Raw genomic sequence first — 55,568 nt, forward strand, 5'->3', positions numbered from 1 at the left:
TCCCACGTCGTCGGTAGTCGTACCGCGCAGGGTGATCTCCGGCCCGGGTGTCTCACTCCTCCTGACCGGTTCGGTCACCTCGACGGTGGGCGACGTTGTGTCCGCGTCTGGTGCGGTGACGGTGAAGGGGGTCCAGGGTTTGGTGGACCAGTTGCGGGCGGCGTCGCGGGCGATGACGTCGAAGCCGTAGGGCCCGGGGGTGAGGGGCACGGTGAGGGACCAGGTGGTGGAGGTGGCGCCGGGGGAGTCGAGGGTCGTGGAGAGGCGGTAGGCACCGGGGGCCCAGGTGCCGTCGGGGCGTAGCCAGTGGTTGGTGGTGTTGTCCCGGATCTGGGTGTAGACCTCCGTGACGCCCACGTCGTCGGTCGTCGTACCGCGCAGGGTGACGGTCGGTCCCTCGACGGAGGACGCCCGTGTCGGGGCGAGGACGCTGAGCAGAGGGGCCGTCGTGTCGGGGTCGGCTGCGGAGGCCGGTGGAGATTCCCCGGCCACGCCCAGCCCGAGGGCAAGGGCCACGAGAGCGGCGCACAGCCCCCTGGAGATCCGCAGATTTCGGCGGAACGCAGCACCCATGAGGGCTCCTCGTGTGGTGGGCTAATTCGGTGCGGTGACTCCGGGCTCGGTCACCCACGTCGTGCTGCCGCTGCGGCGGGTGATGGTGAACTCGTCGAACAGCGAACCGGGTTCGGTCTCGACGTCCGCCTTGCCGGCCTTCTCCACCACGAAGGAGCGGTAGCGCAACGTCGTGTCCGTCACGTCGATCTTCTGGTACGTCGAGATCCCCTGGGCGGCGATCACCTGGGTGGCACCGTTCGCGGTCCAGACGTTCTTTGCCGGGTCGGTCTCGAGCTCCAGATGCTGGGCGCCGGCGTTCGTGCTGACGAAGACCGGGCCCGAGGTCAGACCGGGAGTCTTGGTCGCGTCGCTGTTCGTGTAGCCGCGGGCATAGACGTGATCGTGGCCCGTGAGGACCAGGTCGACGTTGCGGGCCTCCAGCACGGGCAGGAAGCGGTTGCGAACTATGCGCTCATCGAAGCCGACCGTGGAGGAGTAGATCGGCTGGTGCATGGAAACAACATTCCAGGTGGCGTCGCTCTGCGCCAGGACGCCGTCGAGCCAGGCCGCCTGGAAGCGCATCCAGAGGTCCCCCGGAGCGCTGGCGGGGCACGCGGGATCGGCACACGCGGGAAGGTCGTCCGGGGTGAGCGCGGCCTGATCACGGCTCCCGTCCAGAGCGACGAAACGCACGCCCTGGTAGTCGGTGAAGTAGATCGACTCCGCCGCCATCGCCGTGAACCGATCGAAGAACGCGGCGTACTGGCGGGCGATCGGGTCCTCGCCCTGTGCGAGATCGGCCAGGGAGCCGATGGTGTCGAGGTTCGGGCCGTTGAGCGGGAGTTCGAGGGTGCCCCGCCAGGCGTCGAGTTGGCTGTCGCCCAGATGCTCGTGGTTGCCGGGTACGGCGAAGACGTTGCGGGTGGTGGCCAGCTCGCCCAGCCCCTTGGTCCAGTCCTCCCACTGCTGGTCGCTGTCGCCGTCGTTGACCAGGTCCCCGGCCATGACCGAGAACGCGGACTCGGGGGACGCCGAGATGGCGGCGGCGGCAACGCGTGGCCACGTGGTGTCCAGACCCACCTGGGCGTCACCGAAGTAGAGGAAGGTGAAGTCGGTGCGGGCGGGCTCCGCGGTCGTGAAGGTGTTCCAGTCGCTCCAGTCGTCCTCGGCCCCGACGCGATAGCGGTAGTCGGTGCCTGGAGACAGGCCTTCGGCGGTCGCGGAGAAATGCTGATTGGCGTTGCCGTTGATCGTTCCGGCCGGCTGCGCGGGGAACTCACTGGTCTCACCCTCCTCGGCGGGCTCGACCTGGAGCAGAGGTGTGCCGTCAGGGGCGTCGGCGGCTGAGGATTCGGCCCCGAGCCACGAGAAGGACTGCGACTCGCCCGGCTCAGCGGTGGGGGTGAGCACGATGCGCGTGGGTCCGGGCACGGGGGCCTGACCGCTGGAGGGCGTCGAGGCGTCCGCGTTGGGATCGGACGGCGGATCCTCCGATGTGGTGTCGGTGCACGCCCCCAGCACCAACGCCGCGCCGAGCAGCGGCGCGGCGATGCGCAGCGAGACCGTCTTCATCCCGCCCCCTCGTCGTCTTTGCCGTCCGTAGAACTATACGCAGTGGCCGGTGGAGCCTGCCCCTCACTTCACCTCGGACCGCAGGACCAGGCGAAGCCCGATGAGCATCGGCAGCACCAACCACACCGATCCGGAGGTCGCCAGCTGCGCCCAGCGTTCCGCGTCGGGAACTGCTTCGAAGAGACTGCCCTGGCTGAAGTTGAAGTCCACCCAGGGGCGGATGTCGAAGAACCACTCCTGCAGCGAGGCCAGGATCTCGGTCAGACCCGTGAGCACGAACTGGTAGACGAAGTAGGCCACGATCGCGGCCGCGGAGTTGCGAAGCAGAACTCCCAACATGAAGCCGATCAACATGTTCAGCACCGTGCCCAGCACGATCATCGACATCTGCGCGACGTCGATGTCCCACACCGTGGGGGTCCCGTTGAGCGAACTGCCGATCAGGTTACCGACCGCGCCGATACCGAAGGCGACGAAGATGCCGACCAGGCCGATCGCGATGGTGCAGACCAATTTTGCTGCGATCACCCGACCCCGCCGGGGCACGAACGTGAAGGTCGCCAGGCCGGTGCGCTGGCTCCACTCGCTGGTCACCGAGAGCAGGGCGATCATCGGCAGGATCACCGCCATGGGGATGCCGATCGCTGAGCCGAAGGTGTCGTAGGTCAGCACGTTGTCGGGCGCCCAGATGACGACCGCAGCCGAGGCCAGGAGTGCGGTGATGCCGATGCTGCGCAGCAGCCAGGTGCCGCTGCGGGTGTCGAACATCTTGGTCAGTTCGACCCCGAGGAGTCGGGTGAAAGGGATCGGGGCGAAGCCTCCGTCGGGGCGTCCTGGTCGCTCGGTTCGCTGGTCGGCGGCGGGGTGTTCGGTCGTGGTGGGGTCGATGACCTCGGGCTGGGTGGTGGTCATGCTGCGGCTCCGTTCTGGGTCGAGGTCTGGTCTGTGGTCGGCGTGGCGTAGTGGTCGCGCTGGGTGGCTGCGGTGAGGTCGAGGAACATCTCTTCGAGACCGGCGCCGTCCGCTGCTCGCAGTTCGCTGAGGGGTACCCCCGCAGCCAGGGCGACCCGACCCACTGCGTCGGGGTCGACGTCGACCCGCAGCCCGTCGTACGACGTGGTGACGGTGGCGCCCGTGGCCTGCAGGGCGTCCGACAGAGCCGACAGCTCCTCGGGGAGTGAGGTGCGCACGAGGGTGCCTGCGCCGGCGAGCATCTCGGCCTTGGTGCCGTCGGCCACGATGCGGCCGTTGCCGATCACCACGAGGTCGTCGGCCACGACCTCGATCTCGTGCAGCAGGTGCGAGGAGAGCAGCACCGTGCCGCCCTGGTCGGCGTAGTCCCGGAGCAGGTCGCGCATCCACCGGATACCGGCGGGGTCGAGGCCGTTGGCGGGCTCGTCGAGGATCAGTGCGGCGGGGTCGCCGACGAGGGCGACCGCGATCCCGAGGCGTTGGCGCATTCCGAGTGAGTAGTCGCGAACCCGGCGGCGTGACTCCTCCGGGGTGAGACTGACCCGGTCCAGGAGCTCATCGACCCGGGTTCGAGGGAGCCCGACCGTCCGGGCCGCGATGGTGAGGATCTCGTGCCCGGTCCGGCCCGCGTGCTGGGCCGAGGCGTCCAGCAGGACCCCGACCTCACGCCCGGGGTTGGGCAGGTCGACGAAGCGTTGTCCGTTGACGGTCGCGTGCCCGGCGGAGGCCGGAGTGAGGCCGACCAGGACGCGCATGGTGGTCGACTTGCCGGCGCCGTTGGGGCCGAGGAAGCCGGTCACCCTGCCGGGTCGGGCGGTGAAGGAGACGTCATCGACGGCCGTGAAGTCGCCGTACGTCCTGGTCAGGTGCTCGATGGTGATCATGTCGATCAGCCTCGCCGGGTGGGGCACTCCCGCACATCGGGGAAGTCGCTGAGCCCGACCCTGATCCTCGACCCTGAGACGCCTCAGGGGTGGGTTCCCGGCGAGTCGGCGCGTCTTGACGTAACTTGAGCCGACTCGGGCTGTTTCCAGCGTCAACTTGCGCCGACTCGCGCGTCGCTGGTTGGTACGGTCGCGGGACCGTCGAGCACAGGGGGAGCCCATGGAAGCCGCCACCAACGAGTGGGATGAGTACGCCGCCGACTGGGACACCGACGAAGCGGCACGGCGCTACTCCGAAGCGGCCTTCACTGCCCTGGTCGAGCGGCTGAGTGCCCGCTCGATCTCCCTCGAAGGGGCTCGGGTGGTCGACTTCGGGTGCGGCACCGGCCTGCTGACCGAACGACTGATCGCAGCGGGTGCGCAGGTGGATGCCATCGACACCTCGCCGGCGATGCTCGCCGTGCTGGACGGCAAGATCACGGAGCGCGGCTGGGTGGGCGTACGAACATCGAACGACACGGCGGGACTGACGGGCCCCTACGACCTCGTCGTGTGTTCGTCGGTGTGTTCCTTCCTCGACGACTATCCGGCCGCGGTGCGACGGTTGGTGTCCGACCTGCGGCCGGGTGGCTTGTTCGTCCAGTGGGACTGGGAGCGGGCCGAAGGCGATGAGAACGGGTCCGGGCTCACCCGCACCGAGGTGACCCAGGCCCTGAGAGCCGCGGGTCTGGAGGACGTGTCGGTCGGCCCCGGATTCACTGCCGTCGTCGGCGAGGACACGATGAGTCCGTTGATGGGTCTGGGTGCGCGAGTCGGCGCGTGTTGACGCAAGAGGCGCCGACTCAGCCTGTTCTGAGCGTCAACTTGCGCCGACTCGCGGGAACATCTGCTGGGGGTGATCGGTTCCCCTCACATGCGTATAGATATCTGGTCCGACGTGGCCTGCCCGTGGTGCTACATCGGCAAGCGCCGTCTGGAGAAGGCCCTCGAAGGTTTCGAGCACCGCGACGAGGTGGACCTCGTGTGGCGCTCCTTCCAGCTCGACCCCGGCGCGCCGGCCCAACCGGACCCGAGCGTCTCCATGGCGCAGGCTTTGGGTCGCAAGTACGGCGGGGGTGAGCCGGCCGGTCAGCAGATGATCGACCGGATGGAGGCCGTCGCCGCCGAGGAGGGACTGCTCTTCCGGCTCAGCAAGGCCCAACGGGCCTCGACCGTCGATGCCCACCGGGTGCTGCACATGGCGCTGGAGAAGTCCGCGAAGGTGCAGGACGACCTGAAGGAGGCGCTGCTCCAGGCCTACTTCATCGACAGCGAGAACACCGCTGATCGGGACGTCCTGGTCAGGATCGCCGGCGAGGTCGGTCTCGATGCGTCCGAGGTTCAGCAGATGCTGGAGTCGAACGAGCACGCCGCAGCGGTCGAGGCGGATCTCGACCAGGCCGCGGAGTTCGGCATCGGGGGTGTCCCGTTCTTCGTTCTCGATTCGAAGTTCGCGATCTCCGGGGCTCAGCCGGTCGAGGTGTTCAACGATGCCCTGAAGCGGGCTTGGACGGCGTCGCACCCGGTGTTCGAGACCGTGGGTGGCGCGACCGACGAGGCCTGCGGCCCTGACGGCTGCGCCATCTGAGTCAGCTGAGTCATTCTGACTCACCTGCGGTTCAGCCGAGCAGTGATTGAGCGAGGTACTCGCCCTCACCGGGCCCCGGCGGAACGAAGAACAACCCGCCACCGGTGGGGGCGACGTACTCCTCGAGCGCCTCGCCCTCCAACCGGCGCTGCGTGCCGAGGAATCCGGTCTCCAGGTCGTTCTGATAGGACACGAAGACGAGACCCTCATCGAGTTGGTCGTTCTCGTCCAGGCCGTTGGCGTAGTTGAAACCCCGGCGCATCATCACGAAGTCGGGTGAGTCGCGACGGCGGGGATTGATGCGACCGATGTGTGAGTCCAGGGCGGTCGCGTCGGCGAACCCGGGTCGGGCGAACTCGTCGGCTGCACCCAGCGGAGCGCCGGAACCGCGATGGCGGTGAAAGACCGCCTCCTGCTCGGAGAGCCGGGTCCGGTCCCAGAACTCCACCAGCATCCGGATCACCCGGATCGCCTGGTAGGAGCCACCGGCCATCCAGGCCGGGAGAGACCCGTCATCCTGGACCCACACGACCTCGTTCATCTCGGTGGCCACGCCCGGATCGGGGTTGACGGTGCCGTCCTTGAAGCCCATCAGGTTGCGGCCCGTGAGGGCAGCGCCGTTGTGGTCCGTGTGCACCTGATTGCTGCCGGACTGCATCCATCGAGGGGTCAGCCGACCGCGCGTGGATCGGAGGATCTGCCGGGTGGCGTGGACCACCGCCTCGGGGCTGGTGGCCGAGATCGTCAGGGACAGATCACCGTCCGACTTCGCGGGCGTGACCAGGCGGTCGTTGCCGAACCGGGGCATCGGCTGGAGCTGCGGAGGCATCGCGGGGCGCAGGCCGAATCGGTTGTCGAAGAGTGAAGCGCCCAGCCCCAGCACCACTGCAGTGTGGGTGGGCGGGTGGTGGGGATCGATGAGCCCGGTGTCGAGCGGCGGGAAGCCACCACCCCGTTCGTGGATCGGGGCGTCGCTCATCAGACCGTCGATGGTCTCGCTGAGGTCGGCGACGAGTCGCGCCAGCTCCCGCCTTCCCTCGACGAGGATGTCGAAGGCTCCCGCCAGACCCGCGGACCCGGAGACGGTGACGGCACCCTGGTGAGGGCCCCGGAAGGGGACCTGGTTCCCGGGCGCGGTGTCTGTCGGGCGGGAGCACGACTGGACAGAGGCAAGGGTCAGAGCGCCGGCGCCCAGGCCGACGAAGGCCCGCCGTCCGGTGCGCCAACCGACCCGAGGGGCGTCGTACTGGCCGACCATCAGGTGAGCCCCAGGGTGCCGTTCAGCAGGGAGAGGGACTCGGCGAGCTCACCCAGCGTGGCCGCGAACTGCTCGCGCTGGTCGTCGGTGACCTGGTCGTAGTCGACGAAGCCCGCCTGGAAGGAGCCGAGCGCGGCCAGCTGGCTGTTCAGCGTGCCGAACTGGTTCTCGAGGGTCGCAGCCAGGTCGGGGTCGGACCCCTGGAGGGCCGGGCCCAGTAGGTCGACCAGGGCCTGGGAGCCCTCGACGTTGGCCTGGAAGTCGTAGAGATCGGTGCCGGAGTAGCGGTCCTCCTCGCCGGAGAGCTTCCCGCTCGGGGCGGCGACCTCCTCGATGAGTTCTTGAGCCCCCACGGTCAGCACCTCGGGACGGAGCTCGAGGTCGTCGGCGGCCACCTCCAGATCGGCGAGGTCGGCGACGAGCCGATCGGCGTACGGCGCGGCCGCGGCGAGGTCACCGTCGACCCAGAGGTGGTACTCGACTCGGTGCCAGCCGGTGAAGTCCGGGTCCTGGGGGCTGTCGAAGTCGTCCTCACGGGTGTCCACGGCGCCGTCGAAGTCGGGGATCAGGCCAGCGATGGGCTCGATCCGCTCCCACGGGCGGCGGGAGATCGGGTAGAGGGCCTGGGCCTCCTCGCGGTCTCCGGCGCGTACGGCGGCGGCGAAGGCCTCGGTCTTGCGGCGTACGGCGGCGATCTGCTGGTCGATATAGGCGTCGTACCCGGCGACAGCCTGGTTGATGAGGTCTTGGTCGGCGGTGGGTTGATCGACGGTCGACGCACGGTCGGGGGAGTCCGGGGTCTGGGTTTCGGAGCAGGCGGTCAGGGGGGCGAGGCCGAGTCCCAGCGTGCTGAGGGTCAGGAGCAGGAACGTGCGAGGCGATGTCATGTCGCTAAGGTAAGGCTAACCTTATCTTCTACGCAATTAGACCTGGGTCACACCGGTGAGGCGCTGTCGATGCCGCACCGATCAGCAGGGCAGCCGGTCAGCCCGGCGCCTCGGTGAGACTGATCAACACCACGGTGTCGCCGTAGGTCAGTCCCTTGCGACCCTGGGGGCCGAGCTTTCCGAGCACCTTGGTCACCTTGGTCATGAAGCCGTACTTGTCGCGGATCTTGGCCTGCACCTCGTCGAAGGCCGCACCCGACTGCACCATCTCTGCGGTCCCGTCGACCGGCGAGGTGCCGTTCTTGACCCGACCCCGGCTGTCGGATCCCTGCAGGATCACGCGGGGATCATTGCGCAGGCGTTTGGTCTTGCCGGTCCCCATCGAGGTCCAGAAGCCGACCCGTCCGTCGGCGAGACCGACCACCCACGTCGGCGTCGACACGGTCTCGCCCGACTTGCGGTAGGTCGTGAACGATACGTACTTCTCCTCGGCGATGCCCATGTCTGTCATGGAACCACAGCATTCGGCCGGGCGTGGCGCGGTCGCTCTGGAACGACCCCTGAGACGGACGCGCGATTCCGCTAGTGTGGCCCGCGGCACAGCGTCGTGCGCGAACCATCTGCAGCTCCTCTGCCCGCCCGCACATCACGCCACGTGAGGCCCTCCATGACCGATCGCCCCGTCGTACTCATCGCCGAAGAGTTGAGCCCCGCCACCGTCGAGGCGCTCGGTCCCGACTTCGAGATCCGGCACTGCCAGGGATCGGACCGCGCCGAACTGCTGGCGGCGATCGTCGATGTCGACGCGATCCTGGTCCGTTCGGCCACCAAGGTCGACGCCGAGGCCCTCGCCGCGGCCGGCCGGCTGAAGGTCGTGGCGCGCGCCGGGGTCGGCCTGGACAACGTCGACGTCCGGGCGGCCACGCAGTCGGGGGTGATGGTGGTCAACGCACCCACGTCCAACATCGTCAGCGCCGCCGAACTCGCGGTCGCCCTCATGCTGGCCGCGGCCCGGCACATCAGTCCCGCCCACGCGGCCCTGACCCAGGGCGAGTGGAAGCGGTCGAAGTTCACCGGCATCGAACTGTTCGAGAAGACCGTCGGAATCGTGGGACTGGGCCGGATCGGGGTGCTGGTCGCGACCCGACTGGCGGCCTTCGGGATGGACGTCATCGCCTACGACCCCTACGTCCAGGCCGGTCGTGCGGCGCAGATGGGGGTTCGCCTGGTCGACCTCGACACCCTGCTCCGGGAGTCCGACTTCATGTCGGTCCACCTGCCCAAGACACCCGAGACGGAGGGGCTCATCGGCGCCCCCGAACTCGCCCGGGCCAAGGAATCCCTCGTGCTGGTCAACGCCGCGCGGGGCGGCATCGTCGACGAAACCGCTCTGTATGACGCGTTGAAGTCCGGCAGCATCGCCGCCGCCGGGTTGGATGTCTTCGCCACCGAACCCTGCACCGACAGTCCGCTGTTCCACCTCGAGAACGTCGTGGCCACCCCGCACCTGGGGGCATCGACCGACGAGGCCCAGGAGAAGGCCGGCATCGCCGTGGCCCAATCGGTGCGGCTCGCGCTGTCGGGAGAGTTGGTCCCCGACGCGGTCAACGTGCAGGGCGGAGTCATCGCCGAGGACGTCCGACCCGGGATCCCCCTGACCGAGAAGTTGGGTCGGCTCTTCACCGGTCTGGCCGGCGAGGTCGCCGTGCAGCTCGACGTCGAGGTCCGCGGAGAGATCACCGATCACGACGTGAAGGTGTTGGAGCTGGCGGCCTTGAAGGGGGTCTTCGCCGATGTCATCGAGGAGCAGGTCTCCTACGTCAACGCGCCGCTCCTGGCCGCCGAGCGGGGGACCGCCGTACGCCTGGTGACCGATCCGGAGAGCCCGGACCACCGGAACCTGATCACCCTCCGGGGCACCCTGGCCGACGGGACGCAGATCTCGGTCAGCGGCACCCTGATCGGCATCAACCAGAAGGAACGGCTCGTCGAGATCAACGGCTTCGACGTCGACATCGAGCCGACCGCCCACCTGGCGTTCTTCAACTACTCCGACCGTCCCGGCATGGTCGGCACGGTGGGGCAGATCCTCAGCGCCGCCGGGGTGAACATCGCGGGGATGCAGGTCGCCCGGGATGTTCAGGGCGGTCAGGCCCTGGTCGCTCTGTCGGTCGACTCCGCGATCTCCGCCGAGACCCTGGCCGAGATCGAGTCGGCCATCGACGCCGTCTCCGCTCGCGCCGTCGACCTCACCTGAACCTCCTCACCTCACCTCACCTCACCTTGAACCGCCGAGATAGTCCCTGACGTTTGTGCGACGACACGCCGTGCGAGTTCGCACAAACGTCAGGGACTATCCCGGCGGTGGGTCAGACGAGTTGGTGCCACGGTGGTCGCACGGTCAGGCTGTGCGACGTGACCCTCCCGATCGAGCCACTCGACCCGCCCACCGCTCCCAGCGGATTGGTGGACCTCGGGCCGCTGGCTCAACTACGGGCAGGGAGATTGGTACGCCGCCTGCTCCAGTTGCTCGTGGGGCTGGTCCTCTACGGGGCGTCCTTGGCGATGATGGTCCGTGGTGACCTCGGGCTGGCGCCCTGGGACGTCCTGCACTCCGGGCTCATCCGCTACCTCCCGATCAGCCTGGGGCAGGCGGTCATCGTGATGAGCTTCGTGGTGCTGGTGCTGTGGATCCCGTTGCAGGAGGTTCCTGGCCTCGGGACCATCGCGAACGCGGTGCTGGTCGGCATCTCGGCGGACGCGACGCTGGTCCTCCTCGACCGTCCCGACTCCTTGGTGCTGCGCCTGGCCCTGATGGCCGGTGGAGTCGTCCTGTGCGGACTGGCCACCGCCGCCTACATCGGGGCCCAGCTCGGTCGCGGACCCCGCGACGGTTTGATGACCGGCCTCCACCGTCGGACCGGCTGGTCGCTGCGTCTGGTCCGCACCGGGCTGGAGATCACCGTCGTTCTCATCGGGCTCCTGCTCGGCGGCGTGCTCGGCGCGGGCACGGTCGTCTTCGCCCTGGCCATCGGACCCATCACGCAGGCGCTGCTGCCTTCGTTCCTCGTGCGCCTGCCCTCGCCGCGCGCTTCCTGAGCCCGTCTTCTCGCGCGCAATCGTTCCCGTGGAGCCCGCAGGTCGCTAAGGTCCTGCCATGACCACCCCTGACACTCCTGCCGGCGCCGCGGGTTCCGCTGACGGAACTGCGGTCGCGCCGCTGGCCCCACCTGACCAGGTGATCGAGCTCAAGGCCGCCGAGCCGACGGTCCAGATCGTGGAGACCCAGGCGCCGAAGATGGCGCCCCAGGTGGCGGAGTCGGCCATCCCGGAGTTGGACGCGAAGGTCGACAGTTTTCTCGACGCCCTGAACGGGGTCGAAACGGGCAGCCCCGAGTTCGCCAAGCAGGCCGAGTCGGTGCGCACCATGGGCGACGCCGACATCCGCCGGGCCGCCGAGACCTCGAACCGGATGCTGGAGCAACCCGTTCGCGCCCTCCAGGAGGGTGGACTCGCGGAGGGATCCAGCGTGGGTCGGACCCTGCTGGAGTTGCGGCGTACCGTCGAGGACCTCGACCCGAGCCAGGCCACCGGTGCGAAGAGGTGGCTGGACAAACTGCCCTTCGGTGACAAGGTCACCGACTACTTCCGCAAGTACCAGTCGGCGCAGAGCCAGCTCAACGCGATCCTGCACAGCCTGCGCAACGGTCAGGACGAGCTGACCAAGGACAACGTCGCGTTGAACCTGGAGAAGACGAACCTCTGGAACGTGATGGGGCGACTGAACCAGTACGTCTACGTCGCCGAACGGCTCGACGCCAAACTCGCCGCGAGGATCGCCGAGCTCGAACTCTCCGACCCCGAGGCGGCCAGGGCGCTGTCTCAGGACGTGTTGTTCTACGTCCGTCAGAAGCACCAGGATCTGCTGACCCAACTGGCCGTGTCGATCCAGAGCTACCTGGCGATCGACATCATCATCAAGAACAACATCGAACTCATCAAGGGTGTCGACCGGGCGTCGACCACGACGGTCTCCGCGCTGCGTACGGCGGTCATCGTGGCTCAGGCGTTGGGCAACCAGAAGCTGGTGCTCGATCAGATCACCGCGCTGAACACCACGACGTCCGGCATGATCCAGCGGACCTCGGAGATGCTGCGTGACAACTCCGCCGCCATCCAGGAGCAGGCCGCTTCCTCGACCATCGGGATGGAGCAACTGCAAGCGGCGTTCGCGAACATCTACGCCACCATGGACTCCATCGACGAGTTCAAGCTCAAGGCCCTGGACTCGATGTCGATGACCATCGGGGTGCTCGAGACCGAGGTCGACAAGTCCCGCGCCTACCTCGACCGGGTGCAGAAGCACGACGCCCGCAACGCGGCCGGCTCCTTGGACCTGACACCGCTTCCGGGCTCCTGACCCCAGGTGGGCATCAGATCCTGGTGGCGTGAGCGGAGCGAACCCGAGCAGCCGGCATCGCCCGCGGTTCCGGCCCCGCCGACCGAGCAGGAGATCCTCGCCTCGCTGAACCGGGTCAACGCCATGCTCAGGGACGGCAACGCGCCGCCCCTGGTCATCTCCCGGGTGGTCCGTATCGCGCGCACCATCAACGACACCCTGCCCCGCCTGCGCAACCTCGGGTTGGGCAGCGCCGAGGCCTACTCGGTGGTGGCGACCGCGACGTCGTACCTCCCCGAGGCGGTCTCGGGCTATCTGCGGCTGCCCCGAGACTGGGCCGACACCCGCCCCATCGACGGCTACAAGACCTCATTGATGGTGCTGGTCGACCAACTCGAACTGTTGGCCTCCACGATGGACGACATCCTCGATGCGGCCACCCGCGCTGACGCGCAGGCGTTGTTGGTGCACGGCAAGTTCCTCCAGGCCAAGTTCGGCGAGCCGAGCGGCCCCGACCTGCAGCTAGGACCGTCCTGATGAGCATGTCCCTGAGCGTTGCCCTGCAAGCGTTGGAAGCCGTCGCGACCGGTGCGGGACTCGACCCGGCCACGGCGCGCCGCGAAGGAGAGTGCCTGGCGGCGACCGTCGCCGAGCCGGCCCGAGGGGCGTACGTCGACTGGCTCGCGCAGACCGGAAGTCAGGGGGGAGCCGAGGACTTCACCAACGCGGCCTCCCGTGGGCGCCGGTTCCGGGCGAGTCCGACACCCTCGATGAGCCATCTCGCCGCGGGTCGGTCGGCCCACGCGCCGGCGTACGCACGTGCACTGGGTGATGTGGCGCTGGCCGCCTGCTCCCTGGGAGAGGACAACCCTCGAGTGGTGGGGAACGCCGCGACCGCTGCTGCGGCGCAACTGGGCGAGGCCCCGTCCACCATGCCGACGGTGCTGCGCGAGCCGGTGCCCGGAGTCGGCGAGCACCTGCTGGCGCGGGTGTTGGACCAGTTGGGCGAGGTCCAGAAGAAGATGACCAACCTCGACCTGAGCGAGACCGACCAGCGCGGCCCCGGGTCCTTCGACCTGACGGGGACCGAGGCTCGGCCGGTCGCGGCGGCACCCACACCTGACCCGGCCCCTGAGCCAGTGCCTGAAGAACCGGCCGAGCCCGAGCCCGAACCGAAAACCGTCGAAGAACTTCTCGCCGAGCTCGACGATCTCGTCGGACTGGACGACGTGAAGGCCGAGATCCATCGACAGGCCGCGGTGCTGCGGGTGGAGGGTCTGCGCAAGGAGGCCGGTCTCAAGGCCACCACGATCACCCGACACCTGATCTTCAACGGCAACCCGGGCACCGGGAAGACGACCGTCGCCCGCCTCGTTGCCGGAATCTACCGCGCACTGGGTCTGCTGTCGGTGGGGCAACTCATCGAGGTGGACCGCTCCGAACTGGTGGCCGGCTTCCTGGGTCAGACGGCGATGAAGACCGCCGAGGTGGTGGAGTCCGCCGCTGGGGGAGTGCTCTTCATCGACGAGGCCTACTCCCTCGCCGGCGACCAGTACGGCACCGAGGCGATCGACACCCTGGTCAAGGAGATGGAGGACCGGCGCGGAGACCTGGTCGTCATCGTCGCCGGCTACCCGGTGCCGATGGAGATCTTCATCAGTCAGAACCCCGGACTGGAGAGCCGCTTCCGGACCACGATCGACTTCGCCGACTACTCGGACGAGGAGTTGGCTCAGATCTTCGAACTGATGGCCACCGGCGCGCAGTACGACGTGGACGACGAGGTGCGCGAGCGCGTGCGCGCCCTTCTGGCCGAGGTCACCCGGGGCCCCACCTTCGGCAACGCTCGCTACGTCCGCAACCTGCTCGAGGCGGCCATCGGCGCACACGCGTGGCGACTGCGTGAGATCGACCAGCCGACCCTCGCGGATCTGCGTTCGCTGAGCGTCGCGGATCTCGACCCCGTGATGTCGGTGGCGCCTGACAGGGTTGAACCCGAGAGCATCGGGGAAGAAGATGCCTCTACCGAGGTGTTTGCGGCGGACCCAGCTGACAACTCCGCCAACAATCCGGCCACCGAGTCCCAGGAGGAGTCGTCATGACGCAGACCCCAGCGGTCGCGGTCGCGCCGGTCGTCCCATCGGCAGCACGGACCGACTCGGTCGAACACCTCGACCACACGGTCGTCGAGGACGTGCCCTCGCTGCTGAACCGGTGGCAGGCGATCTCGGTCGGCATCTGCGTGGTCTTCGGCCTGCTGGTCGCCCTGCTCCAGGGCCTGGGGTGGCAGGCCAACGGTCGCGCCGCCGACAACACCGAACAACTGGTCCGCGTCCAGCAGATCCAGTCGTCACTGTTCCGCGCCGATGCCCTCGCTGCGAACGCCTTCCTCGTGGGCGGGCTCGAACCCACCGAGCAGCGAGCCGAGTACGACGCAGCCCTCGAGCGGGTCCTGCGACTGATCGCTGCGGGCGCCGACGCGCAACCGGCGGATCGGGACGCGCTGGCCGAGTTGAACGTCCAGGTCGCCGCCTACGCCACCGACGTCGCCCAGGCCCGCGACGGGAACCGGCTCGGCCTGCCGGTGGGTGCGTCGTACCTCACCGTCGCGGGAGAGCGGCTGCGCGATGATGCACTCCCGATCGTCGCGGCCCTGGTCGACGCCAACGCGGACCGGGCCAACCAGGAGTTCCAGGGGCAGCACCCGATCTGGATCCTGCTGATCGGACTGGCCGCGCTCGGTGGTCTGTGGTGGGTCAACCGTGAGCTGGCCCGTCGTTTCCGTCGCCGGATCAACGTGGGCGTCGCGATCGCGGCCGCCGGGGTGCTGGTGGTCACCGTCATCGCGGTCGGCTTCGCCGCGAACCGCTCCTCGGGCAACTCCGACATCCAGGACGGCGCCTACGTCTCAGCGGTCTCCGAGGCCACCGCCCGCACCGCCGCCAACGACGCCAAGGCCAACGAGAGTCGCCGACTGATCCAACGAGGCTCGGGGCAGGGCTTCGAGGACGCCTGGGTGTTCGCCCAGGGAGTGGTCGACGAGAACGTCTCCGCCGAGACGGCGGTGCTGTGGGACGACTACGTCGCCGAGCACGAGGCGATCGTCTCGCTGGACGAGGCGGGGAGTTGGGACAAGGCCGTGGCGGCGGCGACCACGCTGGACGGCGGCTCGACCCTCGCCCTGAACCACTACGACCAGGCGGCTCAGCAGGTCGTCGACCAGAGCTCCGCCGACGCCACCGACGGGCTGCGATCGGGCGGCGCGGCCGCGATCGTGCTGATGATCCTGACCCTGCTGATCGCCGTGATCGCCTCGGGCGCCGCCACCTGGGGCATCAACGAGCGCCGCAAGGAGTACTCATGAAACCGGTTCGCGCGCTGGCCCCCTCGACGGCCCCCTCGATGGCCCCCTACATGGCACTGGTCGTGGCCCTGCTGATGGTCCTGACCGCCTGCGGGTACGACCCGACTGTCGTGCCGACCCCCGAACCTGCTGCCGCGGCCACCCCCGGGGAACCCAGCACGACCCCGGAGTGCGGGGACGCGACCGCGACCTACCCGGCTTCGGCGCAGACCAACGGGCCGGCGGTGTCGCGCATCCTGCAACGCAAGCGTCTGATCGTCGGGGTCTCCGCCGACACCTACCTCCTGGCCTCGCGAAACCCGATCGCCGGCAAGATCGAGGGTTTCGACATCGACATGGTCAACGCCGTAGCCACAGCACTGTTCGGCAGCAAGGGGCCCAGCAAAGTGACGCTGCGGGTGATCAGTGCCGCCGATCGGATTCCCGTGCTCCAATCAGGTGAGGTCGACCTCGTCGTGCGCAACATGACCATCAACTGTTCGCGGTGGGAGGACATCGCCTTCTCGAATGAGTACTACCGCTCCGGGCAGAAGGTGCTGGTGCGCAAGGACCTCGCCGATGACGGGGTGGACAGCCCCGAGGAGTTGGCGGGTCTGAGGGTCTGCGCTCCGGCGAACACCACCAGTCTCGACAACATCCGTACCGCCTCACCGGAGGCCGTGTTGGTGCCGGCGGCCAACCACACCGGGTGCCTGGTGAAGCTCCAACAGGGCGAGATCGACGCCATCACCGGAGACGACACCGTGCTGGCGGGATTGGCCGCCCAGGACCCGTACGCCGTCGTACCTCCCCAGCAGGCCTTCACCGAGGAGCCCTACGGGATCGGTGCCAACTCGGCCGATGTCGATCTGGTTCGGTTCCTCAACTCCGTGCTCGAGCAGGAGCGGGCCGACGGCGGGTGGCAGCAGAGCTACCAGCGGTGGCTCGGCCCCCTGCTCAATGTCCCCGGCGAACAGCCGAAACCCAACTACACCCGTCCCCTGCCGTCGGCATGAAGGCTCCCGTCGCTCCCGGACGCTTGGGTGTCGCCCTCCCGCCGGACCAGATCCAGACCTACCTCGGTGAGTTGGACGCCTGGATCCGAGGAAGGAAGGTCGAGCTCGACGACCTGGACGCGGCGGCGCTGCTGGCCAACCGTGGCGGCTCGGTCGCCGGGGACATGATGCTGTCCCTGGCCCTGTGGAAGGCGGTCTCGGAGCGCTATCAACTGCTGAACGCCACCTGGGACGGCGGTCGCGTCCTTCAGACCGAGCGGGAGCGGATCTCGGCGCTCATCTGGGGACGCCTGGATGGGGCGAGCAACCTCCCCGGAGGTCTGGCCGTCTCGGTGCCCGAAGCCTGCCGCCTCGCCGATGCGCTTGCCGGTCAGCTCCGCACCGCCCTGTCGCTGGTGCCCGGAGCCGACGCCGCGGTCGCGCGGATCCGGGATCTGCGCGCCCAACTCGAACGGTTGCGCGACCAGATCGCCTTGGAGCCGGCGACGATGCGTGACGCTCACGAGCGCCAGTGGGGCGGGCTGCACCAACGGCTCTCCGAGGCCGGTGAGAAGGCGGGGCGCGGCGCCGATGTCGCAGGGGTGCTCGGCCCCATCGAGATCGAGGCGGCCACCTTCGAGCGCGACCTGATCGTGGGCAACGCCCAACGCCGAGACGCCCGGGACCTGCTGCGCAGCGCCCGGGAACTGCGCGCTGACCTGGAGGGACGCGAAACGGCGCTGGAGCGACTCGCCGACCAGTGCGTGCGCACGGTCGACCCGGCTCCGCGCAACGCGGTCCCGGACGTGGAGGCTCTGGGACCGATCCCGAACACCCCGGAGGCTCTCGGTCCCTACCTCCAACGACTCGAGCGAGTCTCGGAGGCGCTGACGTTCGCTCAACACAAGTACGCCGATGCGCTCGCCGAGCACACGGACCTGGTCGCTTTGCTGGAGGCGTACGTCGCCAAGGCCCGAGCCCTCGGCGTCGTCGACCGCACCGACCTGGCCGAGAGCGAGCGCCAGGCCCGAGAGGTCCTGGACCGTCGTCCCGCGCCCATGGCGGTGGCGCGGCAGCTGGTGACGACCTATCAGTCCTGGCTGAGCCAGGTGGGCACGGTCCCCACCTCGACAACACCCACCCTCGACACCCCGGTCAGTCAGCAGGAGTCCCGATGACGTGCGCCCAACCCGGATGCTCCGGATCCCTTCTCGACGGCTACTGCGACACCTGCGGGATGGCCCCCAGCAGCGATGTCGCTCCTGCCGCCTCGACCGCCACCTCCCCGGGCCTGGCCAACCCCGGCGCCACCCGGACCGGCTCATCCAACGCCTCCGCCACCTCGGGTGGCTCCGCCGGGGCGTGCGGCCAGGCGGGTTGTGCTGGTTCGCTCCTCGACGGCTACTGCGACGTGTGCGGCTCGCCGGGCACCGGTGGAAGCGGCTCGCTGAGCAGTCCGATGGACTCCGCCGAGGTGTCGGTCGCCACCTCCTCGACCAACGTCCAGTCCGCCGCCATCGGATCCAAACGCGCCGCTCAGTCGGGGACGGCGGCCACGCGGCGTACCCGCTCGGGATCCCAACGGATGCGCGCCGCCCGCCTCGGCGCGGGCCTCACCCGGGTGCCACCGGCCCCACCGGTCGACGCGGCGGGAGCGATCAATCCGAACCCGGTCGTCCCCGAGAACAAACGATCCTGCTCCAAGTGCGGCACCGCCATCGGTCGCAGCCGGGAGGGCCACCCCGGACGCGCGGAAGGCTTCTGTCCCCAGTGCGGGCAAGAGTTCAGTTTCACACCGAAACTGGTCGACGGCGACCTGGTCGCGGGGCAGTACCAAGTGGCAGGGGCCCTGGCCCACGGTGGACTCGGGTGGATCTACCTCGCCCAGGACAAGAACGTCTCCGATCGGTGGGTGGTGCTCAAGGGCCTGCTCAACTCCGGGGACCCCGACGCGCTGGCCGCCGCGATCGCCGAGCAGCAGTTCCTGGCCCAGGTCGAGCACCCGTTGATCGTCGAGATCTACAACTTCGTCACCCACGAGGGTGCGGGCTACATCGTGATGGAGTACGTCGGCGGCCAATCGATCAAGCAGATCCTCAAGAAGCGGATGGCCGACAACGGCGGGGCCTACGATCCGCTCCCGGTCGACCAGGCCCTGGCCTACCTGCTCGAGGTGCTTCCGGCCTTCCAGTACCTCCACGACCTCGGGTTGGTCTACTGCGACTTCAAACCGGACAACCTGATCCAGATCGGCGACGCGATCAAGCTCATCGACCTCGGCGGCGTACGCCGGATCAACGACGACGAGTCCGCGATCTACGGCACGGTGGGCTACCAGGCCCCCGAGGTGGCCGAGGTCGGGCCCAGCGTCGCCTCGGACATCTATACGATCGGTCGATCGTTGGTCGTGATGTGCATGGAGTTCCGTGGCTATCAGGGGACCTACCTCCACACCCTGCCGCCGCCGGCGACCACGCCTCTGTTCACCACCTACGACTCGTTGTACTGGCTGATCGCCAAGTGCTGTGCTGTCGACCCGGCCGACCGGTTCGCCTCGGCCGACGAGTTGCGGGCCCAACTGCTGGGCGTGTTGCGTGAGGTCGTCGCCGAAGCGACTCCGGGCGTGGCCGTGACCTCTGCGGCCTCGGTCCTGTTCGTGGCGCCAGCGACCTCTGCCTCGGCCCTGACCTGGTCGCAGCTGCCCGAGTTGCGGGAGGACACCACCGATCCGCAGTACTCCTGGCTCGCCGGTATCGGCTCGGATGATCCCGCGCAGCGGCTCGAGGATCTGCGCAACGCCCCCGAGACCACCGCGGAGGTACTCCTCGCCCGCGCCCACGCGGCCCTGGCCATGAACAACCCGTCCCGGGTGCGCGGGTTCGCTGCGGAACTGCTGACCCTGGACCCCTGGGAGTGGCGCGCCCTGTGGGTCGATGGCCTCGGCGCGATGCAGAGCGAGGACTGGGACGCCGCGAAGGCGGCGTTCAACGCCGTCTATCAGCAGGTGCCCGGAGAGTTGGCCCCGAAGCTGGCGTTGGCTGTCGCGTGCGAGCGCGGGGGGTTGCCCGACGTCGCCGAGAGCCTCTACGACACCTGCGCCCAGACCGATGCGGCGTACGTCGCCCCCGCCTCCTTCGGGATGGCTCGGATAAGGGCGACCCGGGGCGACACCGTCGCCGCCGTTGCGGCCCTGGACCAGGTCCCGACGACCAGCCGCGGCTACACCGAGTCCCGCCAACTCCGGGCCGAGGTGCTGCTGACCGGTGCGGACGCGCAGTCGGGGGACCGGGCAGGCCTGGGCGTGCTGGATCAGGCGATGCGTAGCATCGACGCGGTGAGCATGGATGCGACGACGAAGAACCGGTTCGCGGTGCGCATCCTGCATCAGGCGCTGACCATCGTGACCACGACACCCGCCCCGCCGTACGTCACCGGCGCGAAGGCGACCCGGATCGGCTCCGTGGAGGCGACCGAGCCAGGCCTGCGGGCTGCCCTGGAGGACGCCTATCGAGCCCTGGCCCGGGACACCCCGCAGTTGGCCGAGCGGATCGAGCTGGTCAATCACGCCAACGCTGTTCGAGCTTGGTCGCTGACGTGACGGCGGCGATCTGTGCCACCTGCGGCGAGACCCTGGAACCAGCGGCCCGGTTCTGTGAGGGCTGCGGAACCCCCGTGGCTTCCGGAACGGCCGGGGCCGATCCCGGTCCCGCGTCGATCCTGAGCGCGGCCCCTGCCGAGACCCCGATGGACGCCGACCTCGGCTCGGGGCCGATCAGCACTCCCACGCACCTGACCCGTCTGGCCTCCCCGGTTCCCGAGGGCCGTCGTCCCTGCTGGGACTGCGGGGGTGAGGTGATGCCCGACGGGTACTGCGAGCAGTGCGGCGCCAAGGCCCGTGACCCCCGAGACCATTTCCGCGAAGCGCCGGCCCCTTGGGTGGCGGGCGTGTGCGACAAGGGCATCCGGCACCGTCGCAACGAGGACGCGATGGCTCTGCTCGGCTCGACGACCCCGGGGGAGCGTGCGGTGTTGATCGTTCTGGACGGTGTCTCGAGTTCGACCGATTCCGACATCGCCTCGTTGGCCGGTGCCCGAGCCGCACGCGAGGTGCTGCGGACCCCGCTGCCCTCCGGGATGGGGACTCCCGCGAGTCGGCTCTCGGCGATCAACCGGGTGGTGACCGACGCGGTGGGGTCGGCCAACCAGGCCATCATCGACACCACGGTGGAGAACTCGCCCAACCCGGCGTCGGCCACCCTGGCCTGTGCGGTGGTGGAGGGCCCGCTCCTGGTCTACGCCAACGTCGGAGACTCCCGTGTCTACTGGGTTCCCGACGTCGGACCGCCGCTGCAGCTGACGATCGACGACTCGGCGGCGCAACTGCAGATCGAGTCGGGGATCGCGCGGGAGGTGGCCGAGGCGTCACCGATGGCCCACTCGATCACCAAGTGGCTCGGTCGCGACAGCCATGAGGCGACGCCCCGCGTCGGGCACCTCGAGCTCACCGGAGCCGGTTGGGTGCTGGCCTGCTCCGACGGGTTGTGGAACTACGCCTCCGACCCCGTCGCCCTGGCCGATCAGGTGCATCGGCTCGGCATCGAGCCGGGGGGCGGCCCGGCCACGGCCGCCGATCTGGCCACCAGGCTGGTGGACTTCGCCAACACCTGTGGTGGCGCCGACAACATCACCGTGGCCCTGGCCCGTATCGAGATCGACCATCAGACCAGCGACACCGAGAGGGAGACCCATGGCTGAGTTCACCGCCTCCGTCTATCAGAACGAGTTCCTGCCCGACGGCGGGACCGACGTCAACGCGATCGTGACGGTCACCTGCTCAGCAGCCGGCACCGCCGGCCAGACCGGTGGTGGTTCGGCGGGTGAGATCATCATCGTCGACACCTCCGGGTCCATGGGTCCGCAGACCATGGCCGCGGCCAAGTCCGCCGCCCAGGCCGCGCTCGCCGAGGTCGTCGACGGCACGTGGTTCGCGGTGATCGCCGGCTCCGACCGCGCGGCCCTGGCCTACCCCCATGTGTCCTCCGGCCCCGGCCTGGTTCCGATGGACGCCGAGACCCGCGCAGCAGCGACGGCCGCGGTAGAACGCTTCACCGGGAGCGGCGGGACGGCCATCAGTACCTGGCTGGACCTGGCGCTCACGCTGTTCGCCTCGGTCCCGCAGGTCAGTCAACGACACGCGATCCTGCTGACCGACGGTGAGAACCGGGAGGCTCCGGGTCGTCTCGACTCCGCCATCCAACGGGCCACCGGGGTGTTCCAGTGCGACTGTCGCGGCGCCGGCACGGATTGGCAGGTCGATGAGATCCGTCGGATCTCGACCGCGTTGCTCGGGTCGGTCGACATCATCCCGTCGCCGGACCAGATGCAGGCCCAGTTCCAGGAGATGATGCGCGCCTCGATGTCCCGCGGGGTCTCCGACGCGACCCTGCGGGTGTGGGCCCCCCAGGGTGCCCAGATCCTGTTCGTCCGCCAGGTCTCCCCGACGGTGGAGGACCTGACCGATCGGCGTACCGAGGTGAACGCGTTGACGGGGAGTTACCCCACGGGGGCCTGGTCGGATGAGTCGCGTGACTATCACGTCTCCGTCCGGGTCGCCGCGAAGGCGATCGGGCAGGAGCAACTCGCCGCCCGGGTGCAACTCGCCCTCGGCGACAACACCGTCACCCAGGCACTGGTGAAGGCGACCTGGTCGAGCAACTCGGAGTTGACGACCCGGATCGACAAGCAGGTCGCCCACTACACCGGACAGACCGAGTTGGCCTCGATGATCCAGGAGGGCCTGGCCGCCAAGGCCTCCGGGGATGAGGCGACGGCCACCACGAAGCTCGGTCGCGCGGTGCAACTCGCCGCCGCCACGGGCAACGACGAGGCCACCTCGAAGTTGCGCAAGGTCGTCGACATCACCGACGAAAGGGAGGGCACCGTGCGCCTGCGCAGCGCGATCGCCAAGGAGGACGAGATGGCTCTCGACACGGCGTCGACCAAGACCACGAGGATCCGCAAGTGACCCACTGTCCGGCCGGGCACGAAACCACGGCGACCGACTACTGCGACGTGTGTGGGTTGGCGATCACCGACACCCCAGCGGCGAGCGACGCGGCCCCCGGGCCGACTCCGGGAACGACTCCGGAGGCGCCCGCCGACCGCTGCCCGAACTGTGCCGCCGCCAACCCCCCGAACGCCCTGTTCTGTGAGGCCTGCGGCTACGACTACACCACCGGCAGCCTGCCGCGCCAGGTCGATGCTCCTCGAGCCGCCGCGTCCTCCGCCGGCCCCGCCGAGGTGTCGGCGCCGACGGCCAACCCGTCCCCGGCGCCTGCGGACTCCTGGGTGGCCGAGATCTGGATCGACCCCGACTGGTACGCCGATCAGGCCAGCACCGACCCGATGCCGTCGCCGGGGCTTCCGATCGTCACCCACCTCCAACACACCTCGGTGCTGATCGGTCGGTCCTCCCGCAGCCGGGGGATCGATCCCGATATCGATCTGTCCTCCGACAACGGCATCAGCCGACGGCATGCCCAGCTGACGACCGACGGCAGCCGCTGGTTCGTCGAGGACCTCGGGTCCTCCAACGGCACCTACGTCGGCAGCGCCGCGGGTCGCCTGCCCACCGCCGCCGTGCCTCAGGGCCAACGCAAGGAGGTCACCGACGACGACCGGATCTACCTCGGTGCCTGGACCCGGATCGTGGTGCGCCGGGCCTCGCCGGGCGAGATCTGAGGTGTGACTAGCGCTTGGTGGCGACGAGGGTCGAGGCGTCGGAGGCGACCATCACCTCGACGGAGGTGAACCGCTCGTCGGAGAGCCACTGCTCGCGCAACGTGTCCACCCGGCCGTAACTGATCGGTGGCCAACTCTCGCAGGGGGTGAAGTCGTCGAGGACCACGATTCCCCCCGCCTCGACAAGGTCCGCGACCTTGTCGACCTCCACCGCGCCGGGCTCCCCGGAGTCCAGGAACAGCAACGCGAAGGGGCCCTTGTCCATCAACGTCGACCAGTCCGCCGCGAGCACCTCGACCTGAGGGTCGTCCACGAAGATCGTCGCGGCCGCCTTGGCGAGCCGGGGATCCAACTCGGCGGTGATGATGTGCGCATCCTCTCCACGTACGCCGGAGCGCAACCAGGCCGTGCCCACGCCGCAGCCGGTGCCGAACTCCGCCATGGTTCCGCTGCGGGTCGCCGCCAGCGTGGCCAGTAGCCGGCCCGTCTCGTTGCGGCAGAACGAGACGTAACCGGCCTTGCGAGAGACGTCGAATGCCCGCCGGACCACGTCGGGCAGTTCTGGGGGTGCGCTCATGGGCGTGAGTGTGTCACCGGCGGGCAACAGTCTTGACTGGTGGACCACAGGCTGAATGTTCTGGCCAGAAGTGGGGGGTCGGGCTTAGTCTTCTTCCATCATGTGGAACGTGGTCGTACTTATCGGTCGCCGCGGCGAGGCCCAGCAGCGCTAGCTGCCACGAGAGGCCACCTCGTCGCGGTGTTCGGCGTACGCCGGTGAGTGACGGGCCTCTCGAAGTTCGAAGAACTTCTTCGAGGTCTCCTTCGCGGCGGGTCGCCCCCGCTGCCCAGCGCGATCCGCTCCTCGCAGGGCCGTGCGTCCACCCGTGATCCGGGATTACGCCGCCGCCCGCCGCGTGGGTGACCTCGAGGTCCCTTCCGGCGCCCCTGCCAGGGCGTACCGTTTCGATCACTCCCACAGTGAGGACATGTCATGTTCGACCACGCCGAATTCGATGGATCCACATTCGATCACTACTTCGAGTGGGGCCCGGCCAAGCACCGCCTCCACATCCAGCCGCTGCACCAACAACTGCAGCAGCAACAGCACCAGACCCTCGATCAACGAGACGAGTCGGAAGAACGTCCCGACGACAACTAACGTTCGCCCCATGAACGCCACCAACTCCTCCAGTGACAACCCGCTGAACCTCGCCGTCATCCCTGGCGACGGAATCGGCCAAGAGGTCACCGCCGAAGCGCTCAAGGTGCTCGAGGCGGTCGCTCCGGTGAAGATCTCACCGACGCAGTACGACCTCGGTGCCGAGCGGTACCTTGCGACCGGTGAGGTCCTGCCCGACACGGTCCTGGAAGAGATCCGCGGCCACGACGCAATCCTGCTCGGCGCGGTGGGCGGCAAGCCCAACGACCCGAACCTGCCGCCGGGCATCCTGGAGCGGGGTCTGCTGCTGCGGTTGCGCTTCGAGCTCGACCACTACGTCAACCTGCGGCCGTCGCGGATCTTCCCGGGCGTCACCTCACCCCTCGCCGAGCCCGGTGAGATCGATTTCGTGGTCGTCCGTGAGGGCACCGAGGGTCCCTACACCGGCAACGGCGGGGCGCTGCGGGTCGGTACGCCGCACGAGGTGGCCACCGAGGTGTCGGTCAACACCGCCTTCGGCGTCGAGCGAGTGGTGCGCGATGCCTTCGCCCGAGCCCAGCGCCGTCCGCGTCAGAAGCTGACCCTGGTCCACAAGACCAACGTGCTGGTCAACGCCGGCGCCGTGTGGTGGCGCCTGACCCAGTCGGTCGCCGCGGAGTTCCCCGACGTCACCGTCGACTACATGCACATCGACGCCGCGATGATCTTCATGACCACCGACCCGTCGCGCTTCGACGTGATCGTCACCGACAACCTCTTCGGCGACATCATCACCGACCTGGCCGCCGCGATCACCGGTGGCATCGGCCTGGCCGCCTCCGGAAACGTCAACCCCGACCGGACCGCACCGTCGATGTTCGAGCCGGTGCACGGCTCGGCGCCGGACATCGCCGGTCAGCAGAAGGCCGACCCCACCGCAGCGATCCTGTCGGTCTCCCTGATGCTCGACCACCTGGGACACGCCGATGCCGCTGCTGCGGTTGAAACCGCTGTCCTGGCCGACCTCGCCGACCGTGCCCCCGGTGTTGCGCGGCGTACCTCCGAGGTCGGCGACGCCATCTCCGAGCGGCTGCGCTAGTCGCCGCTCCATTTCTTGAAGGAGCAACTAACGTGTCGTCCATGCAGATCAGCACCACGCACTCACAGACCGCGGTCGACGACGCCACCCTTCAGGGGATCCTCGCGAACCCCGGCTTCGGGACCCACTTCACCGACCACATGTTCACCGTGGAGTGGACGCCCACCGACGGGTGGCACGGGGCCCGGATCACGCCGTACGGCCCGCTGAGTCTGGACCCGGCGACCTCGGTGCTGCACTACGCCCAGGAGACCTTCGAGGGCATGAAGGCCTACCGGCACGGCGACGGTTCGATCTGGACCTTCCGGCCGGGCGAGAACGCCGCGCGCATGGTGCGCTCCTCGCATCGTCTGGCGTTGCCGGTGCTGCCGGAGGAGGACTTCGTCGCCGCGGTCGACGCGCTGGTCGAGGTCGACCAGCGGTGGGTGCCGGACAACGAGGGCGAGAAGAGCCTCTACATCCGGCCCTTCATGATCGCCACCGAGAAGTTCCTCGGCGTCCGACCGGCCCAGCACGTGACCTTCATGGTGATCGCCAGCCCGGCCGGCGCCTACTTCAAGGGCGGCGTGAAGCCGGTGACGCTGTGGCTGACCGAGGAATACACCCGCGCGGGACGCGGCGGCATGGGCGCGGCCAAGACCGGCGGCAACTACGCCAGCTCACTGGTCGCCCAGCAGGAGGCGACCTCCCACGGGTGCGACCAGGTGGTCTTCCTCGACGGCCAGGAGGGTCGGTACATCGAGGAGCTCGGCGGGATGAACATGTACTTCGTGTTCGACGACGGCTCCATCGTGACCCCGGAGACCGGCACCATCCTCGAGGGGATCACCCGCGCCAGCATCATCGACCTCGCCGGCAAGGCGGGCCACCAGGTCACCCAACGCAAGCTGTCGATCGACGAGTGGCGTGACGGGGTGACCAGCGGTCGGATCGTGGAGATCTTCGCCTGCGGCACCGCCGCCGTGGTCACCCCGGTGGGCGCCCTGAAGTACGACGGTGGCGAGGTCCCCGCCCCCGCCTCCACCGACCTCACGATGCGCCTGCGCCAGGCCCTGGTCGACGTCCAGTTCGGCCGCGCCGAGGACACCTTCGACTGGATGCACCGCATCGTCTGACACGAAGTCCGTCAAATGGCCCCGCGAAGTTCGCCAAATGGGGACGCGAGGTTCGCCAAATGGGGACGCGAGATCGGTGGACTCCGATCACGGCGTACCGAAGGAACACGCTCAACACGGGTAATCTGACCCGGTGACCAGCCACGCCGATGCCGACGCCCCCGCCTCGCGGGACGGGGTGGGTAGCGGCCTGCAGGTGGGGGAGTACGAACTCCTCGCGCGCATCGGGGAGGGCGGCATGGGGATCGTCCATCTCGCCCGCAAACCCGGCGGCCAACGGATCGCGTTGAAGTTGCTGCGGCCCCAGATCGTCGGCGACGAGGAGGCGCGCCACCGCCTGGCACGCGAGGTCGGATCGCTGCGACGGATCCGTAGTCGATGGGTCGCCGAGATCCTGGATGCTGACCCGTGGGCCGAGATCCCGTTCGTCGCCACCCGCTACGTGCCTGGCCTCTCGCTGCACGACCATGTCCCCGAGCAGGGTCCGATAGAGGGGCAGGACCTGCTGTGGTTCGCGGGTTGTCTCGCCGAGGGCATCGCCTCGGTGCACGAGGTCGGCGTACTCCACCGCGATATCAAGCCCTCCAACGTGCTGATGGAGGGTCGCACCCCGATCCTGATCGACTTCGGACTGGCCCGGGTCGCCGACGACCCCAAGCTCACCCACACCGGCTGGTTGCTGGGCACCCCCGGCTACCTGGCCCCCGAGATCCTGTACGGCGACGAGGCCAGCCAGGCCTCCGACGTCCACTCCTGGGGAGCGACGGTGGCCTTCGCCGCGACCGGGAATCCACCCTTCGGCCGTGGACCGTCGGTGGCGATCATGGACCGGGTACGCCGCGGCGAGCACCGACTCGACGGTCTCACCGGCCCCCTGCGCGACGTCGTGGAGGCGGCACTCGACCCGGAACCTTCCAAGCGCCCGAGCCTGTCGGAGATCTTGGACTGGTTGGGTCCGCAGACCACCCGGCCGGGCCCGTTGCTGGCCCCCCCGCCGACCGCCGAAGGGCCCCGATCGGCGGCCGAGGACATGTTCACCGTCCCTCTGGCCCTCGCTGCGCAGGCCCACGGATCACCGGCCGAGGAGACGGTTCTCGAGACCGATCCCGACGACCCAGATCCCTACGATGACGCCCAGGCAGCGGCGCCGACCCGATGGCTCACTACAGCCTCTCCCACACAGCACGCACCACCCGCTCCGCCGCTCCGCCCGCAGGAGGCCTGGGATCCCCAGTCCGCGCTGGCGACTGACTGGGACCCCTACTCCTCGCTGGCCCCGGCGGTGGCACCCGTGGGCACCATGGAGCGCGTACGACGCGGCGTGGTTCTGGTGGCCGGCGCGGCGGCGACAGCGGTTGCTTTCGCCGCGGCTCCCTGGGTCGCCGCCGGGGTGGTGGTCGTCCTGGTCTGGTTGCTGCGCGGTGGCTCGGTGGCCGCGAGCGTGACCCGCGATCGGCGTCGCGTCCGCGGAGCCAAGTGGTACGACGGCCCCCGACTGCTGCTGGGAGCGCCGTGGCACCTGGTGCGTTCGCTGCCGGGAACCGCCATGCTGCTGTTGTGGAGCGGTGGATTGGCCCTGGCGGCTGTCCTGATCTGTTACGCCGCCTCCGCCACGGCTGAGGTGACGCTGCTGATCGGCGGGGCGGTGTTCGTGGTGTCCCTGTGGTGGGGGCCGGGTGGTTTCCGGGTGCGCTCACCCCTGTCCCGACTGGTGAACCCCCTGTCACGTACGACCGGGTGGTGGCTCCTGGGCGTCGGCGTACTCCTGGCTCTGGCGATGGTCGGCTGGGCGGTGGTCACCTCGCAGGGGGTGTCCTGGACGCCCGGGAACCAGGCCCCCTTCCTGGCCGTCCGATGAGCCCGGATCGCGAGATCTGGCTGCGTCGGGAGGGGCGCATGGCACGATGGGGTCATGCACCCGCAACGACTGCTTCCCACGATTCAGATTTGTTAGCGCGTCGAGCTCCTCGACGCGCCCACCTCTCGCACCCCGAGAGGTTTTTTTGTGCCCACGACTCGTCCGACAACCGACTATCCCGGAGCCGAATACGATGGACCTGCACGGTGACTTCCACGTCTACGACACCACCCTGCGCGACGGCGCGCAGCAGGAGGGCCTGAACCTCTCTGTCGCCGACAAACTCACCATTGCGCGCCAGCTGGACGGTCTCGGCGTGGGCTACATCGAGGGCGGTTGGCCTGGCGCCAACCCCAAGGACACCGAGTTCTTCGCCCGGGCCTCGAAGGAACTCGACCTCCGACACGCGAAGCTGACCGCGTTCGGCGCCACCCGGAAGGTCGGCGTCAAGGCGGCCGACGACCCCGGGGTTGCCGCACTGCGCGACTCGGGGGCCGGAGTCGTGACGCTGGTCGCGAAATCTCACGACCGGCACGTCGAGTTGGCCCTGCGCACGACCCTGGCCGAGAACCTGGCCATGATCCGCGACACCATCACCCATCTGCGCGCCGAGGGCCAGGCAGTCTTCCTCGACGCCGAGCACTTCTTCGACGGCTACCGCGACAACCGCGACTACGCCCTGGAGGTGCTCCGCACGGCGTTCGAAGCCGGTGCGGAGGTGGCCGCGCTGTGTGACACCAACGGGGGCATGCTGCCGCCCTGGGTCTCCGACGTCGTCCTGGACGTCATCGAGTCGACCGGCGGACGGATCGGGATCCACTGTCACAACGACACCGGGTGTGCGATCGCGAACACCCTGGCCGCGGTCGACGCGGGCGCCACGCATGTGCAGGGCACCATCAACGGGTACGGCGAGCGCACCGGCAACGCCGACCTCATCGCCGTGGTCGCGAACCTGCAGTTGAAGCTGAACCGCCCCGTCCTGCCCGAGGGACTGCTGCGGGAGTCGACGCGCATCGCCCACGCGGTCGCCGACGTCACCAACTTCCCGCCCGCTTCGCGCCAGCCGTACGTCGGCACCTCGGCGTTCACCCACAAGGCCGGCCTGCACGCGAGCGCCATCAAGGTCGACCCCAATCTCTACCAACACATGGATCCCATCGGGGTCGGCAACGACATGCGCCTGCTCGTCTCCGACATGGCCGGTCGCGCCTCGATCGAACTCAAGGGCAAGGAACTCGGTTTCGACCTGTCGGGTGACCGCGAGCTGATCACCCGCGTCACCGCTCGGGTCAAGGAGTTGGAGTCGCGCGGCTACACCTTCGAAGCGGCCGATGCCTCCTTCGAGCTCATGCTGGTCGAAGAGGTCGAAGGCACGCGGCCGACGTACTTCGATGTGGAGAGTTGGCGCGTGATCACCGAGACCCTCACCCACCGCGCGGACGGCGAGGAGGCGATCTCCGAGGCGACGGTGAAACTCACCGCAGCAGGAGTCCGCTACGTCGTGACCGGTGAGGGCAACGGGCCGGTGAACGCGCTGGACTCCGCCATCCGCTCCGCGATCGGTCAGGCGTTCCCGGCGGTTACGAAGTTCGAACTGATCGACTACAAGGTCCGCATCCTCGACCAGGGTCACGGCACCGACGCGATCACCCGGGTTCTGATCGAGACCTCCGACGGAGAGTCCTCCTGGATCACCGTCGGGGTCGGGCACAACGTCATCGAGGCCTCCTGGGGTGCCCTGGTCGACGGCCTCACCTACGGTCTGCGCCGCCACCACACCGCCTGAAATTCCCCACGAAGTTCGCCAGATGGGGCGTCGAGGTTCGCCGAATGGGGCGGCTTCGATCTCGCGTCCCCATCCCGCGAACTTCGCGTCCCCATTTGACGAACTTCGTGCCCCCATTTGGCGAACTTCGTGAGGGGATACGGTCGGGGCCATGGTGGAGTTGCATGAACTGACAGCGGTGGAGCAGGGCGCCGAAGTACGCCGCGGGGACGTGAGTCCGCAGGAGCTCATCGAGCACTACCTGGATCGGATCGAACGGCTCGACGACGTGGGGGCGTTCATCACCGTCACCGGGGACGAGGCGCGATTTGCGGCCACAGCAGTCACGGGGCCAGCCCCGAACTCCGGCCGGGCCCGACCACTGCGAGGGGTGCCGACGGCGATCAAGGACCTCAACCTGACCGCGGGGGTGCCGACCCAGTTCGGCTCGGCGGCGACCGCCGGTTTCGTGCCCGACATCGACGACGCCGTCACCGAGGCGATCCGGGCGGCGGGGATGGTGAGCCTGGGCAAAACGAGTACGCCGGAGTTCGGTTCACCTTGTTACACCGAACCCGAGGGCTACCCACCCGCCGTCACCCCGTGGGACCGGACCCGCATGGCCGGCGGATCCTCCGGCGGGGCCGCAGCCGCCGTGGCCGCCGGTCTCGTGCCCGTCGCCCAAGGGTCCGACGGGGGTGGCTCGATCCGGATCCCCGCGTCCTGCTGCGGCCTGGTCGGGCTCAAGCCCAGCCGAGGACGGATCAGCGGTGCCCCGATGTACGGCGACCCCATCGGCCTATCCACCAGTGGCTCCATCGCCCGGACCGTCCGCGACTCGGCCGCGATGCTCGACGTACTGGCCGGGCGCCTGCCGGGCGACCCGTCCTGGGCACCCCAGGCCTCAGGCACCTTCCTCGAGGCCTGCGACCGGGAGCCGGGCCGGTTGCGAATCGCCCGGTTCGTCGAGCCGATGATCGCCGAGGCGGCCGTCGACCCCGAGTGCGTGACGGCCTACGAGGACGCCTCGCGACTCCTGGAGTCCCTCGGCCACGAGATCGTCGACGTCCCGGTCCCGTTGCCCGCCGCGGCGATCCCCGTGTTCGAGACCTGCTGGGCGGTCCTGACCGCACAGTCGGTCGTCCCACTGCCCGACGCCCAGGCCGCGCTGATCCGACCGCTCACCCGGTGGTTGGCCGATCGGGGTCAAGCGGTCAGTGGTCCCGAGTTCGGGCTGGCTATCGGGGCGATGCGCCGGTTCGCCGCGCAGGCGCTGACCGCCCTCGCGCCGTACGACGCCGTCCTCACCCCGACCCTCGCGGCACCCCCGCTACCGGTGGGGGCGTTGCGCAACGACGGCGACCCGGCTGCGGACTTCGAGGCGCAGAAGGCCTTCACCCCCTGGACGTCGGCGTGGAACGTCACCGGGATGCCGGCGGTGTCGCTGCCGCTGCACTGGACCCCCGAAGGGCTACCCGTCGGGGTGATGCTCGCGGCCCGGCCTGCCGAGGAGACCCTGCTGCTCTCCTTGGCCGCCCAGGTCGAGCGGGCCGCGCCCTGGCACCACCGGCGACCGCCAGGCTGGTGAAATCAGGCGGGTCAATCAGATGGGCAGCGCCCACTGAGCGCGGAACTCCTCGGGGTCCATCGAAGCGAGTTGCTCGGCGACCAGGTCAAGCGTGGCCGCCAGCTGTTCGGGATTCTCCTCGGGGAACCGCAGGACATCGAGGCCGCTCACGCGTTCGCGGACCACGACCTGACCGGTGCTCGACAACTCGAACCGACCGCCGCTCATCGCGCACCACAGATCCAGTACGCCGAGGGTCAGGGCATGCAGCCGCCCACGGGAGATCGGCTCCACGGCGTACTCGTAGACCTCGCTAGACGTCGGTTCCAAAGTGTCGAACACAGGCCTAGTGTGACAGCCATGTCCGAACTGACCCCCTACCTCTGCGTCGACGACGCCCGCGCCGCCATCGACTGGTACGCCGCCGCACTCGGTGCCGAGATCGTCTTCGACCCCATCGTCATGGGCGGGAAGATCGGCCACGTCGAGCTCGCGGTGGCCGGCGCCCGCTGGATGATGTCCGACGAGTTCGAGGGCTCCGGCGTCGCCGCGCCACTGGTGGGCAGGGGAGCCGGCGTGAGCCTGCACCTCACGGTCGACGACGTCGACGAAGCAGCCGCCCGGGTCAAGGCGAACGGCATCGACATGACCCGCGGCCCCGAGGACAGCCCACCGGCAGGACGGGTCGCGGTCTTCACCGACCCCTTCGGTCACCGGTGGTTCTTGAACCAGCCCTGCGACTGAGTCCGGAAGTCGGAGGGATCCAGCCCACCGGCCCCGGCAGGCAGCACCGCCAGGATGGGAAGGCCCGTCACCGTCGGCAGGTCCTCCAGGTTGCAGGTCTCGGCCAACCCGGGTTCGGCCGGCCAGGAGCCCACGATCAGCCCGTGCGGCTCGATGCCTCGAGCGCGCAGGGCACGCACGGTCAGTTCGCTGTGGTTCAGGGTGCCCAGACCGGCGCCGACGACAACGACGACGTCGAGACCGATCCCGTCGGGGAGGGTGTGGGCCAGGTGCGTGGCGAGGTCCAGCAGGGTGCCGCCGTCGGTGTCGAGTCGGACCAGCAGCCCGCCCGCGCCTTCGACGATGATCTCGTCGTGGTCGCCGGCGAGTCCGAGGATCCGGTCCGCGTGCTCACCCACGGTGGGCAGGGTGACTCCCGCCCGGCGCGCGGCGGTGTCCGGGGCCAACGGTTCGTCCAGTTCGTAGAAGGTGACGACCTTGCAGCCGGCCAGCCGGTGGACCTCGTCGGCGTCGCCGCGGGACCCGTCCCCGATTCCTGTCTGCACGGGCTTCACGACCAGGACGGATCGGGGGCCGGCGGCCGAGGAAGCAGCCAGCGCCGCGGTGGCCACGGTCTTGCCGACATCGGTGGAAGTGCCGGTCACCAGGATGAGCCGGCGGGTCACGAGAACTCCTTGACCACGGCCACCAGTACGGCGGTGGCGCGGTCCCACTTGTCCTCGTCGACCCCTGCGTTGACGGTGATCCGCAGCCGGGAGATGCCGTCCGGCACCGAGGGTGGTCGGAAGCAACCGACGCGTACGCCGTTCTCCGCAGCCGCGGCCTGAGCGGCCAGGGCCGCCTGCGGGGACGGCATCGGTACCGACAGCACCGCACCGGACGAGGGTTCGACCCCGAGGGTGGCGGCCAGGTCGATCATCCGTTCCCGGATCCGGGCGACCAAGTGGGGGCGCTCCCGCACCAGTCGCAGTGCGGCCAACGCGCCGGCCGCCGCGGCCGGGCTCAACCCGGTGTCGAAGATGAAGGGCCGGGCCCGGTTGATCAGGTGCTCGACGATCGCGGGGGAGGCGAGGACGGCACCGCCCTGGCTGCCCAACGCCTTGGACAGGGTCGCGCAGACGATCACGTCGGGACGACCGGCCAGCCCCGCGGCCGCGACCAGGCCGGGGCCGTGGACTCCGAGGCTGTGGGCCTCGTCGACCACCAGCAGTGCACCGGTCTCCGCACAGGCCGCAGCCAGCTCGGGGAGCGGAGCCTGATCACCCAACACGGAGTAGACCGATTCGCACAGCACCATCGCCCGGCCCCCGGCGGCGGACTGGTCGGCCAGGGCGCGGCGTACGGCGTCCACGTCGTTGTGCGGCACCACGCGCAGTCGCGCGCGGGAGAGTCGGACGGCGTCGATCAGCGAGGCGTGGATGTGGGCGTCGGAGACGATCAGCGTCTCCCGGTCCGCCAGCGCGGAGACCACGGCGAGGTTCGCGTGGTAGCCGGTGGACAGCACCAGGCCGCTCGGCTGTCCCAGGTACGCCGCCAACTCGGCTTCCAACTCCGCGTGCAACGTCAGCGTCCCGGTGACCAGGCGGGAGGCGCCGGCCCCGGCACCCCACTCGATCGCAGCCTGAGCGGCGGCCTGGGTGACCGCCGGATCCTGAGAGAGGCCGAGATAGTCGTTCCCGGCCAGGTCAACGGTGACGTCGTCCGCGCCGCGCGGCCGCAGAGTACGGCGCAGACCGGCCTCCTCACGGGCGGCCGCCTGTTCAGCGAGCCATTCCTCCCACATCAGGCGACCCCTGCCGCCGAAGTGATCGCCGCACAGATCCGGGCGACGTCGTCCTCGGTCGAGATGTAGGGCGGCATCGTGTAGATGCAGTCGCGGAAGGGGCGGAGCCAGACCCCGAGCGCCGCGGCCGCTTCGGCGGCGACCCGTCCGTCGACCTCGTGGTCGAGTTGAACGACCCCTACCGCACCGGTGGTGCGCACGTCGGACACGGCGGGCAGGTCACGGCACGCCGCGAGTCCGCGGTTCAGGCCACCGTTGATCGCACCCACCTGGGTCTGCCAGTCGGCCGACTCGAGCAGGTCGAGACTGGCCAGAGCCACGGTGCACGCCAGGGCGTTGCCCATGAAGGTCGGGCCGTGGTTCAGGACGCCGGAGTCCGAGGCCGAGATCCCACGGGCCACCTCGTCGGTGCACAGCGCGGCGGCCAGCGTGACGTAGCCGCCGGACAGGGCCTTGCCGACACACATGATGTCGGGCACCACGCCTGCGGATGATCCAGCTTGCCCGGCGAAGAGGGTGCCGGTGCGGCCGAAGCCGGTGGCGATCTCGTCGAAGATCAGGAGGAACCCGTGTTCGTCGGCGGTTTCGCGCATCACGCGCAGGCAGGCGGCGTCGTACAGCCACATCCCGCCGGCTCCCTGGAGAAGTGGCTCGACGATGACGGCCGCGATCTCGTCGGCGTGGGTGCGGGCGAGCGAGCGGAACTCCTCGGCCCAGGCGTCGACGTCGCCGCCGGGAGCGGGTGGGCGAGGGGCGAAGACCTGCTGGGGGAGAACCTCGGCGAACATCGAGTGCATCCCGCCGACGGGGTCGCACACGCTCATCGCGCCGAAGGTGTCGCCGTGGTAGCCGCCGCGGACCGTCAGCATCCGGGTCCGACCGCGTCGTCCCCGGCCCTGCTGGAACTGCAACGCCATCTTGAGCGCGACCTCCACGCTGACCGACCCAGAGTCCGCGAGGAAGACCCGCTGCAGCGGGTCGGGGGTGAGGTCGACCAGGCGCTGGGCCAGGCGGATGGCGGGGGCGTTGGTGAGCCCGCCGAACATGACGTGGGCGTAGTCGATCGACCGGACCGCCGCGTCCATCGTGGGGTGGCCGTAGCCGTGGATGGCGGCCCACCACGAGGACATGCCGTCGATCAGTTCGGTGCCGTCGTCCAGGGTGAGCCGGGTGCCCTGCGCCCCGGTGACCAGCCGCACCGGGGTGGGCTCGGTCATCGAGGTGTAGGGGTGCCAGACGTGCTCGCGATCGAAGTCGAGGAGCGCTGAGGAGTCAGGCACGGTCAGGTCGCGAGGAACGACTAGGCGTTGGGCACGGCGGCGGTGCCTGCGCCCCGACGACGCTTCGCCGGATCGTGCGAGGCGGCAGCGTCGGACTGGGCGGCCGCGTCCTGCGACCCGAGGACGACAAAGCCGTTGTCACGGATCATCTCGAGGTCGGCTTCGGCGGCCTGCCCCTCGGAGGTGAGGTAGTCGCCCAGGAAGATGGAGTTGGCGACCTGGAGAGCCAACGCCTGCAGGGACCGCAGGTGCATCTCGCGTCCGGCGGCGATACGAACCTCGCGGTCGGGGCAGACGAACCGCGCCATGGCGAGGATCTTCACGCAGCGGGCCGGGCTGAGTTCCCAGGTGTTCTCGTACGGCGTGCCGTCGAAGGGCATCAGGAAGTTGATCGGGATGGAGTCGGACTCCATGTCGCGCAGCGCGAAGAGCGCCTCGACCAGTTGCTCGTCGGTCTCACCGAGCCCGGCGATCAGACCGCTGCAGGGGGAGAGGCCGGCGGACTTGGCTTTGCCCACGGTGTCGACGCGGTCGGCGTACGTGTGGGTCTGCACGATCGTGTCGTGGTGGGACTCGGCGGTGTTGATGTTGTGGTTGTAGGCGTCGACGCCCGCATCGCGCAGGCGCTCGGCCTGACCGTCCTTCAGTAGCCCGAGGCAGGCGCAGACCTCGGCGTCGGGGTGCTCGTTCTTCAGTGCCCCGACCATGTCGGCGACGCGCTCGACGTCGCGGTTCGTGGGGCCGCGGCCACTGGAGACCATGCAGACCCGGGTGGCGCCACCCTTGAGTCCGGCGGTGGCCTGGGCGAGGGCCTCCTCGGTGTTGAGCCACTTGTACTTCAAGATGTCGGCGGTCGAGCCGAGGGCCTGGGAGCAGTAGTTGCAGTTCTCGGGACACAGGCCCGACTTCAGGTTCACCAGGTAGTTGACCTTGACGGTGTTGCCGAAGTGCTCGCGGCGCAGGCGACCGGCGGCGGCGACGACGTCGAGGAGCTCGTCGTCGTGGGCGCGGAGCACCGAGAGGGCCTCGTCCTCGGTCGCGGGCTTGCCGGCCAGAATCGAGGTGGCGAGCTGGTCGAAAGGCGTGGTCATGAGCGCTCCTGACGGGGTGGAAAGACGTGTCCAGTATGCCGACCGAGGTCCCCGGTGTGGGCGGCGGTCCACCGTGATCGGAGTCACGCGGTCCCAGGGTCGACATCGGCTCCGTGCTGCTCGGCGAGGATGACCGCTCCGAGCAGGTCCAGCCGGGTGTCACCGAGGCGGGCCTCGGTGAGGTCGACACCCCCGAGTTCGGCGCCTCGCAGGTCGGCCCTACGCAGGTCGGTTCGGTGCAGAACCGCTCCGCTCAGGCGTACGCCGCGCAGTGAGGTGCCCTGCAGGTCGGTCATGGAGAGGTCGGATTCGGACAGGTCGAGGCCGGCCAGATCGAGCGAGGAGAGGTTGCCCGCCCGGATCGTGACGCCGCGCCACAGGCCGCCGACGACCTTCATCGGGCGCAGGGTGCAGCCGTCGAGCACGGAACCGGTGAGCTTGCAGCCGTCGAGGGTCGCGTCGAAGAAGTTGCAGCCGGTGAAGGTGCACGCCACGAAGGCGGTCGCGGTGTGGACCGAGGAGTTGAAGCGGCAGCTGCGGAATACGCAGCGTTCGAAGTGCGCCCCGGACGAGGTGACCTCGCTGAGGTCGACGTCGACGAAGGTGACGTCGACGTAGCGCCGGGATCCGAGCGCCTCGGCGTACCAGTCCTCACCGCGAATGGTCACGTCCTCGATCGTCTCCATGACCCTGACCGTAGTCGCTGGCGTGGCATGCTGGGAGCATGGCTACGCAGGTGACGTTCATCAGGAGCCAGGCGTGATGGCGGCCTCTGAAGAGTTGGACCCGCTGGCTCCGAACGCCTTCGAGATCATCTTGTCGGTGGCCCTGTTCGGCACCATGGCGGTGTTCATCGGGGTCGCGATCTACCTGGTGGTCAAGGCAGGTAAGCGTCCGCCTCGCGGGTGACCGAACCGCTCAACCCACCTCGACGTCGCTCAGGAAGTAGGTCACCTCGTCGTCGATCGCCTCGGCGATGCGGTCGATCGAGATCACCGACGGATAGTCCTGGTCGTCGGGCCAGGTGACGTCCACGAACGCCAGGGTGGGGTCGTTGGCGGCGTCGATGACGTCGTTGATGGTGAGCTCCCGGAAGTCCGGGGGTGTCTCGCCCTTCTGGACGCCGCGGCCGTCCCCGGAGTACACCGCCTCGGTGACCTCGCCGTCGACGACGGTGATGGCCATGGGGGTTCCGCCGTCGGCGCAGAAGCACCCCACCGCGAGCGTGTAGGTGTAGTCGGTGGGCCCGAAGGGTGGGTAGCGGGCGTCCGCGGGGTCCGGAGCCGGGGTGAGGGTTCCGCCCGGAGCGCTGGGCTGGGCGGAGGCGTCGATGGGACCGACGGAGTCCTGCGCGAGCGGCTGGGCGTCGCCGTAGCAACCGGCCAGAGACCCGGTGAGCAGAGAGGCGAGCGTCAGCGAGGCGAGGGCGCGCGGGATTCGAGTCATGGTGATCAGACGGTACCGCCGTTCACCGGGTTCCCCAGCCGAAATGCGTCGACGTGCGACCTGTGCTGATGCGACAGTGGCGGTCCGGCAATTATTGGAGGGCTCCATGGCTGAGAACGACGCGAACGCCGAGAACAAGGCGCGGATGCGCGAGGCGCTCGACCGGAAGAACAACAAGGAGAAGGGCGTCCACGAGGACGGTCCGCTGCAGGAGAAGGCGCACGGCTCCGAGGTCGAGGACCACGCCCCGCAGATGCACCGGCGCAAGGCCGGGGGAGGCGGCTCCTGATGGGCACCTGACCGCTCCAGGGGACATCTTTGACAGGATGGGGCCCGGCTCGTGTCGAGCCCCATCCCGTTTCTTGAGCCTGAGGAGTCCCCGGTGCAGTTCGGTCGTAGTTATGAGGAGTTCGAGGTCGGTGCGACCTACAAGCACTGGCCCGGCAAGACGGTCACCGAGTTCGACGACCACATGTTCTGCCTGCTCACGATGAATCACCACCCGCTCCACCTCGACGTGAACTACGCCGAGGAGACCACTCAGTTCGGCAAGAACGTCGTGGTCGGCAACTACGTCTACTCGATCCTGCTCGGCATGTCCGTGCCGGACATCTCCGGCAAGGCGATCGCCAACCTCGAGGTCGAATCGCTGCGCCACGTCGCCCCGACCTTCCACGGTGACACGCTGTACGGCCAGACCACCGTCCTGGACAAGACCGAGTCGAAGTCCAAGGACGACCGTGGCGTGGTGTATGTCGAGACCATCGGCTACAACCAGGACGGCAAGATCGTGTGCATCTTCCGCCGCAAGGTGATGGTGCCCAAGGACAGCTACCTGGAGGCCCGTGGCGGCGAGCAGCCCGGCCGGCCGGTGCCGCAGCCGGACAAGAACTGGCCGGGGCCGAACGCGGACTGATCTGTCCGGCGGAGGCAGCCGGTCGGCCCGTAAGCACAGCCGCCCGGTGCCGCAGCCGGACAAGAACTGGCCGGGGCCGAACGCCGACTGACGCCTTCGTTGGTCGAGGTGTGAAGGCCGTCAAGGCCTGAGCCTCGAAACCTGGTGACCGATCTCGGGGAAGTTCTCGGGGTCGGTTGCTTGGTTTCGAGGCTCGTCGCTTGCGCTCCTCGCACCTCAACCGGCGTCAGGAAGCTAGCGCAGACGTAGCCGCAGGTTGCCGTCGTCGTGGTCGGAGCTGACCTCGAGAACGTCGGTGCGTGACTCCACGAAGTCGGAGAACGTCTTGTAGCCGAGTTCTTTCTCCTTGAACCCGGGGTCCATCCGCTGCATCTGGCTCTTGACCCCGCCGCCGAAGAGCCATTCGCCTTCACCGGCCTTGTCCTGGGCGATGCGCAGGGCTCGGACCAGCAGCGCGGTGCCCTCTTGCTGCGGGTCGGGCTCGGAGACGGTCGGGGTGACCCTGCGCGTGGAGCGGCGACGGGTGGTCGTCCTGATCGCGGGGGCGTCGGTCTCGACGTCCGCCTCGGTCTCCGCCTCGACCTCGGGGACCTCCTCGACCTCCGGCGCGGGAACCGCAGCCTTCTTCGCTGGTGTCTTCTTGGCGGCCGTCTTCTTCGCGGCGGTCTTCTTGGCGGGCGCCTTCTTGGCCGGTTCGGTCTCCGCCGTCTCCTTGGCGGGAGTCTCCTTCTTCGGCAGCTCCGGTACGCCGGGCAGGGCGTCGTAGGTGCGGAACTCGTCGCAGGCGGCGATGAGCGCGCGCCCGGTGGAGCCCTTGACCCCGATGCCGACCACAAAGCGGCCGAGCTGCTTGCAGCGCTGGGCCAGCGCGACGTAGTCGGAGTCACCGCCCACGATCACCACGTGGGTCAGATCGGAGTACTGCATGAGGTCCTCGATCGCGTCGACCGCGAGCCGGATGTCGGCGCCGTTCTTGGTGCCGCTGACCGGGAAGAGTTGAGTCAGGTCCACGGCCCGATCGACCAATTGACGGCGGTAGGCCGCGTTGGCCGGCACCGACCAATCGGCGTAGGCACGAGAGAGTGCGACCGTGCCGAAGGAGGAGGCGTAGTCCAGGACCGCGCCGATGTCGAGGGTGGCCTCGGCCAGCTTCACGTCGATCGGGTCGTCGCCCTGCGGATCGGCCGCATGGTCGCGGGCGTTGTCGCGGCGCCAGGCGTCCCGGGTGCCGGAGTGGACCTGGTCGTAGCGGGAGATGACAACGTTGTCGAAGTCGATGTAGACGGCGACGCGCGGAGAGACCATGCCCCCAGGCTAGGGGTTGGTCCCGATCGGTGACGCAGCGATCGGCGAGACTGCAGCGTATGACGAAGTTTCAGGTGGTCTCCGAACGCATTCTCGCGTGCCTGGCGCTGCTGTTCCTGGCCGCCTACGCGATCCCCATTCTCGAACCCGACATCCCCTCGGGCTTCAAGCGCCTGTGCAACGTGGTCGTCGTCGTGGTCTGGGTCGCCTTCGGCGTGCACTACCTCGCGAGCCTGGTGCTGGCCGAGGAGCGGGTGACGTGGTTCTGGCATCACCTGCTGGATCTGTTCATCCTGATCGTCCCGTTCCTGCGGCCGCTGCGGTTGCTGCAACTGGTCCTGCTGCTCCGGGTGATGAACGCGAGCGGTGCTCGGAATCTGCGCGGTCGGGTCGGCCTCTACGTCGGAATCGGATCGGCCATGCTCGCCTTCGTGGCCGGTCTGGCCGTCCTGGACGCCGAGCGAGACGCACCAGGTGCCTCCATCACCACCTTCGGGGACGCCATGTGGTGGTCGGCGACCACGATGACCACGGTCGGGTACGGCGACCTGTTCCCCGTCACCGGGACCGGCCGCCTGGTCGCGGTCGGCCTGATGGTCGGGGGGATCGCCCTGCTCGGCACCGTCACCGCAAGTGTCGCGGCCTGGTTGATCGAGGCCGTGGCGGAGGAGACCGAGGCGGCGGAACAGTCGGCAGAACAGGCGGCAGAACAGTCGGGCGCCGACGACCTGCAACGCGTGTTGGAGGAGGTCCAGACCCTTCGGGCCGAGTTGGCTGCCTCCCGGCAGGGCCCCGGTGATCGTGGCACGATGACGACATGACCCTCGACGCCGGTTGTCCGCGGTGCCCGGCCCCGGTCTCCCGGGTGGACGACTGCTGGGTGTGCGTCGAACACGGCGAGATCGTGCCCCTGTGGCGACCCGAGGTGACGTCGTACGACTCGTTCGCCGAACACCTCCAGCGGGCGGTCGACTTCCCGACGTACCTCCCGTGGCCGTTGGGTCCGGGGTGGGGTGTCAGCGGGTTCGCGCTGGTCGGCGACGACTCCGGCGCCCGGGCCACCATGAGCTGTGTGTCCGGCACCAGCGTGCTCGACGGCCCGGTCGACGTGCTGATCGTCAGCGAGGAAGCAGGAACCGGCCTGGGAGCACGCATCGCCCGCACCCCGCGCGACGACCCCGGGGAGGAGATCCGCACCGGTCAACCCGCGGTCAAGGTCCGTGTCGGGAGTCAGGATGTGCCCCTCTGGCCGGTCTCGATCAGTGCCTCCGCGGGGGAGTGGGACCGCTCGGTCGTCGCCGGTGAGGCTGCGGGCCGGTGGCTGTGGATGGTGTTGCGTCCGGCCTCGGCCGTTCTCCTCCTGCGCGACGACTGGATCCTGCGCGACGTCTCGACCGCCGGACCCGAACTCGTCGAGGTTCCCTTCGAGGGGACCGCTCCGCCCTGGTAGCAGCCTGGATCTAGGCTGACGGTGATGCGCATCGACCTGCACACCCACTCGAACGTCAGCGACGGCACCCAGACACCGACCGAACTCGTTCGTGCCGCCGCCGACGCCGGTCTCGACGTCGTGGCCCTGACCGATCACGACACGACGGTCGGCTGGGCCGAAGCCCTCGCCGCTGCCGACACCTACGGGGTGGCCGTCGTGCCCGGCATCGAGGTCAGCACCCGAGCGCCCGGGGGAGGAGCCCACCTGTTGGCGTACCGCACGGATCCCGACCACGCCGGATTGGCCGAGGTGCTCACGCGGGTGCGATCGGGCCGTGGAGACCGCGAACCGGCGATGATCGAGAAGCTCCGAGAGGTGGGCAGCCAGATCACCGCCGAGGACGTACGCCGGGTCAGCGGCTCGAGCGAATCCGCCGGTCGACCGCACATCGCCGACGCCCTGGTCGCGATCGGAGAGGTGGCTGACCGCGATGAGGCCTTCGCCCGCTTCCTGAACCCCGGACGGCCCGGCTACCTCGACCGCTACGCACCCTTGTTGAGCGACGCCGTCGCGCTGGTCGTCGAGGCCGGTGGGGTGGCGGTGATCGCCCACCCGTGGGGACGCAACGGCGGTTCCGGCCACCCCGACGAGGCAACCTTCGCGCGGTTGGCCGAGGCCGGGCTGGCCGGCATCGAGGTCGACCACCAGGACCACTCACCGCAGGATCGCGACCAATTGCGCGCCATCGCCCGCAACCTGGACCTGATCATCACCGGCTCGAGCGACCACCACGGCCTGGGGAAGACGGGCCACGAACTCGGCTGCAACACCACCGACCCCGCGCAGTACGAGCGACTGATGGCTCAGGTCTCGAACTAGGACACTGGTTCGACGCCTGGTTCAGCGTCGTCCCACCGACTGGAGCGCCTGCAGGGCCCGGTTGGGAACCAGTCGGGTCAGCGTGACGATCGCCTTGTACTGCGCACCGGGGATGGAGTAGGTCCGGCCCTTGGCGAAGTCGGAGAGCGCCTTCTCGACCAGGTCGTCGGCGTCGAGCCAGAGGAACGAGGGTGCGGAGTCCCGACCGACATCCATCCGTTCGTGGAACTCGGTCCGGGTGAACCCCGGGCACAGGCTCATCACAGTGACGCCCTGATCGCGGTACTCGTTGGCCGCCCACTCGCTGAAGCTGTTCACGTAGGCCTTCGCTGCGGCGTACGTCCCGCGGGGCAGGAAGGCCGCGACGCTGGAGACGTTGATGATCCCTCCCGAGCCCCGGGCGGCCATCGGGCCCAGGGCGGCGTGGGTCAGCCGCACCACAGCGGTGACCAGGACGTCGAGCATCATCGTCTCGGTGTCCGCGGAGTTGTCGAGGAAACGCTCCTTCAGGCCGAAGCCGGCGTTGTTGATCAGCAGGTCGATCGGACGGCCGGGGTCGGCCAAACGGGCCTCGACGGTGGCCATCTCGTCGCGGTCGGACAGGTCGGCGCGGATCGTCTCGACGTGGACGCCGTGGGCGGCCCGCAGGTCCGCGGCGGTGGTCGTCAGGCGCTCCTCGTTGCGGGCGACCAGGACCAGATCATGACCCCGAGCGGCGAGGAGTCGGGCGAAGGAAAGGCCGATGCCGGCGGTGGCGCCGGAAATGAGTGCGGTGGGCATGCCACGAAGTAAACCAAGTGTCCGGCATGATGGGTCCCGATGAGTACCAAGACCACGACCCTCGCGATAGCCAACCAAAAAGGCGGCGTCGCCAAGACGACGACGGTGGCCTCCCTGGGGGCCGCCCTGGCCGAGTTGGGCCATGCCGTTCTGATCGTCGATCTGGACCCTCAGGCCTGCCTGACGTTCTCGCTCGGCGTCGACCCCGAAGACCTCGAACTCTCCGTCCACCACGTCCTGACCAAGGGTCTGGACCCGGCGGAGGTGATCATCGAGACCGAGGACGGCGTCCACCTGCTCCCTGCCACGATCGAGCTGGCCCGGGCGGAGGCCGATCTGCTGACCCGCACCGGACGCGAGCACGTCATCCGCGGCGTCGTGGAGGACCTCGCCGCCGCCGAGACCCACTACGACTGGATCCTGCTGGACTGCCCGCCCTCCCTGGGCGTCCTGACCGTGGCCGCGTTGACCGCCGCCGACGGGGTGCTCATCCCGCTCCAGTGCGAGACGCTGTCGCACCGCGGAGTCGGGCAACTGCTCGACACCGTCCACGACGTACGCCGCTTCACCAACAAGTCCCTGGAGGTCTGGGGGGTGCTGCCGACGCTGTACGACGGCCGCACCAACCACTCCCGCACGGTGCTCGAGACAATCTCGGCGACCTACGAACTCGACGTGATCGAACCGCCGATCCCCAAGACGATCAAGTTCGCCGAGGCACCCGCGGCCGGCCGGTCGATCCTGTCGACCTCGCGCAGCAGCAAGGGCGCCAAGGCCTACCGCGAGGTCGCGGCCAACCTGGTCAAGCGTTCCCAGCAGGGTCCCAAGAAGCCGGCCAAGAAGTAGCGGGCCAAGAAGTAGCGGGCCAAGAAGTAGCCGTAACGCACTGACCCCGGACGCTCGGCGTCCGGGGTCAGTGCGTTGTCAGCAGTTCAGCGCTGAATCACTCGCTGGGAGTGGAGGAGGCTGCGCTCTCCGCACCCGAGCCGGCGCCACCGCTGCGGCGACGACGACGACGGTTGCGGTTGCCGGTCGACCCGGCACCGGAGTTCTCCGAGCCGTTGCTCGTCGATCCGCCGGTCGATGCCGCTGCGGCCGGTGCGTCCGCGGCGGGGGCAGAGTTGCTCGGGGCGCCGGAGTTCCCTGAGGTGCCCGCGTTCTGATCAGAGACCTGTTCACCGCTGCGGGTCCGCGAGCGGTTGCGGTTGCGGGGCGGACGGTTCCCGTCGCGTCCACCCTCACGGCCGCCTTCGCGTCCACCGTCACGGCCACCCTCGCGGGGCTTGCGGTCGCGGTCGGACCGCTCCTTGCGCTCCACCGGGGCGGGGTCGACGATGCGTCCCTTGGTGCCCGGGGCGATGCCCTGGTCGTGGTAGAGGTGCTCGGAGGTCGAGTAGGTCTCCTGCGGGGAGTCGAACGGCAGGTCGAGGGTCTTGTTGATCATCTTCCACCGGTGCAGGTCGGCCCAGTCGACGAACGTGATGGCCGTCCCGGTGGCCCCGGCGCGGCCGGTCCGGCCGATCCGGTGCACGTAGGTCTTGTCGTCCTCGGGGCAGGTGTAGTTGATGACGTGGGAGACCCCGGCGACATCGATTCCGCGGGCTGCGACGTCGGTGGCCACCAGCACCCGGATCTTGTTCTCGCGGAACTTCGCCAGAGCCTTCTCCCGAGCCACCTGAGCCATGTCGCCGTGCAGGGGCGAGGAGCTGAAGCCACGCTCGGCGAGGTCGTCGGCGATGCGCTGGGACTGACGCTTGGTGCGGGTGAACACGATGATCTTGTCGGCGTCCTCGGCCTGTAGGACCCGACCGATGATCTCGGGCTTGTCGAGGTCATGGGCCTGGTAGATGAACTGGGCGGTGGCCGGAACCATCGTGGTGTCATAGGACGACTCGGCGCGGATGTTCATCGGGTGACGCATGTGCGTGCGCGCCAGGGAGACGATCGCGGCGGGCATGGTCGCCGAGAAGAGCATGGTCTGCCGGGTCTCGGGGGTCATGGACAGGAGGCGTTCGACGTCGGGCAGGAAGCCCAGGTCGAGCATCTCGTCGGCCTCGTCGAGGACCAGGGCGTGCACGTGGGACAGGTCCAGGGCGCGACGGTTCGCGAGGTCGATCAACCGACCGGGCGTGCCGACGACGACGTCGACCCCGGATTCGAGGGTGTCGAGCTGGGTGTCGTAGCCGACGCCGCCGTAGACCGTCAGGACCCGCAGGCCCAGGTCCTTGCTGGCCAGGGCCAGGTCGGCAGAGACCTGCAGGGCGAGCTCGCGGGTCGGGGCCACGATCAGGGCCTGGGGCTTGCCCTCCGGCATATCGGCGTACGCCGGGTCGTCCATGGTGACGCTGCGCTGCAGCACCGGGATGCCGAAGGCCAGCGTCTTACCGGTTCCGGTGCGGGCCTGACCGATCAGGTCGGTGCCCATCAGGGCGACCGAGAGGGTCATCTCCTGGATGGCGAAGGGGGTCGTGATGCCGGCGCGCTCGAGGGCGTCGCAGATCTTGGGCAGGACGCCCAAGTCTCGGAAAGTAGTCAGAGTCTTGTCGCTTTCGTGTGGTCAGCAGGTCGCGTTGTGCGACGTGATGGGGCAGCCGATTCACACTCAGCCGCGCACATACGGGCCGGTCGGACCCGAGTGGTCCAACAGGGTTCTACGAAGGTCGTTCGTCACGAGTGTATCGGTAGGGTGCCGCTCATGCCCGATTCCGTGACTCCCGCCGAAGTGTCCACCGGTTCCGACATCTCGGAGGTCTTCGAGGATGCGACCTACCGGGCGGCCGTGGTCGACCTCCTCGGGGTCATCGCCTACGGCGAGATCTCAGCCTTCGAGCGTCTGGCCGAGGACGCCAAGTTGGCGCCGAGCCTCGAGGACAAGGTCGCCCTGGCCGCGATGGCCACCGCCGAGTTCGGCAAGGTGCTGCCGTTGCACGAACGGATCGCCTCGATCGGGAGCGATCCCTTCGAGGCGATGGCGCCGTTCCGCAAGCCGATCGACCAGTTCCACCTGCACACCGCGCCCTCGGACTGGTGCGAGGGACTGGTCAAGGCGTTCGTGGGCGACGGGCTGGCCAACGACTTCTATCGGGAGATCGCGGCCTACCTCGACCCCGAGACCCGCGACCTGGTCGTCTCGAGCGTCGACGGTGGCGACCACGCGGCGTACGTCGTGGCCCGCGTGCGGGAGGCGATCACCGCGGACCCCCGCAAGGGGGGTCGACTGGCCCTGTGGGGTCGCCGACTGATGGGTGAGGCTCTCACCCAGGCCCAGCGTGTCGCGGCCGACCGGGACGCTTTGACCGCGTTGCTGACCGGTGGGGTGGACCGCCCCGGTCTCGACCTGGCGGCGATCGGACGGATGTTCACCCGCCTGACCGAACGCCACGCCGAGCGGATGAGCGAGCTCGGGCTGGAGTCCTAGCCCCGGAAGCCCACCTGGCCTGCGACTCCTCCGCCGATCTCGACGTAGATGATCTTGTCGGCGGCGACCAGGATGCGTCGGTTCTTGCTGTCGGTGAGGCTCAGGACGCCGTGGTTGGCGACCGATTCGTTCACGATCTTCTCGACCTCTTCCACCGATTCGCTGACCTCGAAGACGAGCTCTCGGGGGGCGTGTTGCACGCCGATCTTGACCTCCACGGTCGATCTCCTTCTGTTGGGGTAGCTGTGCTGTCGCTGCGTTGGGGCTAGTTCTGCTGGCCCTCGGAGTCGGACATCGGTTGTCCACCGATGCCGCGCCAGGCGAGGCGGGACACCAGTGCCGCGGCCTCGGCGCGCTCGAGCCCTGCTGCATCACTGAGCCAGAACCGCGCGCTGACCTGCGCCATTCCTACCAGTGACACCGCGAGCAGACGTGAGGCGGCGTCGGGGAGGCCGGTGTCGTCGTGGATGACGTGGGCGATCAGGTCGGCGCACTCGGTGGTCACCCGTTCGACGTGGGTGCGTACGGCGGGCTCGTTGGTCAGATCGGATTCGAACACGAGCCGGAACGCGCCGGTGTCGTTGGCCACGTAGTCGTAGAAGGCGTGGACGGCCGCGGCGACCCGCTGCTTGTTGTCGTGGGTCGAGATCAGAGCGACCCGACAGTTGTCGATGATCGTGTCGCAGGAGACGTCGAGTAGGGCGAGGTAGAGATCCAGTTTGCCGGGAAAGTGTTGGTAGAGGACCGGCTTGGAGACGCCAGCACGCTCGGCGATGTCGTCCATCGCGGCGGAGTGATAGCCCTGGGTGGAGAACACCTCGAGGGCGGAGTCCAGCAACTGGGCGCGGCGCTGTCGTCGCGGGAGTCGGAGCCCCCGTGGGCGCGCTGCTGCGCTCGGTTCGGGCATGTCGGCCTCCGGGCGGCTCATCGATTCATCCTCACGGGTTCACCACACGCTGACCCTACTCCGAGACTTTCGGGTCCGGATGACGGGACGCGGGGAAACCCCGACCTGGTGAAGGCGGGAACATGAAGCCTGTTCCCGGTGTTCGTCTGACTGAGAACCCACCACCTTCTGCAAGGAGCGCAACCGTGACATTCCCGCCGCTGGTCGAGCCCGCCGACGAACTGACCACCGATGAGGTCCGTCGCTACAGCCGACACCTGATCATCCCCGACGTGGGCATGGGGGGCCAGAAGCGACTCAAGAACGCCAAGGTCCTGGTCATCGGGGCCGGAGGTCTGGGCAGCCCGGCGTTGCTCTACCTCGCCGCTGCCGGGGTCGGCACGCTGGGGATCGCGGAGTTCGACGAGGTCGACGAGTCGAACCTGCAGCGTCAGATCATCCACGGTCAGTCCGACATCGGCCGGCCCAAGGCCGAGTCCGCGCGCGACGCGATCAAGGAGGCCAACCCCTACGTCAACGTGGTGCTGCACCCCGAGCGCCTGGACAACGACAACGTCATGTCCGTCTTCGAGGGTTATGACCTGATCGTCGACGGCACCGACAACTTCGCGACGCGCTACATGGTCAACGACGCGGCGTACTTCTTGAAGATCCCCTACGTCTGGGGCTCCATCTACCGCTTCGACGGCCAGGCGTCGGTGTTCTGGCCGAACGCCACCGACGAGTCGGGGGAGTCGGTCGAGGCGCCGTGTTACCGCTGCCTCTACCCCGAGCCGCCGCCGCCGGGAATGGTCCCGAGCTGCGCTGAGGGCGGCGTCCTCGGCGTGCTGTGCGCCATGATCGGTTCGATCCAGGTCAACGAGGCGATCAAGTTGCTCACCGGCATCGGCGACCCCGCCGTGGGCCGTCTGGTCATCTACGACGCCCTCGAGCTGGAGTGGCGCAAGCTCAAGGTCCGCAAGGACCCCAACTGCGCCCTGTGCGGTGAGAACGCCACGGTCACCGAGCTGATCGACTACGACGCCTTCTGCGGCGCCGTGTCGACCGAAGCCGCCGACGCGGCCGCGGGCTCGACGATCTCGGTCGTGCAGTTGGAGAGCATGCTCAAGGAGCGCGAGGAGGGCAAGCGTGACTTCGTCCTGGTCGACGTGCGGGAGCCCAACGAGTACGACATCAACAAGATCCCCGGCTCCGTGCTGATCCCCAAGGGCGACTTCCTCAACGGATCCGCCCTGGAGAAGTTGCCAGCGGTCGACTCCAACACCCAGGTCGTCATGCACTGCAAGTCCGGGGTCCGGTCCGCCGAGACACTGGCGATCGTGAAGGGCGCCGGATACGACAGCGCCGTCCACGTCGGTGGCGGCGTGGTGGCCTGGGTCAGCCAGATCGACCCGAGCCAACCCTCCTACTGATCCGATCGGTTGCGGCCCCCTAGTCATTTGTGACTAGGGGGCCGTAACCATTCCGGACGCAGGTCGTTGGAAAAGACGTACTGCACCCCAGGTAGGAGACTTCGATGAGACTGAACCGCACCCTGACCACACTGGCCCTCGCAGGAACCGCAGCCCTAGCGGCCGCCACCACCCTGGTCGCCCCAGCCGTCTCGGCGGCCGAGCCGGGCTACGCCCCCGCCTCGTCGGCGACCATCACCCCCGGTGTGCAGATGTACACCGACGGTGCTCAGTGCACCGCCAACTTCGTCTTCGACGACGCAGCCGGCAACACCTACGTCGGGTACGCCGCCCACTGCGCCGGCCTCGGCGAGGCCACCGACACCAACGGGTGCCAGAACGAGTCGGTGCCGTTGGGCACCAAGGTCACCTTCAACACGGGCGGTTCGCTGCTCTCCTCGGGCACCCAGGTCGGCACCGGGAAGCTCGTCTACTCCTCGTGGCGCACCATGCGGGCGATCGGCACGACCGACGCGAACACCTGTGCCTTCAACGACTTCGCTCTGGTCCAGGTGGACGCGAAGGACACCGGCAAGGTCAACCCGAGCGTGCCCTTCTTCGGTGGCCCCACCGGGATCGACACCAACGGCACCGCCGCGGGCGATCGGGTCTACTCCTACGGCAACTCCAGCCTGCGCGCGGGGCTGACGCCGCTGTCGCCGAAGTTCGGCACCAGCCTGGGTGACTCCGCCGCCGACGGTGGCTGGTCGCACCCGCTCTACACCGTGACCCCGGGTGTCCCCGGAGACTCGGGCTCGGCGTTCCTGTCCGAGAACGGCAAGGCGATCGGCACCCTGTCCACCCTGGGTCTCGCTCCGCTCCCGCTGTCCAACAACATCGGTGACCTCAGCCGCGAACTGGCCTTCGCTCAGGCCAACTCCGGCATCGGCGGCCTCGATCTCGTGCTCGGCACCGAGCCGTTCTCCTCGCCCCTGTGATCTGACCCCCCCCGGGCCCGCCTGGGACCGGCTGCGGCCCCGCACCCCTTCGGGGGCGCGGGGCCGTCGTCGTTCACAGCATGGACGTGCGGCGTAACGAGGTCGGGCACAGATCGTTGAACGGGTGTGAATCCCATCTCGCTGACCTCTCGCCGATCGCCCGCCCTGGTCGTTCTCGTCGCCCTGCTTGCCGCAGTCCTGGCCGCCTCCCTGTTGGTGGCCGGCCCGGCCGAGGCGAGGAAGAAGAAGTTCAAGCGGGTTACGAGTTGGGCCCCTGTCTCGAAGGCCGTGATCACGCCGGGTGTGCAGATGTACACCAAGGGCGCCCAGTGCACAGCCAACTTCGTGTTCACCGACAAGCGCGGTCGGGTCTACGTCGGGTACGCCGCACACTGCGCCGGCCTGGGGGAGGCCACCGACACGAACGGGTGTGAGAATCGCTCGCTGCCGCTGGGCACCAAGGTCGACTTCGTCCAGGGCGGGAGTCTGATCACCGCGGGACGCAGACTCGCTCAGGGTCGCCTCGTGTACTCCTCGTGGATCACCGAGAACCGGATCGGGACCACCGACCCGAACACGTGCGCCTACAACGACTTCGCCCTGGTGAAGGTCAAGCGCCGGGACAACAAGTTGGTCAACCCGAGCATCCCGTTCTGGGGAGGACCGACCGGCGTCGATCGGGACGGCCTGCGAGGTGGTGAGCGGGTCTACACCTACGGCAACTCGAGTCTGCGCGGCGGCATCGAGATCCTGGCTCCCCACACGGGGTTCAGCCTGGGCGACGCACCCTCGGACGGCGGCTGGTCGCACTCGCTCTACACCGTGACCCCGGGGGTGCCGGGAGACTCGGGTTCGGCGTTCGTCGACGCCCGTGGCCGCGCCATCGGGACGCTGTCGACCCTGGGGCTGCTTCCCATTCCCGGCTCCAACAACATCGGTGACCTCGGTCGCGAACTCCGCTTCGCCCGCCAGCACTCGGGCATCAAGGGCCTGCGCCTGACGCGGGGAACCGAGCCGTTCCGACGCCGCCTGTGAGCGGTCGCCCGTGAAGCGGTCCTTCGGGGCGATCGGGATACGTTCCTCCCATGAACGATGGCGCCACGCCGACTGACTCCGAGGACCTCGTCGAGCAGGTGCTGGTGATCGTCGAGCGGATCCCGGTCGGGCGGGTCACGACGTACGGCGCGATCGGGGCCGCGGTCGGCCGGGGCCCTCGATGGATCGGCAACGTCCTGGCCCGACACGGTGGTCCGGTGCCGTGGTGGAGGGTCGTGCGAGCCGACGGATCGCTGCCGCCGAGTCATCAGGGGGAGGCGACCGAGCGATACGACCAGGAGGGAACTCCCTCGCGCCCGTCCGGCAAGGTCGACATGGCGGCGGCGTTCTGGTCGCCGCAGGACACCGGCCCCTAGCGCAACCGGCCGAGGTAGGCGCCGGCATGACGCACGTCCTGCATCCGACTCTCCCAGGTCACACCGACCGCGGTCAGGGCGGCGCCGGCCAGGCCGATCAACACCCATTGCGGGGTCTGCACCGCGTAGGGCGCGAGCTCGATCAGCACCAGCAGTGCTCCGACCGAGGCGCCCACCACGAGGGGCGAGTTCCACCGCAGGGCCGCACCCCCGAGTGCCAGGGACAAGCAGGCCACGCCGAGTACGACGGCTCGCAGCGAGGTCGGGTCGCTGAGGCTCCACAGCAACGAGGGCAGCGTGGCGAGCACGAGTCCGGGCCCGAGCAGGCGCGTCGTGCTGGTCACAGGGTTCCGCGACAACTGCCACCCACCGACCGCGAGCAGGGCGATGGCGGAGGGGAGGGTGTAGGCCTCGGGGGTGCCGACTCCGATGTCGGCCAGCCGGACCCAGGTGGCCGCGGCGAGAAGCCCACCACCGACCCAACCCAGCATCCGCCGTTCGGGATTGAGCAGGGCGCTGATCGTGATGAGCGCACCGCCGAGGGTCAGGAGCAGTGCGAGCGGACCCGCACCGCCCTCGAGGCCGAACACGGCCACCCCGCTGATGATGGCGCCGAAAAGAGCCGCCGAGATCTCGAGATCTGCTCGCGGTCGAAGGACTGCGGCAAGTCCGAGAACCAGGACCACGACCACGGCGCGGTAGGTCTCAGAGAGGTCGGCGATCTCGCCGGCCCCGTAGAGACCGATGGCGAGACCGGCGGGGGCCGTGAGGTGGCCGAGCCTCGCGACCCACGTCGTACGCCCGTTCACAGCGGCGTGTGCCGCAGTCGCTGCGAGGACGAAGGCGGTGATGGTCAGGAGCCCGGCGGAGGGCCGGGCCACGATCAGGGCGGTCATGAAGACGGGGCCGGCGAGGACTGCGAAAGCAGGAGCAACCCGGTCCTGACGCGGCGCAGCGACGAGAACCAGAGCGGTGGCCACACTGGCCAGGGCCAGGACGACGGTCCAGATCGGGACGGGGAACAGGCTCAGGGTCAGCACACCACCGGCGGCGGCGACGGACGCGGCGGCCATCGTCACCCGGCTCCGGGTGACCGCCACCGCGTCGGCAACGATCTGCAGCCCCACCCACGTGACGAGGGCTGCGGCGGGGAGAAGCAGCCAGGGACTCAACTCCGTGTCCGTCGCGCCGAGGCTGGCCCCGATCGTGGCGGAGTACGGCGCGGCGGGACTCCCCAAGCGAGTTGCGGCCTCGGCGACCAGCACCGCGAGCCCGACCGTCGCGGGCAGCGCAGCGGCGAGCGCGGGGATCCGGGCGGCCCAGGACCACGTCCCGGGGAGCACCGAGGCGACGACGACCCACACGGCTACGGCCACCAGTGCCGTCACCATGAGCCCGTCGGCGGAGAGCTCGAACGCGGGCAGCGCCACCGTGAACGTCACCAGGATCGCGGAGGCTCCGACCCAGAACGGGGCGGTGGAGCGCAACGCGGGGATCAGTGCGGGTGCCGCGAGGTAGGCGGCCGCGGCGAGAAGGGCCCAGCCGGCGCCGCTCCACAGAGCGGCGACGGTGATCGGGGTCGGCACGGCCTCCAGCCCGCCTCCGAGCAGGCTCGACCACAGCACCACCGTCACCCCGACCAGGGCCCAAGCGAGGGGCGGCAGGGGCGGCAGGGCCGCCAGCCCGCTTCGAGCCGTCAGCGCGAGTCCGGCGACGACGCCGACGGCGATGGCACTGATCCAGAGGTCCGCGCCCAGGGCATCGCGCAGTCCGACGTAGGTGAGCAGTACGCCGAGGGCGGCGATGAGCTGGGGGCCCACCAGGAGCGTGGAGGTGGTCCGCGCGCCCAGGGTCAGGGCGACTCCCGCGACCGCGAGCGAGGCGCCGACCAGCACCGGGAACCAGGAGTCCGCTGCGGCTCCCAACCATCCGGCGTTCTCGGCCCCGAACAGGTCGAGGGTCAACAGACCCAGGGCGACGATGGTCAGGGATTCGCCAGCGACGCGCAGGCCGCGGCGCGACCACCAGACGCCGGCGCCGGCAGCGGCGACGGTCAACGCCACCAGGACAGCGGTGCGACCCCCGACGCCCAGCCACGACCAGGCCACCGCCAAGAAGATCACCGACGCAGCGAGTAGGCACAGGGCGCCGAGGCCCAGGAGAATGCTGGGGACCGACGACCCGTGAAGACCCGGGCGGCGTCGGCTGCTCGGCAACGGGTCGAGGTCGGACGCGGGATAGGCCGCGACGTTGGCGGTCGTCGTGGTCAGCGTTGGGGTGAGGGGCGGGGTGACCGGCTGGGTGACCGGCTGGGTGACCGGAAGGCTTCGTAGACGCTCCAGCAGGGAATCCGCATGCTGCAGGGTAGAGAACAGCTCGGCGGCGGTGGCGTTGCGCAACGGCAACCCGCACGTCGGGCAGCGGTCCGGGTCGGGGGGAAGTGCCGCGCGACAGTCAGGGCAAACTGTGGAATCGGCGAAACGGTTCATGAGGACATTGAGCCCCACCGAACCGTTCCGCCGCCATGGTCTTTTGACCTATATGTGACTGAGTACGGGTACTCGGATCAGGACAGGCCGATCAGGACAGGCCGATCAGGACTGGCCGATCAGGACAGGCCGATCAGGACAAGGCAGCCATCGCTGCGTCGTAGTCGGGCTCCTGGGCGATCTCGGGCACCAGTTCGGTGTAGACGACGTTGCCGTCGGCGTCGACGACCACGACCGAGCGAGCCAGCAGGGCCTCGAACTTGCCATCGGTCATGGTGACGCCGTAGTCGGTGCCGAAGGTCGACTTGAAGGCCGAGGCCGCAGTGACGTTCTCGATCCCCTCGGCGCCGCAGAAACGGGCCTGAGCGAACGGCAGGTCGGCTGAGACGCAGATGACGGTGGTGTTCTCGAGGCCGGCCGCGAGCTCGTTGAACTTCTTCACGCTGGCTGCGCAGATGCCGGTGTCGACGCTGGGGAAGATGTTCAGCACGGTCTTTTGGCCCGCAGGCAGGGTGACTTCGCTGAAGTCCGAGCCGACGAGGGTGAAGGTGGGGGCGGTGCTCCCGGTGCTGGGGAGGTCGCCGATGGTCTGAACGGGGTTGCCCCCGAGTGCGGTGGTTGCCATGACCATGTTCTAGCAGACCGGACCCCGCGTCGTACCCGCCCCTGCGGGCTCAGCCCTCGAGACCCGCCGCCTCAGGACCCGCCGCTTCAGGACCCAATGGCCTGATCCGAACGAGCCAACCGTTTTCCTCGGCGGGTCAGCGTGGGTTGGTAGGCCCCCTCGCGCGGCTTCGATACCAACCATCGATAGGCGATGCCGTGGTGGAGGAGGTCCTGGGCGACCATCAGCTCCCTCGGAGGCACTGGTTGCTGGGGGATTCCGCCGTCACCGTGGACCGGGATCAGTTGGATCCGATGGCGGACCTTGGTCTCGGTGATCCGGATCGCCCGCAGCGGGAGCCACCAGGGGAGCACCAGGGTCAGGACGATGCCCAGAACGGTCGTGGTCAGCAGGATGGCCAGGACCCATGCTTCGCGGGTCCAGCTCTCGTGGGCGACCAGGACCCCCGCCGCGACGAGGTACCCGGCGCCGTACATCACCGACCAACCCACCGCGGTTCCGGCCGGGGTGGTCACGGGGCTGAAGGTCCACTCCACCACGGCGGAGTCACCGTCGGCGCGCAGAACCTGCAGGAGCCGACCGACGCGGGACGCGGTGTAGGCGCCCAGCAGGACCGCGGCGACAGCCCCGAACGCGAAGAGGACCTGATGGTCGCGAACGAACTCCAGCACGCCCGGCCACGGGTCGTTGACCGTCCACACCACGACCACCGCGACGACCCCGAGCAGGAGCGCCGGGATGATCAGCTGGCGGGCACTCTTCAGCACCGCCAGGACCCGGATGCCTCCCAGCCGACCGGCGTGGGGGAGCCCTCGTTTGGCGAGGTCGACACGCTCTCGCATCGTCGTGGGGGGCGGAAGCTCCTTCGGTGGGATGGGGATCGTGAACCCCTCC

56 protein-coding genes (1 of these 56 running past the window's edge) are annotated in these 55,568 nt (G+C 69.0%); 32 read left to right on the plus strand and 24 right to left on the minus strand.

Translation table 11 applies throughout. From position 1 onward, the window contains the following. The 4 genes from ACYVLV_RS08850 to ACYVLV_RS08865 all read right to left on the minus strand — a co-directional run. Positions 1-573, minus strand: a 573-nt coding sequence (locus ACYVLV_RS08850) for a hypothetical protein (protein WP_460809232.1), incomplete at its 3' end; no start/stop codon positions are given. 21 nt (positions 574-594) lie between these two features. Next, positions 595-2,127: a purple acid phosphatase family protein gene (locus ACYVLV_RS08855; RefSeq protein ID WP_460809233.1), complete on the minus strand. Its 1,533-nt coding sequence runs from the start codon at positions 2,125-2,127 to the stop codon at positions 595-597. Positions 2,128-2,190: 63 nt separating this feature from the next. Continuing rightward, entirely contained in the window at positions 2,191-3,039 is an 849-nt protein-coding gene (locus ACYVLV_RS08860) for an ABC-2 transporter permease (protein ID WP_460809235.1), read from the minus strand. Then, positions 3,036-3,983: an ABC transporter ATP-binding protein gene (locus ACYVLV_RS08865; protein ID WP_460809237.1), complete on the minus strand. Its 948-nt coding sequence runs from the start codon at positions 3,981-3,983 to the stop codon at positions 3,036-3,038. Before ACYVLV_RS08865 ends, ACYVLV_RS08860 begins: the two co-directional genes overlap by 4 nt. A gap of 220 nt (positions 3,984-4,203) precedes the next feature. Here ACYVLV_RS08865 and ACYVLV_RS08870 point away from each other — a divergent pair, with 220 nt between their 5' ends. Together ACYVLV_RS08870 and ACYVLV_RS08875 are read left to right on the plus strand one after the other, a co-directional pair. After that, the gene (locus ACYVLV_RS08870) at positions 4,204-4,809 is read left to right on the plus strand and encodes a class I SAM-dependent DNA methyltransferase (protein WP_460809238.1); all 606 of its coding nucleotides are present in this window, start codon (positions 4,204-4,206) and stop codon (positions 4,807-4,809) included. An 87-nt stretch (positions 4,810-4,896) separates the two neighbouring features. Then, positions 4,897-5,610 carry a DsbA family oxidoreductase gene (locus tag ACYVLV_RS08875; RefSeq protein ID WP_460809239.1) on the plus strand — a complete coding sequence of 238 codons (714 nt, stop codon included), beginning with the start codon at positions 4,897-4,899 and terminating at the stop codon, positions 5,608-5,610. A gap of 31 nt (positions 5,611-5,641) precedes the next feature. Here ACYVLV_RS08875 and ACYVLV_RS08880 read toward each other — a convergent pair whose 3' ends face one another. The 3 genes from ACYVLV_RS08880 to ACYVLV_RS08890 form a co-directional block, all read right to left on the minus strand. Further along, complete coding sequence (locus ACYVLV_RS08880) at positions 5,642-6,868, minus strand: Dyp-type peroxidase (protein ID WP_460809241.1); 1,227 nt, start codon at positions 6,866-6,868, stop codon at positions 5,642-5,644. Continuing rightward, on the minus strand, positions 6,868-7,755 hold the full coding sequence (gene efeO / locus ACYVLV_RS08885; RefSeq protein WP_460809243.1) for an iron uptake system protein EfeO: 888 nt from the start codon (positions 7,753-7,755) through the stop codon (positions 6,868-6,870). Before efeO ends, ACYVLV_RS08880 begins: the two co-directional genes overlap by 1 nt. Positions 7,756-7,852: 97 nt before the next feature. Next, positions 7,853-8,266: a PPOX class F420-dependent oxidoreductase gene (locus tag ACYVLV_RS08890; protein ID WP_460809244.1), complete on the minus strand. Its 414-nt coding sequence runs from the start codon at positions 8,264-8,266 to the stop codon at positions 7,853-7,855. Positions 8,267-8,422: 156 nt separating this feature from the next. On the opposite strand from ACYVLV_RS08890, the gene serA reads away from it, so the two are divergent. The 12 genes from serA to ACYVLV_RS08950 all read left to right on the plus strand — a co-directional run bounded on the left by serA (position 8,423) and on the right by ACYVLV_RS08950 (position 23,233). Next, positions 8,423-10,012, plus strand: coding sequence for a phosphoglycerate dehydrogenase (gene serA / locus ACYVLV_RS08895; protein WP_460809245.1), 1,590 nt, complete (start codon positions 8,423-8,425; stop codon positions 10,010-10,012). Positions 10,013-10,170: 158 nt separating this feature from the next. Continuing rightward, the gene (gene yczE, locus ACYVLV_RS08900; protein WP_460809246.1) at positions 10,171-10,854 is read left to right on the plus strand and encodes a membrane protein YczE; all 684 of its coding nucleotides are present in this window, start codon (positions 10,171-10,173) and stop codon (positions 10,852-10,854) included. Between the two features lie 58 nt (positions 10,855-10,912). Beyond that, positions 10,913-12,175, plus strand: coding sequence for a toxic anion resistance protein (locus tag ACYVLV_RS08905; protein ID WP_460809247.1), 1,263 nt, complete (start codon positions 10,913-10,915; stop codon positions 12,173-12,175). Positions 12,176-12,181: 6 nt separating this feature from the next. Next, positions 12,182-12,691, plus strand: coding sequence for a hypothetical protein (locus ACYVLV_RS08910; protein ID WP_460809248.1), 510 nt, complete (start codon positions 12,182-12,184; stop codon positions 12,689-12,691). Next, positions 12,691-14,256, plus strand: a complete 1,566-nt coding sequence (locus tag ACYVLV_RS08915; RefSeq protein ID WP_460809249.1) for an AAA family ATPase — start codon at positions 12,691-12,693, stop codon at positions 14,254-14,256. The genes ACYVLV_RS08910 and ACYVLV_RS08915 overlap by 1 nt, the downstream gene beginning before the upstream one ends. Next, on the plus strand, positions 14,253-15,518 hold the full coding sequence (locus tag ACYVLV_RS08920; protein ID WP_460809250.1) for a hypothetical protein: 1,266 nt from the start codon (positions 14,253-14,255) through the stop codon (positions 15,516-15,518). The genes ACYVLV_RS08915 and ACYVLV_RS08920 overlap by 4 nt, the downstream gene beginning before the upstream one ends. After that, positions 15,515-16,513, plus strand: a complete 999-nt coding sequence (locus tag ACYVLV_RS08925; RefSeq protein ID WP_460809251.1) for a glutamate ABC transporter substrate-binding protein — start codon at positions 15,515-15,517, stop codon at positions 16,511-16,513. The genes ACYVLV_RS08920 and ACYVLV_RS08925 overlap by 4 nt, the downstream gene beginning before the upstream one ends. Beyond that, a complete protein-coding gene (locus ACYVLV_RS08930; protein ID WP_460809253.1) occupies positions 16,510-17,670 on the plus strand; it encodes a hypothetical protein in 1,161 nt (386 codons plus the stop codon). Before ACYVLV_RS08925 ends, ACYVLV_RS08930 begins: the two co-directional genes overlap by 4 nt. Further along, positions 17,667-20,090, plus strand: coding sequence for a serine/threonine-protein kinase (locus tag ACYVLV_RS08935; protein WP_460809255.1), 2,424 nt, complete (start codon positions 17,667-17,669; stop codon positions 20,088-20,090). Before ACYVLV_RS08930 ends, ACYVLV_RS08935 begins: the two co-directional genes overlap by 4 nt. After that, positions 20,075-21,247 (plus strand): PP2C family protein-serine/threonine phosphatase, encoded by a 1,173-nt coding sequence (locus tag ACYVLV_RS08940; RefSeq protein ID WP_460809256.1) that lies wholly within the window; start codon positions 20,075-20,077, stop codon positions 21,245-21,247. The genes ACYVLV_RS08935 and ACYVLV_RS08940 overlap by 16 nt, the downstream gene beginning before the upstream one ends. Next, positions 21,240-22,517: a VWA domain-containing protein gene (locus ACYVLV_RS08945; RefSeq protein ID WP_460809257.1), complete on the plus strand. Its 1,278-nt coding sequence runs from the start codon at positions 21,240-21,242 to the stop codon at positions 22,515-22,517. Before ACYVLV_RS08940 ends, ACYVLV_RS08945 begins: the two co-directional genes overlap by 8 nt. After that, positions 22,514-23,233, plus strand: a complete 720-nt coding sequence (locus ACYVLV_RS08950; protein WP_460809259.1) for an FHA domain-containing protein — start codon at positions 22,514-22,516, stop codon at positions 23,231-23,233. Before ACYVLV_RS08945 ends, ACYVLV_RS08950 begins: the two co-directional genes overlap by 4 nt. A 7-nt stretch (positions 23,234-23,240) precedes the next feature. Here ACYVLV_RS08950 and ACYVLV_RS08955 read toward each other — a convergent pair whose 3' ends face one another. After that, complete coding sequence (locus ACYVLV_RS08955) at positions 23,241-23,810, minus strand: O-methyltransferase (RefSeq protein WP_460809261.1); 570 nt, start codon at positions 23,808-23,810, stop codon at positions 23,241-23,243. 390 nt (positions 23,811-24,200) lie between these two features. Beyond that, complete coding sequence (locus ACYVLV_RS08960; RefSeq protein WP_460809263.1) at positions 24,201-24,404, minus strand: hypothetical protein; 204 nt, start codon at positions 24,402-24,404, stop codon at positions 24,201-24,203. On the opposite strand from ACYVLV_RS08960, the gene ACYVLV_RS08965 reads away from it, so the two are divergent. From ACYVLV_RS08965 to ACYVLV_RS08985, 5 genes are all read left to right on the plus strand, one after another. After that, positions 24,403-25,470: a 3-isopropylmalate dehydrogenase gene (locus tag ACYVLV_RS08965; protein WP_460809264.1), complete on the plus strand. Its 1,068-nt coding sequence runs from the start codon at positions 24,403-24,405 to the stop codon at positions 25,468-25,470. The genes ACYVLV_RS08960 and ACYVLV_RS08965 overlap by 2 nt on opposite strands. Positions 25,471-25,511: 41 nt before the next feature. Next, on the plus strand, positions 25,512-26,585 hold the full coding sequence (locus ACYVLV_RS08970; RefSeq protein ID WP_460809265.1) for a branched-chain amino acid aminotransferase: 1,074 nt from the start codon (positions 25,512-25,514) through the stop codon (positions 26,583-26,585). A 133-nt stretch (positions 26,586-26,718) separates the two neighbouring features. Beyond that, positions 26,719-28,443, plus strand: a complete 1,725-nt coding sequence (locus tag ACYVLV_RS08975; RefSeq protein WP_460809266.1) for a serine/threonine-protein kinase — start codon at positions 26,719-26,721, stop codon at positions 28,441-28,443. A 193-nt stretch (positions 28,444-28,636) separates the two neighbouring features. Beyond that, a complete protein-coding gene (cimA, locus tag ACYVLV_RS08980) occupies positions 28,637-30,232 on the plus strand; it encodes a citramalate synthase (RefSeq protein ID WP_460809268.1) in 1,596 nt (531 codons plus the stop codon). A gap of 151 nt (positions 30,233-30,383) precedes the next feature. After that, complete coding sequence (locus tag ACYVLV_RS08985; RefSeq protein WP_460809269.1) at positions 30,384-31,799, plus strand: amidase; 1,416 nt, start codon at positions 30,384-30,386, stop codon at positions 31,797-31,799. A gap of 15 nt (positions 31,800-31,814) precedes the next feature. Here the strand turns inward: ACYVLV_RS08985 and ACYVLV_RS08990 are convergent, their stop codons facing one another. Continuing rightward, entirely contained in the window at positions 31,815-32,120 is a 306-nt protein-coding gene (locus ACYVLV_RS08990) for a hypothetical protein (protein ID WP_460809271.1), read from the minus strand. A gap of 18 nt (positions 32,121-32,138) precedes the next feature. Between ACYVLV_RS08990 and ACYVLV_RS08995 the strand changes: the two genes are divergently transcribed. Then, the gene (locus ACYVLV_RS08995; protein WP_460809273.1) at positions 32,139-32,522 is read left to right on the plus strand and encodes a VOC family protein; all 384 of its coding nucleotides are present in this window, start codon (positions 32,139-32,141) and stop codon (positions 32,520-32,522) included. On the opposite strand, the gene bioD is transcribed toward ACYVLV_RS08995, so the two are convergent. From bioD to ACYVLV_RS09020, 5 genes are all read right to left on the minus strand, one after another. Further along, positions 32,489-33,187, minus strand: coding sequence for a dethiobiotin synthase (gene bioD, locus ACYVLV_RS09000; RefSeq protein ID WP_460809275.1), 699 nt, complete (start codon positions 33,185-33,187; stop codon positions 32,489-32,491). The genes ACYVLV_RS08995 and bioD overlap by 34 nt on opposite strands. Next, the gene (locus tag ACYVLV_RS09005) at positions 33,184-34,305 is read right to left on the minus strand and encodes an 8-amino-7-oxononanoate synthase (RefSeq protein ID WP_460809276.1); all 1,122 of its coding nucleotides are present in this window, start codon (positions 34,303-34,305) and stop codon (positions 33,184-33,186) included. Before ACYVLV_RS09005 ends, bioD begins: the two co-directional genes overlap by 4 nt. Continuing rightward, positions 34,305-35,585 (minus strand): adenosylmethionine--8-amino-7-oxononanoate transaminase, encoded by a 1,281-nt coding sequence (locus ACYVLV_RS09010; RefSeq protein WP_460809277.1) that lies wholly within the window; start codon positions 35,583-35,585, stop codon positions 34,305-34,307. Before ACYVLV_RS09010 ends, ACYVLV_RS09005 begins: the two co-directional genes overlap by 1 nt. A 20-nt stretch (positions 35,586-35,605) precedes the next feature. Next, positions 35,606-36,676, minus strand: a complete 1,071-nt coding sequence (gene bioB, locus ACYVLV_RS09015) for a biotin synthase BioB (protein WP_460809279.1) — start codon at positions 36,674-36,676, stop codon at positions 35,606-35,608. Positions 36,677-36,759: 83 nt separating this feature from the next. After that, positions 36,760-37,362, minus strand: coding sequence for a pentapeptide repeat-containing protein (locus ACYVLV_RS09020; protein WP_460809281.1), 603 nt, complete (start codon positions 37,360-37,362; stop codon positions 36,760-36,762). Positions 37,363-37,435: 73 nt separating this feature from the next. Between ACYVLV_RS09020 and ACYVLV_RS09025 the strand changes: the two genes are divergently transcribed. After that, on the plus strand, positions 37,436-37,585 hold the full coding sequence (locus tag ACYVLV_RS09025) for a hypothetical protein (protein ID WP_460809283.1): 150 nt from the start codon (positions 37,436-37,438) through the stop codon (positions 37,583-37,585). A 9-nt stretch (positions 37,586-37,594) separates the two neighbouring features. Here the strand turns inward: ACYVLV_RS09025 and ACYVLV_RS09030 are convergent, their stop codons facing one another. Beyond that, entirely contained in the window at positions 37,595-38,122 is a 528-nt protein-coding gene (locus ACYVLV_RS09030; RefSeq protein ID WP_460809285.1) for a DUF6174 domain-containing protein, read from the minus strand. Between the two features lie 106 nt (positions 38,123-38,228). Between ACYVLV_RS09030 and ACYVLV_RS09035 the strand changes: the two genes are divergently transcribed. Together ACYVLV_RS09035 and ACYVLV_RS09040 are read left to right on the plus strand one after the other, a co-directional pair. Further along, the gene (locus ACYVLV_RS09035) at positions 38,229-38,411 is read left to right on the plus strand and encodes a DUF5302 domain-containing protein (protein ID WP_460809287.1); all 183 of its coding nucleotides are present in this window, start codon (positions 38,229-38,231) and stop codon (positions 38,409-38,411) included. Between the two features lie 93 nt (positions 38,412-38,504). Beyond that, on the plus strand, positions 38,505-39,038 hold the full coding sequence (locus ACYVLV_RS09040; protein ID WP_460809289.1) for a MaoC family dehydratase: 534 nt from the start codon (positions 38,505-38,507) through the stop codon (positions 39,036-39,038). Between the two features lie 234 nt (positions 39,039-39,272). Here the strand turns inward: ACYVLV_RS09040 and ACYVLV_RS09045 are convergent, their stop codons facing one another. Then, the gene (locus tag ACYVLV_RS09045; RefSeq protein WP_460809290.1) at positions 39,273-40,343 is read right to left on the minus strand and encodes an NYN domain-containing protein; all 1,071 of its coding nucleotides are present in this window, start codon (positions 40,341-40,343) and stop codon (positions 39,273-39,275) included. 59 nt (positions 40,344-40,402) lie between these two features. Here ACYVLV_RS09045 and ACYVLV_RS09050 point away from each other — a divergent pair, with 59 nt between their 5' ends. From ACYVLV_RS09050 to ACYVLV_RS09060, 3 genes are read left to right on the plus strand one after another with little or no spacing between them, the layout of a single operon-like run. Continuing rightward, the gene (locus ACYVLV_RS09050; RefSeq protein WP_460809291.1) at positions 40,403-41,164 is read left to right on the plus strand and encodes a potassium channel family protein; all 762 of its coding nucleotides are present in this window, start codon (positions 40,403-40,405) and stop codon (positions 41,162-41,164) included. After that, positions 41,161-41,793 carry a DUF6758 family protein gene (locus ACYVLV_RS09055; protein WP_460809293.1) on the plus strand — a complete coding sequence of 211 codons (633 nt, stop codon included), beginning with the start codon at positions 41,161-41,163 and terminating at the stop codon, positions 41,791-41,793. The genes ACYVLV_RS09050 and ACYVLV_RS09055 overlap by 4 nt, the downstream gene beginning before the upstream one ends. Positions 41,794-41,817: 24 nt before the next feature. After that, positions 41,818-42,654 carry a PHP domain-containing protein gene (locus tag ACYVLV_RS09060; RefSeq protein WP_460809295.1) on the plus strand — a complete coding sequence of 279 codons (837 nt, stop codon included), beginning with the start codon at positions 41,818-41,820 and terminating at the stop codon, positions 42,652-42,654. 21 nt (positions 42,655-42,675) lie between these two features. Here the strand turns inward: ACYVLV_RS09060 and ACYVLV_RS09065 are convergent, their stop codons facing one another. After that, positions 42,676-43,434 carry an SDR family NAD(P)-dependent oxidoreductase gene (locus tag ACYVLV_RS09065; protein WP_460809297.1) on the minus strand — a complete coding sequence of 253 codons (759 nt, stop codon included), beginning with the start codon at positions 43,432-43,434 and terminating at the stop codon, positions 42,676-42,678. A 39-nt stretch (positions 43,435-43,473) separates the two neighbouring features. On the opposite strand from ACYVLV_RS09065, the gene ACYVLV_RS09070 reads away from it, so the two are divergent. Further along, entirely contained in the window at positions 43,474-44,280 is an 807-nt protein-coding gene (locus tag ACYVLV_RS09070; RefSeq protein WP_460809299.1) for a ParA family protein, read from the plus strand. 97 nt (positions 44,281-44,377) lie between these two features. Here the strand turns inward: ACYVLV_RS09070 and ACYVLV_RS09075 are convergent, their stop codons facing one another. Further along, the gene (locus ACYVLV_RS09075) at positions 44,378-45,880 is read right to left on the minus strand and encodes a DEAD/DEAH box helicase (RefSeq protein ID WP_460809642.1); all 1,503 of its coding nucleotides are present in this window, start codon (positions 45,878-45,880) and stop codon (positions 44,378-44,380) included. 249 nt (positions 45,881-46,129) lie between these two features. On the opposite strand from ACYVLV_RS09075, the gene ACYVLV_RS09080 reads away from it, so the two are divergent. After that, on the plus strand, positions 46,130-46,852 hold the full coding sequence (locus ACYVLV_RS09080; protein ID WP_460809300.1) for a ferritin-like fold-containing protein: 723 nt from the start codon (positions 46,130-46,132) through the stop codon (positions 46,850-46,852). On the opposite strand, the gene ACYVLV_RS09085 is transcribed toward ACYVLV_RS09080, so the two are convergent. Together ACYVLV_RS09085 and ACYVLV_RS09090 are read right to left on the minus strand one after the other, a co-directional pair. Then, on the minus strand, positions 46,849-47,070 hold the full coding sequence (locus ACYVLV_RS09085; RefSeq protein ID WP_460809301.1) for a DUF3107 domain-containing protein: 222 nt from the start codon (positions 47,068-47,070) through the stop codon (positions 46,849-46,851). The two genes, ACYVLV_RS09080 and ACYVLV_RS09085, sit on opposite strands and share 4 nt — an antisense overlap. A 47-nt stretch (positions 47,071-47,117) precedes the next feature. Then, complete coding sequence (locus tag ACYVLV_RS09090; RefSeq protein WP_460809303.1) at positions 47,118-47,780, minus strand: TetR/AcrR family transcriptional regulator; 663 nt, start codon at positions 47,778-47,780, stop codon at positions 47,118-47,120. A gap of 164 nt (positions 47,781-47,944) precedes the next feature. Here ACYVLV_RS09090 and moeZ point away from each other — a divergent pair, with 164 nt between their 5' ends. The 4 genes from moeZ to ACYVLV_RS09110 all read left to right on the plus strand — a co-directional run bounded on the left by moeZ (position 47,945) and on the right by ACYVLV_RS09110 (position 51,560). Next, complete coding sequence (gene moeZ / locus ACYVLV_RS09095) at positions 47,945-49,171, plus strand: adenylyltransferase/sulfurtransferase MoeZ (RefSeq protein ID WP_460809304.1); 1,227 nt, start codon at positions 47,945-47,947, stop codon at positions 49,169-49,171. Positions 49,172-49,275: 104 nt separating this feature from the next. Then, on the plus strand, positions 49,276-50,148 hold the full coding sequence (locus ACYVLV_RS09100; RefSeq protein ID WP_460809306.1) for a hypothetical protein: 873 nt from the start codon (positions 49,276-49,278) through the stop codon (positions 50,146-50,148). Between the two features lie 126 nt (positions 50,149-50,274). Beyond that, a complete protein-coding gene (locus ACYVLV_RS09105; protein ID WP_460809308.1) occupies positions 50,275-51,183 on the plus strand; it encodes a serine protease family protein in 909 nt (302 codons plus the stop codon). A gap of 50 nt (positions 51,184-51,233) precedes the next feature. Next, complete coding sequence (locus ACYVLV_RS09110; RefSeq protein WP_460809310.1) at positions 51,234-51,560, plus strand: MGMT family protein; 327 nt, start codon at positions 51,234-51,236, stop codon at positions 51,558-51,560. Here the strand turns inward: ACYVLV_RS09110 and ACYVLV_RS09115 are convergent. The 3 genes from ACYVLV_RS09115 to ACYVLV_RS09125 all read right to left on the minus strand — a co-directional run. Next, positions 51,557-53,959: an SCO7613 C-terminal domain-containing membrane protein gene (locus tag ACYVLV_RS09115; protein WP_460809312.1), complete on the minus strand. Its 2,403-nt coding sequence runs from the start codon at positions 53,957-53,959 to the stop codon at positions 51,557-51,559. The two genes, ACYVLV_RS09110 and ACYVLV_RS09115, sit on opposite strands and share 4 nt — an antisense overlap. 223 nt (positions 53,960-54,182) lie before the next feature. Then, positions 54,183-54,674 (minus strand): thiol peroxidase, encoded by a 492-nt coding sequence (gene tpx / locus ACYVLV_RS09120; protein ID WP_460809313.1) that lies wholly within the window; start codon positions 54,672-54,674, stop codon positions 54,183-54,185. An 86-nt stretch (positions 54,675-54,760) separates the two neighbouring features. Then, positions 54,761-55,568, minus strand: partial view of a patatin-like protein gene (locus ACYVLV_RS09125; RefSeq protein WP_460809314.1) — the 3' portion only. Its footprint extends 3,434 nt past the window's final position; the window shows 808 of its 4,242 coding nt (coding positions 3,435-4,242); its start codon lies off the right edge, out of view; it ends in the stop codon at positions 54,761-54,763.

It is taken from the genome of Nocardioides salsibiostraticola (genome assembly GCF_054783655.1).

What these genes read in the sequence shown, in the direction of transcription:
- ACYVLV_RS08935 (WP_460809255.1), top strand. Translation starts at nt 17,667, where the DNA reads ATGACGTGCGCCCAACCCGGATGCTCCGGATCCCTTCTCGACGGCTAC.
- ACYVLV_RS09045 (WP_460809290.1), bottom strand. Translation starts at nt 40,343, where the DNA reads ATGGTCTCTCCGCGCGTCGCCGTCTACATCGACTTCGACAACGTTGTC.
- ACYVLV_RS08875 (WP_460809239.1), top strand. Translation starts at nt 4,897, where the DNA reads ATGCGTATAGATATCTGGTCCGACGTGGCCTGCCCGTGGTGCTACATC.
- efeO (WP_460809243.1), bottom strand. Translation starts at nt 7,755, where the DNA reads ATGACATCGCCTCGCACGTTCCTGCTCCTGACCCTCAGCACGCTGGGA.
- ACYVLV_RS08905 (WP_460809247.1), top strand. Translation starts at nt 10,913, where the DNA reads ATGACCACCCCTGACACTCCTGCCGGCGCCGCGGGTTCCGCTGACGGA.
- ACYVLV_RS09035 (WP_460809287.1), top strand. Translation starts at nt 38,229, where the DNA reads ATGGCTGAGAACGACGCGAACGCCGAGAACAAGGCGCGGATGCGCGAG.
- ACYVLV_RS09065 (WP_460809297.1), bottom strand. Translation starts at nt 43,434, where the DNA reads ATGCCCACCGCACTCATTTCCGGCGCCACCGCCGGCATCGGCCTTTCC.
- ACYVLV_RS08860 (WP_460809235.1), bottom strand. Translation starts at nt 3,039, where the DNA reads ATGACCACCACCCAGCCCGAGGTCATCGACCCCACCACGACCGAACAC.
- ACYVLV_RS09055 (WP_460809293.1), top strand. Translation starts at nt 41,161, where the DNA reads ATGACCCTCGACGCCGGTTGTCCGCGGTGCCCGGCCCCGGTCTCCCGG.
- tpx (WP_460809313.1), bottom strand. Translation starts at nt 54,674, where the DNA reads ATGGCAACCACCGCACTCGGGGGCAACCCCGTTCAGACCATCGGCGAC.
- ACYVLV_RS08920 (WP_460809250.1), top strand. Translation starts at nt 14,253, where the DNA reads ATGACGCAGACCCCAGCGGTCGCGGTCGCGCCGGTCGTCCCATCGGCA.
- ACYVLV_RS09100 (WP_460809306.1), top strand. Translation starts at nt 49,276, where the DNA reads ATGAGACTGAACCGCACCCTGACCACACTGGCCCTCGCAGGAACCGCA.
- ACYVLV_RS08995 (WP_460809273.1), top strand. Translation starts at nt 32,139, where the DNA reads ATGTCCGAACTGACCCCCTACCTCTGCGTCGACGACGCCCGCGCCGCC.
- ACYVLV_RS08865 (WP_460809237.1), bottom strand. Translation starts at nt 3,983, where the DNA reads ATGATCACCATCGAGCACCTGACCAGGACGTACGGCGACTTCACGGCC.
- ACYVLV_RS09110 (WP_460809310.1), top strand. Translation starts at nt 51,234, where the DNA reads ATGAACGATGGCGCCACGCCGACTGACTCCGAGGACCTCGTCGAGCAG.
- ACYVLV_RS09090 (WP_460809303.1), bottom strand. Translation starts at nt 47,780, where the DNA reads ATGAGCCGCCCGGAGGCCGACATGCCCGAACCGAGCGCAGCAGCGCGC.
- ACYVLV_RS08965 (WP_460809264.1), top strand. Translation starts at nt 24,403, where the DNA reads ATGAACGCCACCAACTCCTCCAGTGACAACCCGCTGAACCTCGCCGTC.
- ACYVLV_RS08870 (WP_460809238.1), top strand. Translation starts at nt 4,204, where the DNA reads ATGGAAGCCGCCACCAACGAGTGGGATGAGTACGCCGCCGACTGGGAC.
- ACYVLV_RS08960 (WP_460809263.1), bottom strand. Translation starts at nt 24,404, where the DNA reads ATGGGGCGAACGTTAGTTGTCGTCGGGACGTTCTTCCGACTCGTCTCG.
- ACYVLV_RS08925 (WP_460809251.1), top strand. Translation starts at nt 15,515, where the DNA reads ATGAAACCGGTTCGCGCGCTGGCCCCCTCGACGGCCCCCTCGATGGCC.
- ACYVLV_RS09030 (WP_460809285.1), bottom strand. Translation starts at nt 38,122, where the DNA reads ATGACTCGAATCCCGCGCGCCCTCGCCTCGCTGACGCTCGCCTCTCTG.
- ACYVLV_RS08855 (WP_460809233.1), bottom strand. Translation starts at nt 2,127, where the DNA reads ATGAAGACGGTCTCGCTGCGCATCGCCGCGCCGCTGCTCGGCGCGGCG.
- ACYVLV_RS08955 (WP_460809261.1), bottom strand. Translation starts at nt 23,810, where the DNA reads ATGAGCGCACCCCCAGAACTGCCCGACGTGGTCCGGCGGGCATTCGAC.
- ACYVLV_RS09075 (WP_460809642.1), bottom strand. Translation starts at nt 45,880, where the DNA reads ATGACCCTCTCGGTCGCCCTGATGGGCACCGACCTGATCGGTCAGGCC.
- ACYVLV_RS09060 (WP_460809295.1), top strand. Translation starts at nt 41,818, where the DNA reads ATGCGCATCGACCTGCACACCCACTCGAACGTCAGCGACGGCACCCAG.
- ACYVLV_RS08890 (WP_460809244.1), bottom strand. Translation starts at nt 8,266, where the DNA reads ATGACAGACATGGGCATCGCCGAGGAGAAGTACGTATCGTTCACGACC.
- serA (WP_460809245.1), top strand. Translation starts at nt 8,423, where the DNA reads ATGACCGATCGCCCCGTCGTACTCATCGCCGAAGAGTTGAGCCCCGCC.
- ACYVLV_RS08880 (WP_460809241.1), bottom strand. Translation starts at nt 6,868, where the DNA reads ATGGTCGGCCAGTACGACGCCCCTCGGGTCGGTTGGCGCACCGGACGG.
- ACYVLV_RS09005 (WP_460809276.1), bottom strand. Translation starts at nt 34,305, where the DNA reads ATGTGGGAGGAATGGCTCGCTGAACAGGCGGCCGCCCGTGAGGAGGCC.
- ACYVLV_RS08985 (WP_460809269.1), top strand. Translation starts at nt 30,384, where the DNA reads ATGGTGGAGTTGCATGAACTGACAGCGGTGGAGCAGGGCGCCGAAGTA.
- ACYVLV_RS08915 (WP_460809249.1), top strand. Translation starts at nt 12,691, where the DNA reads ATGAGCATGTCCCTGAGCGTTGCCCTGCAAGCGTTGGAAGCCGTCGCG.
- ACYVLV_RS09050 (WP_460809291.1), top strand. Translation starts at nt 40,403, where the DNA reads ATGACGAAGTTTCAGGTGGTCTCCGAACGCATTCTCGCGTGCCTGGCG.
- ACYVLV_RS09070 (WP_460809299.1), top strand. Translation starts at nt 43,474, where the DNA reads ATGAGTACCAAGACCACGACCCTCGCGATAGCCAACCAAAAAGGCGGC.
- ACYVLV_RS09020 (WP_460809281.1), bottom strand. Translation starts at nt 37,362, where the DNA reads ATGGAGACGATCGAGGACGTGACCATTCGCGGTGAGGACTGGTACGCC.
- ACYVLV_RS09080 (WP_460809300.1), top strand. Translation starts at nt 46,130, where the DNA reads ATGCCCGATTCCGTGACTCCCGCCGAAGTGTCCACCGGTTCCGACATC.
- cimA (WP_460809268.1), top strand. Translation starts at nt 28,637, where the DNA reads ATGGACCTGCACGGTGACTTCCACGTCTACGACACCACCCTGCGCGAC.
- ACYVLV_RS08930 (WP_460809253.1), top strand. Translation starts at nt 16,510, where the DNA reads ATGAAGGCTCCCGTCGCTCCCGGACGCTTGGGTGTCGCCCTCCCGCCG.
- ACYVLV_RS08945 (WP_460809257.1), top strand. Translation starts at nt 21,240, where the DNA reads ATGGCTGAGTTCACCGCCTCCGTCTATCAGAACGAGTTCCTGCCCGAC.
- bioB (WP_460809279.1), bottom strand. Translation starts at nt 36,676, where the DNA reads ATGACCACGCCTTTCGACCAGCTCGCCACCTCGATTCTGGCCGGCAAG.
- ACYVLV_RS08970 (WP_460809265.1), top strand. Translation starts at nt 25,512, where the DNA reads ATGCAGATCAGCACCACGCACTCACAGACCGCGGTCGACGACGCCACC.